Origin of the sequence: Pseudomonas sp. LS_2 (assembly GCF_042709235.1) — a bacterium.
Taxonomy (GTDB): domain Bacteria; phylum Pseudomonadota; class Gammaproteobacteria; order Pseudomonadales; family Pseudomonadaceae; genus Aquipseudomonas.
In genome coordinates this window covers 229,290-283,979 of record NZ_JAVAYC010000002.1, presented here as the reverse complement: position 1 = coordinate 283,979, position 54,690 = coordinate 229,290, and the positions used below count along the sequence as shown (strand labels likewise).

61 protein-coding genes and 2 tRNA genes (2 of these 63 running past the window's edge) are annotated in these 54,690 nt (G+C 62.8%); 18 read left to right on the top strand and 45 right to left on the bottom strand.

What is annotated here, in order from left to right:
- The 12 genes from tolA to RAC97_RS03065 all read right to left on the bottom strand — a co-directional run.
- Positions 1–929 carry the 5' portion of a cell envelope integrity protein TolA gene (gene tolA / locus RAC97_RS03120; RefSeq protein ID WP_375098257.1) on the bottom strand. It extends 136 nt beyond the left edge of the window, so the window shows 929 of its 1,065 coding nt (coding positions 1–929); it begins with the start codon at positions 927–929; its stop codon lies off the left edge, out of view.
- The gene (gene tolR, locus RAC97_RS03115) at positions 929–1,381 is read right to left on the bottom strand and encodes a protein TolR (protein WP_375098256.1); all 453 of its coding nucleotides are present in this window, start codon (positions 1,379–1,381) and stop codon (positions 929–931) included. The genes tolA and tolR overlap by 1 nt, the downstream gene beginning before the upstream one ends.
- A gap of 14 nt (positions 1,382–1,395) precedes the next feature.
- A complete protein-coding gene (tolQ, locus tag RAC97_RS03110) occupies positions 1,396–2,091 on the bottom strand; it encodes a protein TolQ (RefSeq protein WP_375098255.1) in 696 nt (231 codons plus the stop codon).
- A 2-nt stretch (positions 2,092–2,093) separates the two neighbouring features.
- Positions 2,094–2,546, bottom strand: a complete 453-nt coding sequence (ybgC, locus tag RAC97_RS03105) for a tol-pal system-associated acyl-CoA thioesterase (protein ID WP_375098254.1) — start codon at positions 2,544–2,546, stop codon at positions 2,094–2,096.
- A 121-nt stretch (positions 2,547–2,667) separates the two neighbouring features.
- Positions 2,668–3,714, bottom strand: a complete 1,047-nt coding sequence (gene ruvB, locus RAC97_RS03100) for a Holliday junction branch migration DNA helicase RuvB (protein ID WP_375098253.1) — start codon at positions 3,712–3,714, stop codon at positions 2,668–2,670.
- The gene (ruvA, locus tag RAC97_RS03095) at positions 3,711–4,325 is read right to left on the bottom strand and encodes a Holliday junction branch migration protein RuvA (protein WP_375098252.1); all 615 of its coding nucleotides are present in this window, start codon (positions 4,323–4,325) and stop codon (positions 3,711–3,713) included. The genes ruvB and ruvA overlap by 4 nt, the downstream gene beginning before the upstream one ends.
- A gap of 108 nt (positions 4,326–4,433) precedes the next feature.
- On the bottom strand, positions 4,434–4,958 hold the full coding sequence (gene ruvC / locus RAC97_RS03090) for a crossover junction endodeoxyribonuclease RuvC (RefSeq protein ID WP_375098251.1): 525 nt from the start codon (positions 4,956–4,958) through the stop codon (positions 4,434–4,436).
- Between the two features lie 123 nt (positions 4,959–5,081).
- Positions 5,082–5,828, bottom strand: a complete 747-nt coding sequence (locus tag RAC97_RS03085; protein ID WP_375098250.1) for a YebC/PmpR family DNA-binding transcriptional regulator — start codon at positions 5,826–5,828, stop codon at positions 5,082–5,084.
- Between the two features lie 107 nt (positions 5,829–5,935).
- Complete coding sequence (aspS, locus tag RAC97_RS03080; protein ID WP_375098249.1) at positions 5,936–7,711, bottom strand: aspartate--tRNA ligase; 1,776 nt, start codon at positions 7,709–7,711, stop codon at positions 5,936–5,938.
- Positions 7,712–7,805: 94 nt separating this feature from the next.
- The gene (locus RAC97_RS03075) at positions 7,806–8,027 is read right to left on the bottom strand and encodes an FmdB family zinc ribbon protein (protein ID WP_375098248.1); all 222 of its coding nucleotides are present in this window, start codon (positions 8,025–8,027) and stop codon (positions 7,806–7,808) included.
- Between the two features lie 88 nt (positions 8,028–8,115).
- Positions 8,116–8,433: a ribbon-helix-helix domain-containing protein gene (locus RAC97_RS03070; RefSeq protein WP_375098247.1), complete on the bottom strand. Its 318-nt coding sequence runs from the start codon at positions 8,431–8,433 to the stop codon at positions 8,116–8,118.
- Between the two features lie 160 nt (positions 8,434–8,593).
- Positions 8,594–9,067 (bottom strand): Dps family protein, encoded by a 474-nt coding sequence (locus RAC97_RS03065; RefSeq protein ID WP_375098246.1) that lies wholly within the window; start codon positions 9,065–9,067, stop codon positions 8,594–8,596.
- A 278-nt stretch (positions 9,068–9,345) separates the two neighbouring features.
- Here RAC97_RS03065 and RAC97_RS03060 point away from each other — a divergent pair, with 278 nt between their 5' ends.
- Positions 9,346–9,939 carry a cold shock domain-containing protein membrane protein gene (locus RAC97_RS03060; protein ID WP_375098245.1) on the top strand — a complete coding sequence of 198 codons (594 nt, stop codon included), beginning with the start codon at positions 9,346–9,348 and terminating at the stop codon, positions 9,937–9,939.
- A 22-nt stretch (positions 9,940–9,961) separates the two neighbouring features.
- Here the strand turns inward: RAC97_RS03060 and RAC97_RS03055 are convergent, their stop codons facing one another.
- Together RAC97_RS03055 and RAC97_RS03050 are read right to left on the bottom strand one after the other, a co-directional pair.
- Positions 9,962–10,168 (bottom strand): SlyX family protein, encoded by a 207-nt coding sequence (locus RAC97_RS03055; RefSeq protein ID WP_375098244.1) that lies wholly within the window; start codon positions 10,166–10,168, stop codon positions 9,962–9,964.
- Positions 10,169–10,173: 5 nt separating this feature from the next.
- Positions 10,174–10,593, bottom strand: coding sequence for an HIT family protein (locus tag RAC97_RS03050; protein WP_375098243.1), 420 nt, complete (start codon positions 10,591–10,593; stop codon positions 10,174–10,176).
- A gap of 757 nt (positions 10,594–11,350) precedes the next feature.
- Between RAC97_RS03050 and RAC97_RS03045 the strand changes: the two genes are divergently transcribed.
- The 3 genes from RAC97_RS03045 (at position 11,351) to RAC97_RS03035 (ending at position 15,509) form a co-directional block, all read left to right on the top strand.
- Positions 11,351–12,652 carry an OprD family porin gene (locus RAC97_RS03045; RefSeq protein WP_375098242.1) on the top strand — a complete coding sequence of 434 codons (1,302 nt, stop codon included), beginning with the start codon at positions 11,351–11,353 and terminating at the stop codon, positions 12,650–12,652.
- Between the two features lie 166 nt (positions 12,653–12,818).
- A complete protein-coding gene (locus tag RAC97_RS03040; RefSeq protein ID WP_375098241.1) occupies positions 12,819–14,534 on the top strand; it encodes a proline--tRNA ligase in 1,716 nt (571 codons plus the stop codon).
- A gap of 21 nt (positions 14,535–14,555) precedes the next feature.
- On the top strand, positions 14,556–15,509 hold the full coding sequence (locus RAC97_RS03035; RefSeq protein ID WP_375098240.1) for a hypothetical protein: 954 nt from the start codon (positions 14,556–14,558) through the stop codon (positions 15,507–15,509).
- A 31-nt stretch (positions 15,510–15,540) separates the two neighbouring features.
- Here RAC97_RS03035 and dinB read toward each other — a convergent pair whose 3' ends face one another.
- Entirely contained in the window at positions 15,541–16,602 is a 1,062-nt protein-coding gene (gene dinB / locus RAC97_RS03030; RefSeq protein ID WP_375098239.1) for a DNA polymerase IV, read from the bottom strand.
- A gap of 223 nt (positions 16,603–16,825) precedes the next feature.
- Here dinB and RAC97_RS03025 point away from each other — a divergent pair.
- The 9 genes from RAC97_RS03025 to tsaA all read left to right on the top strand — a co-directional run bounded on the left by RAC97_RS03025 (position 16,826) and on the right by tsaA (position 25,304).
- Positions 16,826–16,902: transfer RNA gene (locus tag RAC97_RS03025), tRNA-Met, on the top strand.
- A gap of 120 nt (positions 16,903–17,022) precedes the next feature.
- Positions 17,023–17,099: transfer RNA gene (locus tag RAC97_RS03020), tRNA-Met, on the top strand.
- A 224-nt stretch (positions 17,100–17,323) separates the two neighbouring features.
- Positions 17,324–19,966 carry a bifunctional lysylphosphatidylglycerol flippase/synthetase MprF gene (mprF, locus tag RAC97_RS03015; RefSeq protein ID WP_375098238.1) on the top strand — a complete coding sequence of 881 codons (2,643 nt, stop codon included), beginning with the start codon at positions 17,324–17,326 and terminating at the stop codon, positions 19,964–19,966.
- On the top strand, positions 19,966–21,258 hold the full coding sequence (locus RAC97_RS03010; RefSeq protein WP_375098237.1) for a virulence factor family protein: 1,293 nt from the start codon (positions 19,966–19,968) through the stop codon (positions 21,256–21,258). Before mprF ends, RAC97_RS03010 begins: the two co-directional genes overlap by 1 nt.
- Before the next feature lie 145 nt (positions 21,259–21,403).
- Positions 21,404–22,735: a 30S ribosomal protein S12 methylthiotransferase RimO gene (gene rimO / locus RAC97_RS03005; protein WP_375098236.1), complete on the top strand. Its 1,332-nt coding sequence runs from the start codon at positions 21,404–21,406 to the stop codon at positions 22,733–22,735.
- 120 nt (positions 22,736–22,855) lie between these two features.
- Entirely contained in the window at positions 22,856–23,332 is a 477-nt protein-coding gene (locus RAC97_RS03000; protein ID WP_375098235.1) for a GNAT family N-acetyltransferase, read from the top strand.
- Positions 23,333–23,382: 50 nt separating this feature from the next.
- Complete coding sequence (locus RAC97_RS02995) at positions 23,383–24,093, top strand: rRNA pseudouridine synthase (protein WP_375098234.1); 711 nt, start codon at positions 23,383–23,385, stop codon at positions 24,091–24,093.
- A gap of 48 nt (positions 24,094–24,141) precedes the next feature.
- Positions 24,142–24,603, top strand: coding sequence for a DUF1456 family protein (locus tag RAC97_RS02990; protein ID WP_375098233.1), 462 nt, complete (start codon positions 24,142–24,144; stop codon positions 24,601–24,603).
- A gap of 5 nt (positions 24,604–24,608) precedes the next feature.
- Positions 24,609–25,304, top strand: coding sequence for a tRNA (N6-threonylcarbamoyladenosine(37)-N6)-methyltransferase TrmO (tsaA, locus tag RAC97_RS02985; protein ID WP_375098232.1), 696 nt, complete (start codon positions 24,609–24,611; stop codon positions 25,302–25,304).
- 184 nt (positions 25,305–25,488) lie between these two features.
- On the opposite strand, the gene fpr is transcribed toward tsaA, so the two are convergent.
- The gene (gene fpr, locus RAC97_RS02980) at positions 25,489–26,268 is read right to left on the bottom strand and encodes a ferredoxin-NADP reductase (RefSeq protein WP_054891020.1); all 780 of its coding nucleotides are present in this window, start codon (positions 26,266–26,268) and stop codon (positions 25,489–25,491) included.
- Positions 26,269–26,385: 117 nt separating this feature from the next.
- Here fpr and finR point away from each other — a divergent pair, with 117 nt between their 5' ends.
- Positions 26,386–27,312: a LysR family transcriptional regulator FinR gene (gene finR / locus RAC97_RS02975; protein WP_375098231.1), complete on the top strand. Its 927-nt coding sequence runs from the start codon at positions 26,386–26,388 to the stop codon at positions 27,310–27,312.
- Here the strand turns inward: finR and RAC97_RS02970 are convergent.
- From RAC97_RS02970 to RAC97_RS02960, 3 genes are all read right to left on the bottom strand, one after another.
- Positions 27,309–27,671: a diacylglycerol kinase gene (locus RAC97_RS02970; RefSeq protein WP_375098230.1), complete on the bottom strand. Its 363-nt coding sequence runs from the start codon at positions 27,669–27,671 to the stop codon at positions 27,309–27,311. The genes finR and RAC97_RS02970 overlap by 4 nt on opposite strands.
- A gap of 72 nt (positions 27,672–27,743) precedes the next feature.
- On the bottom strand, positions 27,744–28,394 hold the full coding sequence (gene erdR, locus RAC97_RS02965; protein WP_375098229.1) for a response regulator transcription factor ErdR: 651 nt from the start codon (positions 28,392–28,394) through the stop codon (positions 27,744–27,746).
- 226 nt (positions 28,395–28,620) lie between these two features.
- Positions 28,621–29,331 carry a tRNA-uridine aminocarboxypropyltransferase gene (locus RAC97_RS02960; RefSeq protein WP_375098228.1) on the bottom strand — a complete coding sequence of 237 codons (711 nt, stop codon included), beginning with the start codon at positions 29,329–29,331 and terminating at the stop codon, positions 28,621–28,623.
- 203 nt (positions 29,332–29,534) lie between these two features.
- Between RAC97_RS02960 and RAC97_RS02955 the strand changes: the two genes are divergently transcribed.
- Positions 29,535–29,957 (top strand): quorum-sensing-regulated virulence factor family protein, encoded by a 423-nt coding sequence (locus RAC97_RS02955; protein WP_375098227.1) that lies wholly within the window; start codon positions 29,535–29,537, stop codon positions 29,955–29,957.
- 1 nt (position 29,958) lies between these two features.
- On the opposite strand, the gene RAC97_RS02950 is transcribed toward RAC97_RS02955, so the two are convergent.
- Positions 29,959–30,165 (bottom strand): hypothetical protein, encoded by a 207-nt coding sequence (locus RAC97_RS02950; RefSeq protein ID WP_375098226.1) that lies wholly within the window; start codon positions 30,163–30,165, stop codon positions 29,959–29,961.
- A gap of 363 nt (positions 30,166–30,528) precedes the next feature.
- Between RAC97_RS02950 and RAC97_RS02945 the strand changes: the two genes are divergently transcribed.
- Positions 30,529–31,647 (top strand): LOG family protein, encoded by a 1,119-nt coding sequence (locus RAC97_RS02945; protein WP_375098225.1) that lies wholly within the window; start codon positions 30,529–30,531, stop codon positions 31,645–31,647.
- Positions 31,648–31,705: 58 nt separating this feature from the next.
- Here the strand turns inward: RAC97_RS02945 and recX are convergent, their stop codons facing one another.
- From recX to RAC97_RS02845, 20 genes are all read right to left on the bottom strand, one after another.
- Positions 31,706–32,173 (bottom strand): recombination regulator RecX, encoded by a 468-nt coding sequence (gene recX, locus RAC97_RS02940; RefSeq protein WP_375098224.1) that lies wholly within the window; start codon positions 32,171–32,173, stop codon positions 31,706–31,708.
- 8 nt (positions 32,174–32,181) lie between these two features.
- Positions 32,182–33,258: a recombinase RecA gene (gene recA / locus RAC97_RS02935; RefSeq protein WP_375098223.1), complete on the bottom strand. Its 1,077-nt coding sequence runs from the start codon at positions 33,256–33,258 to the stop codon at positions 32,182–32,184.
- Between the two features lie 103 nt (positions 33,259–33,361).
- Entirely contained in the window at positions 33,362–33,844 is a 483-nt protein-coding gene (locus RAC97_RS02930; protein ID WP_375098222.1) for a CinA family protein, read from the bottom strand.
- A 32-nt stretch (positions 33,845–33,876) separates the two neighbouring features.
- Entirely contained in the window at positions 33,877–34,383 is a 507-nt protein-coding gene (locus RAC97_RS02925) for a lysis protein (RefSeq protein WP_375098340.1), read from the bottom strand.
- Positions 34,380–34,928, bottom strand: coding sequence for a glycoside hydrolase family 19 protein (locus RAC97_RS02920; RefSeq protein ID WP_375098221.1), 549 nt, complete (start codon positions 34,926–34,928; stop codon positions 34,380–34,382). Before RAC97_RS02920 ends, RAC97_RS02925 begins: the two co-directional genes overlap by 4 nt.
- Before the next feature lie 128 nt (positions 34,929–35,056).
- Positions 35,057–36,091, bottom strand: a complete 1,035-nt coding sequence (locus RAC97_RS02915; RefSeq protein ID WP_375098220.1) for a phage late control D family protein — start codon at positions 36,089–36,091, stop codon at positions 35,057–35,059.
- Between the two features lie 24 nt (positions 36,092–36,115).
- Positions 36,116–36,322, bottom strand: coding sequence for a tail protein X (locus tag RAC97_RS02910; RefSeq protein WP_375098219.1), 207 nt, complete (start codon positions 36,320–36,322; stop codon positions 36,116–36,118).
- A complete protein-coding gene (locus RAC97_RS02905) occupies positions 36,297–37,142 on the bottom strand; it encodes a phage tail protein (RefSeq protein ID WP_375098218.1) in 846 nt (281 codons plus the stop codon). Before RAC97_RS02905 ends, RAC97_RS02910 begins: the two co-directional genes overlap by 26 nt.
- 10 nt (positions 37,143–37,152) lie before the next feature.
- The gene (locus RAC97_RS02900) at positions 37,153–38,742 is read right to left on the bottom strand and encodes a DUF456 domain-containing protein (RefSeq protein WP_375098217.1); all 1,590 of its coding nucleotides are present in this window, start codon (positions 38,740–38,742) and stop codon (positions 37,153–37,155) included.
- A 125-nt stretch (positions 38,743–38,867) separates the two neighbouring features.
- On the bottom strand, positions 38,868–39,167 hold the full coding sequence (locus RAC97_RS02895; RefSeq protein ID WP_375098216.1) for a phage tail assembly protein: 300 nt from the start codon (positions 39,165–39,167) through the stop codon (positions 38,868–38,870).
- 10 nt (positions 39,168–39,177) lie between these two features.
- Entirely contained in the window at positions 39,178–39,687 is a 510-nt protein-coding gene (locus tag RAC97_RS02890; RefSeq protein WP_375098215.1) for a phage major tail tube protein, read from the bottom strand.
- A 13-nt stretch (positions 39,688–39,700) separates the two neighbouring features.
- Entirely contained in the window at positions 39,701–40,867 is a 1,167-nt protein-coding gene (locus tag RAC97_RS02885; protein WP_375098214.1) for a phage tail sheath subtilisin-like domain-containing protein, read from the bottom strand.
- 137 nt (positions 40,868–41,004) lie between these two features.
- A complete protein-coding gene (locus RAC97_RS02880; RefSeq protein ID WP_375098213.1) occupies positions 41,005–42,732 on the bottom strand; it encodes a phage tail protein in 1,728 nt (575 codons plus the stop codon).
- Positions 42,725–43,333 carry a phage tail protein I gene (locus RAC97_RS02875; protein WP_375098212.1) on the bottom strand — a complete coding sequence of 203 codons (609 nt, stop codon included), beginning with the start codon at positions 43,331–43,333 and terminating at the stop codon, positions 42,725–42,727. Before RAC97_RS02875 ends, RAC97_RS02880 begins: the two co-directional genes overlap by 8 nt.
- Before the next feature lies 1 nt (position 43,334).
- Positions 43,335–44,216: a baseplate J/gp47 family protein gene (locus tag RAC97_RS02870; RefSeq protein WP_375098211.1), complete on the bottom strand. Its 882-nt coding sequence runs from the start codon at positions 44,214–44,216 to the stop codon at positions 43,335–43,337.
- Entirely contained in the window at positions 44,213–44,539 is a 327-nt protein-coding gene (locus tag RAC97_RS02865; RefSeq protein ID WP_375098210.1) for a GPW/gp25 family protein, read from the bottom strand. Before RAC97_RS02865 ends, RAC97_RS02870 begins: the two co-directional genes overlap by 4 nt.
- A gap of 96 nt (positions 44,540–44,635) precedes the next feature.
- A complete protein-coding gene (locus RAC97_RS02860; RefSeq protein WP_375098209.1) occupies positions 44,636–45,196 on the bottom strand; it encodes a phage baseplate assembly protein V in 561 nt (186 codons plus the stop codon).
- On the bottom strand, positions 45,193–45,690 hold the full coding sequence (locus tag RAC97_RS02855) for a hypothetical protein (protein WP_375098208.1): 498 nt from the start codon (positions 45,688–45,690) through the stop codon (positions 45,193–45,195). Before RAC97_RS02855 ends, RAC97_RS02860 begins: the two co-directional genes overlap by 4 nt.
- 11 nt (positions 45,691–45,701) lie before the next feature.
- Positions 45,702–46,025 carry a phage holin family protein gene (locus RAC97_RS02850; protein WP_375098207.1) on the bottom strand — a complete coding sequence of 108 codons (324 nt, stop codon included), beginning with the start codon at positions 46,023–46,025 and terminating at the stop codon, positions 45,702–45,704.
- A gap of 461 nt (positions 46,026–46,486) precedes the next feature.
- Positions 46,487–47,233, bottom strand: coding sequence for a helix-turn-helix transcriptional regulator (locus RAC97_RS02845; protein ID WP_375098206.1), 747 nt, complete (start codon positions 47,231–47,233; stop codon positions 46,487–46,489).
- 127 nt (positions 47,234–47,360) lie between these two features.
- Here RAC97_RS02845 and mutS point away from each other — a divergent pair, with 127 nt between their 5' ends.
- Complete coding sequence (gene mutS / locus RAC97_RS02840; protein WP_375098205.1) at positions 47,361–49,931, top strand: DNA mismatch repair protein MutS; 2,571 nt, start codon at positions 47,361–47,363, stop codon at positions 49,929–49,931.
- Positions 49,932–50,067: 136 nt separating this feature from the next.
- Positions 50,068–50,391 (top strand): ferredoxin FdxA, encoded by a 324-nt coding sequence (gene fdxA, locus RAC97_RS02835; protein ID WP_027595821.1) that lies wholly within the window; start codon positions 50,068–50,070, stop codon positions 50,389–50,391.
- A 480-nt stretch (positions 50,392–50,871) separates the two neighbouring features.
- Here fdxA and rpoS read toward each other — a convergent pair whose 3' ends face one another.
- The 5 genes from rpoS to truD all read right to left on the bottom strand — a co-directional run.
- Positions 50,872–51,879, bottom strand: a complete 1,008-nt coding sequence (gene rpoS / locus RAC97_RS02830; RefSeq protein WP_275636621.1) for an RNA polymerase sigma factor RpoS — start codon at positions 51,877–51,879, stop codon at positions 50,872–50,874.
- Between the two features lie 107 nt (positions 51,880–51,986).
- Positions 51,987–52,847, bottom strand: coding sequence for a peptidoglycan DD-metalloendopeptidase family protein (locus RAC97_RS02825; protein ID WP_375098339.1), 861 nt, complete (start codon positions 52,845–52,847; stop codon positions 51,987–51,989).
- A gap of 172 nt (positions 52,848–53,019) precedes the next feature.
- Positions 53,020–53,658: a protein-L-isoaspartate(D-aspartate) O-methyltransferase gene (locus RAC97_RS02820; protein ID WP_375098338.1), complete on the bottom strand. Its 639-nt coding sequence runs from the start codon at positions 53,656–53,658 to the stop codon at positions 53,020–53,022.
- A 41-nt stretch (positions 53,659–53,699) separates the two neighbouring features.
- Entirely contained in the window at positions 53,700–54,449 is a 750-nt protein-coding gene (gene surE, locus RAC97_RS02815; protein WP_375098204.1) for a 5'/3'-nucleotidase SurE, read from the bottom strand.
- Positions 54,437–54,690, bottom strand: partial view of a tRNA pseudouridine(13) synthase TruD gene (truD, locus tag RAC97_RS02810; protein ID WP_375098203.1) — the final stretch only. 805 nt of this gene lie beyond the right edge of the window; the window shows 254 of its 1,059 coding nt (coding positions 806–1,059); its start codon lies beyond the right edge, outside the window; its stop codon occupies positions 54,437–54,439. Before truD ends, surE begins: the two co-directional genes overlap by 13 nt.

The window sequence follows — 54,690 nt, the reverse complement described above, 5'->3', positions numbered from 1 at the left end:
CCGTCACCACTGGACCTTGCCACGCTCACGTTGGTGATCGTGCCGTCCGGCAGCATGTTGATCTGCAGTACGACCGTCATGCCCCTGCGCGCAGAAGGCGGACGAGCCCAACCCTCTGCCGCACGCATGCGGATAAGGTCATCGAAGTCGCCGGCTACCTGGTCACCTTGCTCATCCGCCAGGGCCTGCTGACGCTCGGTGGTATCGGACAGCAGCTCGGCCAGGGCCTGGGCTTTCTTGTCTTCTGCCGCCTTGCGCGCCGCTTCCTGTGCTTTTTTCTTCTCGGCGTCTGCTGCGGCCTTCTTCTTGGCCTCATCAGCTGCCTTCTTCTTCGCTTCGTCGGCCGCCGCTTTCTTCTTGGCGTCCTCCGCTGCTTTTTTCTTCGCGTCCTCGGCGGCTTTCTTCTTCGCCTCCTCGGCAGCCTGCTTCTTGGCCTCTTCCTCGGCCTGCTTCTTCGCCTCTTCCTCGGCTTTCTTCTTGGCGATGTCAGCTTGCTGTTTCTTCGCTTCCTCGGCCTTCTTGGCTTCGGCAGCCTTCTGCGCTTCGGCAGCCTTGGCAGCCTCTTCGGCCTTCTTCGCCTCGGCGGCCTCGCGGGCCGCTTCAGCCTTTTGAGCGGCTTCGGCTTTCTTTTGTTCCGCGGCCTTCACGGCCTCCTGCTCGACCTTCTTCTGCTCCAGCTGCTCGACTTCAGTCTGGCGCGACGCAGTTTTCTTGGCCTCACCCGCAATTTTCTGGTTGGTCTGGGTAGTCGCCTGGCTCTTGGACTTGAGCTGGTAGAGCGTAGCCTGGACGATCGGTTTGGAAGGCGGCAGCTCGGGCGTCATGGCAAAGCTGACGAACAGCATGGCAAATACCAGCACATGCAGGCCGATGGCCCAGACGCTGGGCCAGAAATAGCTTTCCGAGGCGGAGGGCTCTCGCTGCTGCATCAGGGCGCCTCGGTAATCAGGCCAACGTTACCGACACCGGCCTGCTGCAACCCGCCCATGGCACCCATGACCGAGCCGTAGTCGACGGCCTTGTCGCCACGGATGAACACCTGGGTCTGCTTGCCCTGGTCACGGCCGGCAGCGATGATCTTGGTCACCGCGCTGGTCATGTCCGGCAGGGTCATGGCCCGGTCCATCTGTTTGTCGGTATCGACTTCGCTGCCGAGGTTCCAGTAGTAGGTCTTGTCGGCCTTGATCGAGATGGTGAGGATCTGCACGTTGTTGTCCTGCGGCAAGGCTTCGCTGGAAACCTTGGGCAGGTCGACCTTCACGCCCTGGTTGAGCATGGGTGCGGTCACCATGAAGATGACCAGCAGCACCAGCATCACATCGATGTAGGGCACCACGTTCATCTCGGCGACCGGCTTGCGTTTGTGGCGAACTCGGGCCATGGATGTCTACCTGATCACTCTTCGCTGGTGTGTACTTTGCGGTGCAGGATCGCCTGGAACTCGTCGGCGAACGTGTAGTAACGGCCGATCAGCACTTCGCTGCGCGCAGAGAAACGGTTGTAGGCGATGACCGCCGGGATTGCCGCGAACAGGCCGATCGCGGTGGCGATCAGTGCCTCGGCGATGCCCGGGGCGACGGTGGCCAGGGTGGCCTGCTGAGCGCTGGCCAGGCCGCGGAAGGAGTTCATGATGCCCCAGACGGTACCGAACAGGCCGATATATGGGCTGGTGGAGCCGACGGTGGCGAGAAACGGCAGGCTCTGCTCGAGCTTTTCTTCCTCACGGGAAATGGCGACGCGCATGGCACGGCCAACACCTTCCATGACCGCGTCCGGGTCGACGCCCGGCTGCTGGCGCAGGCGCGAAAACTCTTTGAAACCGGCCCGGAAGACCTGCTCGACACCAGAGTCCGGATCGGGGTTGCTGCCCGCCTGGCGATACAGCTTGGACAGATCGATACCCGACCAGAAGCGCTCCTCGAAGGCGTCAAGCGCACGACGACCGGCACGCAGCATGTTGCTGCGCTGGAAGATCATGATCCAAGAGGTCACCGAGGCTGCCACCAGGGTCAGCATCACCAGCTGAACCACGATGCTGGCATTGGCGACCAGGCTCCACATGGAGGTATGGTCGACGACGTTTGCTTCCACGCTTATTCTCCTGCGTTGGATTGAATACCCGGCCCGTCCGCCAGGAAGGCATCGCGCAGCGCTGGGGGAATGGCCCGGGGTTTGAAAGTGTCGGCACGCACAGCGGCCACCAGGAACTGCCCTTCGCAGAGCAGCGTTGCATCCTTTTCCCGCCAGACCTGCTGCACGAAGCGCAGGCTGGCGCGATTGAGTTCAAGCACTTGCGCGGTTACCCGCAGCTCGTCGTCCAGTCGGGCTGGCGCGTGATAGCGCGCTTCGCTGGAGTGGACCACGAACAGAAGGTTGTCGCCGGCCAGCTCCGACTGGGAAAAGCCCAGGTGACGCAGCCGCTCGGTGCGCGCACGCTCCATGAATTTCAGATAGTTGACGTAGTAGACGACCCCACCCGCGTCGGTATCCTCGTAATAGACGCGACAACGGTGTGCGAACGGTTCCGGTCGATTTTGCGCGCGCATACTCTAGTGCTTACTCCTCAGCTTGCCAATCCGCCCTGGCAACTGTTTTTCGGGAATGTCCTATTGCCACCTTCACCACGAAGCACCAGCGCTAGGACCACGAAAAACCCGTTTCGATCTGTCATTCATCATCCGGATCGGAAAATTCCCCACCCTCGGCGAAACGCCCGGGAATATTCAGGCCGAAATGCAAATAGGCGTGCCGGGTGACCACGCGGCCACGCGGCGTGCGCATGATGTAGCCCTGCTGGATCAAATAGGGCTCCAGCACATCTTCAATCGTGTGACGTTCTTCGCTGATGGCCGCTGCCAGGTTATCCACCCCAACGGGGCCACCATCGAACTTCTCGATCATGGTCAGCAGAAGACGTCGGTCGGAATGGTCGAAGCCACGCTCGTCGACATCCAGCAGGTTCAACGCCTTGTCGGCGATTGCCTTGGTGATGTGGCCCTTGCCCCGCACCTCGGCGTAGTCACGCACCCGACGCAGCAAGCGGTTGGCGATACGCGGCGTACCGCGGGCGCGGCGGGCGATCTCGAAAGCCCCCTGGTCTTCGATGGCCAGGCCGAGGATGTTCGCCGAACGGCTGACGATGGTCGCCAGGTCCTGGTTGCTGTAGAACTCCAGGCGCTGGACGATGCCGAAACGATCGCGCAGCGGGTTGGTGAGCATGCCCGCGCGAGTGGTAGCCCCCACCAGGGTAAACGGTGGCAGGTCAAGCTTGATCGAGCGGGCGGCAGGCCCTTCGCCGATCATGATATCGAGCTGGAAATCCTCCATCGCCGGGTAAAGCACTTCCTCGACCACCGGGGGCAGGCGATGGATCTCGTCGATGAACAGCACATCGTGCGGCTCGAGGTTGGTCAGCATCGCGGCCAGGTCGCCTGGGCGCTCGAGAATCGGCCCCGAGGTACTTTTGACCGAAACGCCCATTTCGTGGGCGATGATGTTGGCCAAGGTGGTCTTGCCCAGACCAGGCGGCCCGAAGATGAGGGTGTGGTCGAGCGACTCGCCACGACCACGTGCCGCCTGGATGAACAGGCTCATCTGCTCGCGCACTACCGGCTGGCCGATATATTCGTCGAGGCTCAGGGGCCGGATAGCCCGGTCCTGGACCTCTTCGCGGTCACGTCCGCTGGCGGCGATCAGTCGGTCGGCTTCGATCACTTGACCATTCCCTTGAGGCTACGGCGGATCAGCTCTTCGCTGCTCAGGTTAGCCTTGCCTTCGATAGCGGAAACGGCCTTGCTCGCCTCCTGCGGTTTGTAGCCGAGCGAGATCAATGCACTGACGGCATCGGCCTCGGCCGTGGAAGCGCTGGCCACTGGCAGCGGGCCGTCGGATACCAGGGTGAACATGGCCGGGGAGGTTTCCCAGGCCTTGAAGCGATCCTTGAGCTCGACCAACAGGCGTTCGGCGGTTTTCTTGCCGACACCGGGCACGCGCACCAGCGCAGAGGTGTCCTGGGCCTGCACGCAACGCACCAGCTCATCGACCTCAAGGCCCGACATCAATGCCAGCGCAAGCTTCGGACCCACACCGTTGAGGCGAATGAGCTCGCGGAACAGCTCACGCTCTCGCTTCTCGAAGAAACCATAGAGCAGGTGGGCGTCCTCGCGAACCACCAAGTGGGTATGCAGGGTGACGGCCTCGCCAAGCTTGGGCAGGCGGTACAGCGTAGTCATTGGCACCTCCAGCTCATAGCCCACGCCATTGACGTCGATAATCAGGTGCGGCGGCTGTTTTTCCGCCAGGGTGCCGCGCAAACGTCCAATCACGTTCCGATCCTTCTTCTCGGGCCCCGGCCAGCGACCGGACAACCCTATCAGCAAAAGCGCCGGCTGAGCGTTCCACCCGCGCAAAATATGTATCAGGGCATGAAGCGGTTACAGACGCAAGCGCCCGCCACGTCGCCGCGCCGCACCCAGGCCGTGGGGCACCAGGCTGGAGCGGGTGTGGGCATGGCAAAGCGCGATGGCCAGGGCATCGGAAGCGTCGATTTGAGGCTTCTGGGTCAACTTGAGCAGGTGCATGACCATCAGCATGACCTGCTCTTTGTTGGCGCCACCGGTACCCGCCACAGACTGCTTGACCTGGCTGGCGCTGTATTCGGCGATCTCAAGCCCCGCCTCGGCGGCGGCCACGATCGCCGCCCCCCTGGCCTGGCCGAGCTTGAGCGCCGAGTCGGCATTGCGCGCCATGAATACCCGCTCGATGCCCATTGTCACAGGCTCGTGCAGACGAATGACCTCGCTGACGCCACGAAACACCACCTGCAAACGCTCGTGCAGCTCGCCGCTGCCGGTACGAATGCAGCCGGACGCCACGTACTCGCAGCCGCGCGGGGTATGGCGGACCACGCCATAGCCGGTGATTCGCGAGCCAGGATCGATACCAAGAATCAGTGTCATAACGCCTGTTCGTGCAAAAGGTAACGGCCTATTCGCGGGCAAGCCCGCCCCCACAAGGACGCTGGCGACCCTGTGGGGGCGGGCTTGCCCGCGAATAGGCCCTCGAGGCCTGGGGAAAAACCCTTAGCCAAGTTGTTCCATGATCTCGTCGGAAATCTGCGCATTCGAGTAGACGTTCTGCACGTCGTCCAGGTCTTCCAGCATATCGATCAGCTTGAGCACCTTCTCTGCGCCATCCTGGTCCAGCTCGGCGCTGGTGGTCGGCTGCATGATGATTTCCGCGTCGACGGCCTTGAAGCCCGCCTCCTCCAGCGCATTACGCACGGCGTAGAAACCATTGAACGAGGTAAAGACGTCGAAGGAGCCGTCTTCGTTGGCCACCACGTCATCGGCGTCGGCCTCCATTGCCGCTTCCATCAAGGCATCCTCTTCCACGCCCGGGGCAAAGCTGAGCTGCCCCTTGCGCTCGAACAGGTAGGCCACGGAGCCGTCGGTGCCCAGGTTGCCACCACACTTGCTGAAGGCATGACGCACGGCAGCGGCGGTACGGTTGCGGTTGTCGGTCATGGCCTCGACCATGATCGCCACGCCGCCCGGGCCGTAGCCTTCGTAGCTGAGTTCCTCGACGTTGTCGCTTTCGTTGGTGCCGGCACCACGCGCCACCGCTCGGTCGATGATGTCGCGGCTCATGTTGGCGCCCAAAGCCTTGTCCAGGGCCAGGCGCAGACGAGGGTTGGAGGCTGGGTCAGGGCCACCCTGCTTGGCAGCGACGGTCAGTTCGCGAATCCACTTGGTGAAAACCTTGCCTCTCTTGGCATCCTGGCGCTCTTTGCGGTGCTTGATGTTCGCCCACTTGGAATGACCGGCCATAACGACTCCAAATCCTTGCATCAGAAACAGGTTCCGCCCCGAAGGGCGGAACACGATAAATCAGCGCCGAGGCGCTCGGACGCACGCTCAAGTGCGCCCTGCCTCGCTTACTCGACCTTGGTCTGCTCGCGCAGACGGATGTGCAGTTCACGCAGCGCCTTGGCGTCTACCAGGCCCGGTGCCTGGGTCATGACACAGGCCGCGCTCTGGGTTTTCGGGAAGGCGATCACTTCACGGATCGACTGTGCACCGGTCATCAGCATCACCAGGCGGTCCAGACCAAAGGCCAGGCCACCGTGGGGCGGAGCACCGAATTTCAGGGCGTCGAGCAGGAAGCCGAACTTCTCTTCCTGCTCCGCCGCCTCGATGCCCAACAGGCGGAATACAGCCTGCTGCATCTCTTTGCGGTGGATACGGATCGAGCCGCCACCCAGCTCGGTGCCGTTCAGCACCATGTCATAAGCACGCGACAGCGCGGTGGCCGGGTTGGCCTCCAGCTCCTCAGGCGAGCACTTCGGCGCGGTGAAGGGGTGGTGCAGTGCGGTGAAGCTGCCGTCTTCGTTTTCCTCGAACATCGGGAAGTCGACGACCCACATCGGCGCCCACTCGCAGGTGAGCAGGTTGAAGTCATGGCCAAGCTTGATGCGCAGCGCGCCCAAGGCTTCGCTGACCACCTTGAACTTGTCGGCACCGAAGAACACGATGTCGCCATCGACTGCACCCACGCGGTCAAGAATGGTGTTGAGGTTGGCCTCGGGGATGTTCTTGACGATCGGCGACTGCAAGCCTTCGACGCCCTTGGCGCGCTCGTTGACCTTGATGTAGGCCAGGCCCTTGGCGCCATAGATGCCGACGAACTTGGTGTACTCGTCGATCTTGCTGCGCGGCATGCTGGCGCCGCCTGGCAGGCGTAGGGCGGTGACACGGCACTTCGGATCGTTGGCAGGGCCAGCGAAGACCTTGAAATCGACGTCTTTCAGTTGGTCGGCGACATCGACCAGCTCCAGCGGGTTGCGCAGGTCGGGCTTGTCCGAACCGTAGCGGCGCATGGCCTCTTCGAAGGTCATGTGCGGGAACTCACCGAACTCCAGGTCCAGCACTTCCTTGAACAGCTTGCGGATCATGCTCTCGGTCAGGCCCATGATCTCGGATTCGTCGAGGAAGCTGGTCTCGATGTCGATCTGGGTGAATTCCGGCTGGCGGTCGGCACGCAGGTCTTCGTCACGGAAGCACTTGGCGATCTGGTAGTAGCGGTCGAAGCCGGCGACCATCAGCAGTTGCTTGAACAGCTGTGGCGACTGCGGCAGGGCGAAGAAGCTGCCGGGGTGGGTACGGCTCGGTACCAGGTAGTCACGCGCGCCTTCCGGGGTGGCACGGGTGAGGATCGGCGTCTCGACGTCGAGGAAGCCGTTTTCGTCCAGGAAGCGACGGATGCTGCTGGTGATGCGCGAGCGCAGACGCAGCTTGTCGGCCATTTCCGGGCGACGCAGGTCGATGAAGCGATAGCGCAGGCGGGTTTCCTCGCCGACGTCGGAGTATTCGTTCAACGGGAACGGTGGGGTTTCCGCTTCGTTGAGCACGGTCAGCTGATAACCCAGGATCTCGATGGCGCCGGACGCCATGTTCGGGTTCACCGCACCTTCAGGGCGCTTGCGGACCTTACCGGTGATCTGCACCACGTACTCGCTGCGCACGCGGTCGGCGGCAGAGAAGGTATCGGCGCGATCCGGGTCGAACACGACCTGGGCCATGCCTTCGCGGTCACGGATGTCGAGGAAGATCACCCCGCCGTGGTCGCGACGACGATGGACCCAGCCGCAAAGGGTGACTTCCTGGCCGTCCAGGCTCTCGTTCAGTTGGCCGCAATAATGGCTGCGCATCATGATGGTCGTTTCGCTTCTCGTGATTCGTGTATTCGGTGAAGGCCTTGGCCGCCCAAGGGGCTAATACTGCAAGACCCGGTCGCTGCAATTCAACTCAGTCGGCCTTGTCGCCGCCTGCCAGGTTCTTTTTGGCCCCGGTCTTGAAGTCGGTTTCGTACCAGCCGTTGCCGCTCAGGCGGAAACCAGGCACCGACAGCTGCTTCTTCAGTGCAGGTGCCTGACAGGCCGGGCAATCGATCAGCGGCGCGGCGCTGATCTTTTGCAATGCCTCCAGACGGTGGTCGCAGGCACTGCATTGGTAGTCATAAAGGGGCATGGATGTCTCTCGTCAACCATAACGCTGGCTGCCAGGGCAGCAAAAAGCGGGATTATATATGGTTAAGGAGTGCAGTGCAGCCCGGCGATCAGCGTATGCCCGGTGGGTCTTGTAGCCAGGCGACGCAGATCACCCGCACCAGCCCGCTGAAATTGCGCACGCCGCCCTGGCGCAGGTGCACCTCGCGGTCGATATAGGAAAGCACGGCACTCACCGAACAGTTGTTGGCCTCGGCGATATGCTCGAGTATGCGCCAATAGACCACCTCCAGGCGCAGACAGGTGGCGAAGCCATTCAAGCGGATGGAACGCGAGATAGGCACGATCTGGCGCATATCGAAATCGCTCTTGAACGGATCCTTGCAATCCTTGACCGGCCAACCGCCCTGCTTGCCTGCTTGCGCCATATATTCACCACATCGTTTCAATACACGGAAAGCCCTGCATGGGAAAACCATCAGGGTCGTGCAATGAAGCGCTGGCGCGCCGATACAAAGCAGCGGCAAAACCTTCCCCGCGCAATGAAAAGCCCGGTTTCGCTTGCGAAACCGGGCTTGGCGCAGGCCCTCAGTTGTTGTCGAGCAGCACGCGCAACATCCAGGCGGTTTTCTCGTGAACCTGCATACGCTGGGTCAGCAGGTCAGCGGTCGGCTCGTCGCTGACCTTGTCCACCACCGGAAAGATGCTGCGCGCGGTACGCACCACCGCTTCCTGGCCCTGGACCAGTTGGCGGATCATTTCTTCGGCGCCCGGCACGCCTTCTTCTTCCTTGATCGAGGAATGGCGCGCGTAGAAGGCATAGGAGCCCGGCGCCGGGAAACCCAGTGCACGAATGCGCTCGGCAATCGAGTCGACGGCCAGTGCAAGCTCGTTGTACTGCTCCTCGAACATCAGGTGCAGCGTGCGGAACGACGGCCCGGTCACGTTCCAATGAAAGCTGTGGGTCTTCAGGTACAACACATAAGTGTCCGACAACAGCCGGGAAAGCCCTTCGACGATGGACTTGCGATCTTCTTCGCTGATACCGATATCGATTGCCATGAATCTCCCCTTTTCCTAAGGCTTGACGATCAAGCAGGCCGAATCACTGTACCAAGAGTTGCCTGCCACTGCATGCAGCGCGGTGCAATACATCAGTCAAACCCGGAGCTGGTTTGAGAAGCTTGGGCCTTTGCTGTTAAATAGGCACTGTGCCACCCGTGCGGATCGTTATTGCCGGGTGCATAGGCTGGCCAGTCGCGTGACCGCGCGTTCATCTCATGCGCACCGTGCTGCCAGCTCTTCCTGTGACCGGCCTTATCCACATGTGAGCCTACCCAATGTTCAAGATCGTCCATCTACTGACGGGCGTGGCGGCTTTGCTGCTATCGCTCATTCCCAGCCTCAGAAGCGATGCAACACCGTTCCTGCAACAACCCGACGCGGTTTACCTGGCCCTGCTTGGCCTGATCAACCTGGTTTTCGCCCCGGCCGCCCCAGGCTACTACCAAGGTGTGCGCCAATGGCTGCAACGCCTGGCCAGTGCCATGCTGGTAAGCGCTGTAGTGCTGCAGACCGCCGCCCTGCTCGCGCGCCCGGAGCTTGGCAGCTTGCCAGCCCTGTTCGCGGCAGCGTTGGCCGTGGCCGCGTACCTGGGCGCAAGCTTTGCCCGCGGCACTCGCAAGCCCCGCGCAAGCCATGGCACCCTGCAAGACGCAGGCAAGCGCGATACCGGCACCGTGAAGTGGTTCAACACGTCCAAGGGCTTCGGCTTCATTTCCCGCGACTCAGGTGACGATATCTTCGTGCACTTTCGCGCCATTCGCGGCGAAGGCCACCGCGTACTGGTCGAAGGCCAGCGCGTGGAGTTTTCGGTGATGCATCGGGACAAAGGCCTGCAAGCCGAAGACGTGGTCGCGGTTTCGCGCCGCTGAGCCACGCCCTGCCCCGCCGCTTTCAATAGTGAGGCGGCGGAGGCTCTTCCCCTCCGGCTTCGTATTGGCCGACCATCTCTTCGTAGCGCTTGAGCAATTCCGCGACCTGCAACTGCAGGCGCTCGATCACCCGGTTCTGTTCCACCAACACATCGTTGAGTGCCTGGATGGTGTCGTCCTGGAACGCCTGGCGGCTCTCCAGATCGATGATGCGGGCTTCCAGTGACATAGGCCTCATGCCTCCTTCAAGTCGTTGCCAAGCAGCACAACCAGGCGCTGGCGTATCGCCTCGACCTGCCCAGGCGCATATTCGATGGCCGGTACCTTGCCCCAGACCGGCGCCGGCCAGGCGGCATCGTCGCGGCGACGCACAACCACATGCATGTGCAGTTGGCTGACGACGTTGCCCAGGGTGGCCACGTTCATCTTGTCGGCAGCGAATTCGCCCTTGAGGGCCTCGGCCAGACGCGTGGTTTCCTGCCAGAGCTGCTGCTGGTCAGCGGCGCTCAACTGGAACAACTCACTCACCTCGGCGCGCCGTGGTACCAGGATGAACCAGGGGTAGTTGGCGTCTTTGCTCAGCAGCAGGCGGCAAAGCGCAAGATCCCCCAACACCAGCGAATCCTGCTGCAGACGCGAATCCAGGACGAACACGACAACCTCCGACTTAGCCAATTGGCCCGCACGCTGCGGGCACCATCGGTGCAGGATACCTGGCTTCGAGCCCGTCTTCATGGCCCATCACGACGGCACCGCCCTGTTTTGGCCCCAAGCTTGATGGCCATGCGCCACATCCGGTAACACAGCGCTACTTTTCGCACCAAAATGATGCGAAAAATTTCCTTTCCTCACACCCAGACCTGCACAAATTACTCAGGATGAACAATCAGCGGTAACACATTGACTTTCAAGGCAGCTTTCAATGGAAAGCCATCCCCCGAAAAGCGGCATACCATCAGACATTGAGAAGCCCGTGTTTCCGGCGTTTGGCAGCGGTTTCCAGGGAAAATGTGAAAAATTCATCAACGCCGATCATTTTCTTGCACGCTTGTTGCATTCCCTTTACGCCAAGTCGGCACGAGACCTGCAAAGGCTGGTTGACGGGACGAATAACAACAGCGGTAACGAGTCATCAGGGAGCCTCAGTCACCGAGAGAGATCCTTACGGTTTTATTACGGGCTGACGGCAACGCTGTAGTACACGACCGATTAAAGCCGGGACGTGGTTTGCGACATGGATATAACCATTAGCGACAGGAGCATAAACTTTCCGAAAGGATGTTTTTTTCATGTCGCCAAGCACAGTCAGCGTGATATACATTTTCGCCGACATAAAAAGAAAGAGCTGCCCCGATAACTAAAAAACCTGGGCGCAGCGGTACTCTTCCTAAAACCAAAGGAGCAAATCACGATGCGCGTGATGAAGTGGAGCATGATCGCCCTGGCCGTTGCGGCAGGGACTTCGCAGTTGGCAGTCGCCTCTTCGCAAGATGAATCCAAGGGCTTTGTCGAAGACAGCCAGCTGGGTGTAAAGCTGCGTAACCTGTATTTCAGCCGTGACTTCCGTAACAACTCGAGCGACGACCAGAGCCGCCGCGCAGAATGGGGCCAAGGCTTCATCGGCACCTTCGAGTCGGGCTTCACCCAAGGCACCATTGGCGTCGGCGTCGACGCTATCGGCCTGCTGGGCGTGAAACTGGATGGCGGCCGTGGCACCACCAACACCGGCCTGTTCCCGGTCGACTCCGAAGGTCGCCCTGAAGATTCGTACTCCAAAGGCTACGGCGCGGTCAAAGTCCGTATGTCGGACACCGTCCTGAAGTTTGGCGGCCAGTTCACGGCCCTGCCCGTCTTCGCCACTGACGACAGCCGTCTGCTGCCGGAAGTTGCCGAAGGCTTCTTGCTGACCAGCAAGGAAATCGAAGGCCTTGAGCTTAACGCCGGTCACTTCACCCGCCTCGACGCCCAAGCGGCGAGCTACAAGGACAGCATCGGTGGCCTGAACGCTGCCCGCATCAAGAACCCCGGCCTGACCGAAGCCAACGTCTTCGGTGGCACCTATGCCGTCACCGACGGCCTGAGCACCACTCTGTACTACTCGCGCGTAGAAGACTTCTGGCGCAAGTACTACGGTAACGTGAACTGGGCGCTGCCTCTTTCCGACAAGCAAGGTCTGGTGTTCGATTTCAACATCTATGACACCAAGAGCGTCGGTTCTGCCAACTACACCGCCTATGACGGTGACAAGCTGGACAACACCGCATTCAGCCTCTCCGCCGCTTATAATTTCGGCGCCCATACCTTCACTCTGGCTTACCAGAAAGTCACCGGCGACGGCGACTACGGTTATGGCATCGACGGTGGCGGTACTGTCTTCCTGGCCAACTCCATCGCTCGTTCCGACTTCAACGCCGAAGACGAGAAATCCTGGCAGGCTCGCTACGACCTGAACTTCGCCGAGTTCGGCATTCCCGGCCTGACCTTCATGACCCGTTACGCCCGCGGCACCGGCGCGAACGTCGAAGGCACCGACAACGGCAAGGAATGGGAACGCGACGTGGACATCAAGTACGTCATCCAGGAAGGCCCAGCCAAGAACCTGAGCATGCGCGTACGTCAAGCCACCTACCGCTCCAGCGACGGCGTCTACTACGGTTCGGACTCCATCGACGAACTGCGTCTGATCGTCGAGTACCCGCTGAGCATCCTGTAAGCCCTGGCTTGCAATGCCCCGCACCTGAAGAAGCCCGGCACTTGCCGGGCTTTTTCTTGGCGGTCTTGGCTGACAAGCGCCACGCCCTGGGGCATCCTGTACGCTTTCGTTTCGCCCCCGTACAATGCGGGGTCATTTCACATTCAGGCAATCGACACGGCTCCCCATGCGCACCAGTCAATATTTGCTCGCCACCCAGAAAGAAACCCCTGCCGACGCGGTCGTCATCAGCCACCAGCTCATGCTGCGTGCCGGCATGATCCGCAAACTGGCCTCCGGCCTCTACACCTGGCTGCCGATGGGCCTGCGGGTGATGCGCAAGGTCGAAACCGTGGTACGCGAGGAAATGAATGCCGCTGGCGCACTGGAAGTGCTGATGCCAAGCATCCAGCCTGCCGAGCTGTGGCAGGAATCCGGCCGCTGGGAGCAGTATGGCCCCGAGCTGCTGCGCCTCAAGGACCGTCACGACCGCGACTTCTGCGTCGGCCCGACCCACGAAGAGGTCATCACCGACCTGGCGCGCAACGAGCTGTCCAGCTATAAACAGCTGCCGCTGAACATGTACCAGATCCAGACCAAGTTCCGTGACGAGATCCGTCCGCGCTTCGGCCTGATGCGTGGCCGCGAATTCATCATGAAGGACGCCTATTCCTTCCATGCCGACCAGGCTTCCCTGCAGGAAACCTATGACCGCATGCACCAGGCCTACATCAACATCTTTACCCGCCTGGGTCTGGACTTCCGCCCTGTACAAGCCGACACCGGCTCGATCGGCGGCAGCTACTCCCACGAATTCCACGTGCTCGCCTCGTCCGGCGAAGACGACGTGATCTTCAGCGACAGCTCCGACTACGCGGCCAACATCGAGAAGGCCGAGGCCATTCCGCGCGAGGCCGTACGCCCGGCTCCCACCGAGGAGCTGCGCCTGGTCGACACCCCGGATGCCAAGACCATCGCGCAACTGGTCGAGAACCATGGCCTGGCGATCGAGAAGACCGTCAAGACCCTGATCGTACGCGGCGCCGAGGAAGGCAAGCTGATCGCCCTGATCGTGCGTGGCGACCATGAGCTGAACGAAATCAAGGCCGCCAAGCTGGAACAGGTCGCAGACCCGCTGGTCATGGCCACCGACGCCGAACTGCGCGCCGCCATCGGTGCTGGCGCGGGCTCCCTCGGCCCGCTGAACCTGCCGCTGGAAATCATCATCGACCGCTCCGTGGCCCTGATGAGCGACTTCGGCATCGGCGCCAACATCGACGACAAGCACTACTTCGGCGTGAACTGGGAGCGTGACCTGCCGGTTCCACAGGTCGCCGACCTGCGCAACGTGGTCGCAGGCGACCCAAGCCCTGATGGCCAGGGCACCCTGGTGATCAAGCGCGGCATCGAGGTTGGCCATATCTTCCAGCTCGGCACCAAGTACAGCGAGGCACTCAAGTGCCAGGTGCTGGGCGAGAACGGCAAGCCGGTCACCCTGGCCATGGGTTGCTACGGCATCGGCGTGTCTCGCGTAGTGGCCGCTGCCATCGAGCAGAACCATGACGACAGGGGCATCATCTGGAACGACGCCCTGGCGCCCTTCCAGATCGCCCTGGTACCGCTGCGCTATGAAACCGAGCTGGTTCGCGAAGCCACCGACAAGCTCTATGCCGAACTGACCGCCGCCGGCTTCGAGGTGCTGCTGGACGACCGTGACAAGAAGACCAGCCCCGGCATCAAGTTCGCCGACATGGAGCTGATCGGTATTCCGCACCGCATCGTGGTCAGCGACCGCTCCCTGGCCGAAGGCAACCTTGAGTACAAGCACCGCACCGAGCAAGATGCCCAGGTGCTGCCACTGAACGAAGTGCTGACCTTCCTGCAGGCGCGCGTGCGCCGCTAATCGCCCAATGCACGAGTGAACATGTCCAAGCGAAGTACCTTTACCCTGGGCGGCGCCGCACTGTGCGGCGCCCTGTTCGTCAGCGGCTGCGCCAACCAGATGTCCCAGCGCAGCGAGCATGAGGAGCGCGTCGAGCGCAAGTTGCTCGAGCACAGTCTGCAGATCGACGTCGGCGAGCCCAAGGTCATGGAGCTTCCCCAGCGGCGTGTGCGCATTCACGAGCAGCAGCGCTTCGAAGTCACAGAGTTCGAAGTGACCCGCCGCTACGACCGCTACACCCCCTACCAACCCTGGCGGGAGGTCTACGAGATCCCGCTGGGTGCAGTAGCCGTGGTCGCCGGCCTCGGCGCCAACGTGGTCAACGTGTTCACCCTGGGCAACCTGCCGGACAGCATTACCCATGACTGGCTGAACTATGGCGTGGCTGGGCTCAACCCATTCATGAACGTGCAGTCCAACGGGCGTGCCCAGCAGAACCTGGCTGGCATCAGCGAGGTGCAGAAAGGCAAGCGTGAGGAGGCCACCAGCACTCCCTGGAGCGAGCGCCTGGTGGAGGTCAAGGCGGGCAAGGCTACCCATGAGCTGACCACCGACCGCAATGGGGTGCTGCGCCTGAACCTGCTCGACAGCCCATTCTCCGAGCAGAACCTCAACCATGTCGGCACCCTGCATCTGCTCGTGGCCGACGAGGAAAAGGGCGTGCGCGGCGACGCCAGCCTGCTGGTCAGCGGCTCCCTGCGCAGCAAGCTGCTGGAGGCTCACGAGCTGATTTTCGACGACCTTGAGGACGACGAAGTCGGCCAATGGGTCCACCGGGTCAAGCGCTTGTCGGAGCTGGGCCTGGAGGAAGAGGCCAGCGAGCTGGAGCAGAGCCTGATCGAGCTGACCCGCAACGACCCTGAGCTGCAGCAGGAGTTTCTCAAGACGCTGACCAAGGAAACCGGCCGCCTGGTGGCCGACCCCGGCACACAGTGACGATAAAAAGGGCTGCCTGGCAGCCCTTTTTTCAGGGTTCGAACAGCTCCAGCTGTTCATGGGAACCGCGCAGGTCCCGCAACCTCACCCCCACCCCCAGCAAGCGTACCGGCTTGCCGCCACGGGCAAACGCCTGGCGCAACAGTTGCCGATAGCTTTCCAGATCTCGCCCGGCACCCGCCTGCTCCAGCGTGGTCTGGCTGAAGTCATGGAACTTGACCTTGACGAAGGGCTTGTCCGGCCGGTAGCTGCTATCCATTCGCGCTACCCGCTCGTTCAGGTTGTCCAGCAGGCCGGGGATTTTCTCAAGGCAACTTGCCAGATCCGGCAGGTCAGTATCGTAGGTGTTTTCCACGCTCACCGACTGGCGCCGGCTGTCGTTCTGTACCGCTCGCTCATCGATACCCCTGGCCAGCCCCCAGAGCCGCTCGCCGAAACTGCCGAACTCACGCACAAGCGCCAAGCGCGACCAATCGCGCAGTGAAAGGCAGGTATCGATGCCCAGGCGCGCCAGCTTGTCCGCCGTGACCTTGCCCACGCCATGCAGGCGAGCGACCGGCAAGGCGGCGACGAACGCCTCTACCTGGTCCGGTGTGACCACGAACAGACCATTGGGCTTGCGCCAGTCGCTGGCGATCTTGGCCAGGAACTTGTTCGGCGCCACACCGGCCGAGACGGTAATGTGCAGTTTCTGCGCGACGCGGCGACGGATATCCTCGGCAATGCGCGTGGCGCTGCCGGCGAACCACTGGCTGTCACTGACATCTAGATAGGCTTCGTCCAGCGACAACGGCTCGATCAGCTCGGTGTAGTCGCGGAAGATCGCGTGGATCTCCCGCGAGGCTTCGCGGTAGGCCTCGAAGCGTGGCTTGGCGATCAACAGGTCTGGGCACAGCTTCAGGGCGTGGCGCGATGACATCGCCGAGCGCACGCCATAGGCTCGCGCCTCGTAGTTGCAGGTCGCGATCACGCCTCGACGCTCGGCTGACCCGCCCACGGCCATAGGCCGACCGGCCAGGCGCGGGTCGTCACGCATCTCGATCGCGGCGTAGAAGCAATCGCAGTCGATGTGAATGATCTTTCGCTGAGACATGAATGACCATGGATACTGTAAATTCATACAGATACTACAGCATCATCGGATCTTCGACAGCCAGCAGGCGCTTGGGGCCAAGCACTGTCAGCATTCACGGCAAACCCGCGTCGTTGCTGGCCCTCAGTGCCAATTCAGAACGCTAAGGGTTTGAACGAAAAAGACTTTTTTCACGAAAACGCTTGACAGGGTGAAGGATTTCCGTAGAATTCGGTTCCACAGGCGCGGGATGGAGCAGCCTGGTAGCTCGTCGGGCTCATAACCCGAAGGTCGTCGGTTCAAATCCGGCTCCCGCAACCAAATCTGAAAAAGGCCACTGTTCACGCAGTGGCCTTTTTCTTTGTTCTTGAAAAATATTGAAAAAAATCAAGGGGTAAAGCTTGACACCCCAGCGCATCTGCGTAGAATGCGCCCCACTGACGCGGGATGGAGCAGCCTGGTAGCTCGTCGGGCTCATAACCCGAAGGTCGTCGGTTCAAATCCGGCTCCCGCAACCATATTCGTCAGAGCAAACCCCGCCTGTTTTCGGACACGCGGGGTTTGTTGCTTTTGGCCTTCTGAAATCCCCCGCCGCCGCATGCACGCCGCATGAACTAACTTTAACTATCCTGAAACAGATTATCCGACGTCGCTCGGAGTAATATTTGGATACGTTTTCCCAAAGGGACTTTCACTTGGCCGCACCTTTCCCCTCCCTCGCGCCGCGTGCCCGGGGTGACTCATGACCGCCGCTCCCCAAGAATCCCCAGCTCCCGTTACCGCCGCACTGCCTGCAGCCGTACAGCGCCTGCCCTGGCTGGAGCGCCTGAGCAAGTACCGCCAGCCGCTTGGCCTGGGTGTGACCTTGCTGCTGTTCGCCATGGGCCTGATTGCCTGCCGCCACCTGTTGAGCGAGCTGGACATCTATGCCCTGCACGACGCCATGCTCAGCGTCCCCGCCCCCGCATTGCTCGGGGCGCTACTGGCCAGTGCAGTGGGCTTCGCGATCCTGCTGGGCTATGAGTGGTCGGCCTGTCGCTATGCCGCCGTCCAGCTGCCAACCCGGACGCTGCTGCTGGGCGGTTTCAGCGCATTCGCCATCGGTAACGCCATTGGGCTGTCGATGCTTTCCGGCGGCTCGGTGCGCTATCGCCTTTATGCGCGCCAGGGCCTGGGGGCAGCCGAGGTGGCACGGATGACCGTGTTCGCCAGCCTGTCGCTGGGCTGCGCCCTGCCTCCGCTGGCCGCATTGGCCACCCTCAGCGACTTGCCAGCTGCAGCCACCGCGCTGCGCATGCCCGCGGCACTGCTCGGTGGTATCGCTGCAGCGGTGCTCCTGGCCACTGCCGTGCTGGTCGTTGGCCTCTACCGTCGTCGCACCGCAGAACAGCCCCTGCCCGACAACCTGCTGGTTCAGCTTGGCCGCCGCACCCTGCGCCTGCCCGGTGCGCGTCTGGCCGCCCTGCAACTGCTGATCACTGCCCTGGATGTCGCCGCAGCCGCCACCGTGCTCTACCTGCTGCTGCCAGAAGCCCCGCCGTTCGGCGCCTTCGTGCTGGTCTACCTGCTGGCCCTGGCCGCCGGCGTGCTCAGCCACGTACCCGGCGGCGTCGGAGTGTTCGAAGCGATCCTGCTGGCGGCCTTCGCCAACCCGTTGGGCGCCGCGCCACTGGCCGCCGCACTGCTGCTGTACCGCCTGATCTACGTGGTATTGCCGCTGCTGCTGGCCTGCGTGCTGCTGCTCGCCAACGAAGCTCGACGCCTGCTGTTCGCCCAACAGGCAATAAAGGCAGCGTCCGGGCTTGCAGCGCCAGTGCTGGCTATTCTGGTGTTTCTCTCGGGAGTAGTACTGCTGTTCTCCGGCGTGACCCCGGAAATCGACAGCCGCCTGCAGCACATGGGCTTTCTCATCCCGCACCGGCTGATCGACGCCTCGCACTTTGGCGCCAGCCTGATCGGCGTGCTCTGCCTATTGCTGGCCCAAGGCCTGCGTCGTCGACTGTCAGCCGCCTGGCTGCTGACCATGGTGCTACTGCTGGCGGGCGCGGTGCTGTCGCTGCTCAAGGGCTTCGATTGGGAAGAAGCCTCGCTGATGATGTTCACCGCAGCCCTGTTGGCGCTGTTCCGTCGCTCGTTCTACCGGCCCAGCCGCCTGCTGGAACTGCCATTCTCACCCGTGTATCTGGTCGCCAGCGCCTGCGTGGTAGGGGCCTCGGTGTGGCTGCTGCTTTTCGCCTACCAGGACGTGCCCTACACCCACAAGCTGTGGTGGCAGTTCACCTTGGATGCCGACGCCCCTCGGGGCCTGCGTGCAGCCATGGGCAGTGCACTGCTGCTGGTGATCGTCGCCCTGACCTGGCTGCTGCGCACCGCACGCCCGGTGATCCACCTGCCGACCGAGGACGAACTGCAGCGCGCCAGCCGTATCCTGCGGGCCTCCGACCAGCCCGACGGCGGCCTGGCCCTGACTGCCGACAAGGCGCTGCTGTTCCACCCCAGCGACAACGCCTTCCTTATGTATGCCCGCCGCGGCCGCAGCCTGGTGGCGCTGTACGACCCGATCGGCCCGGCCCAGGAGCGCGCCGAGATGATCTGGCAGTTCCGCGACCTGTGCGACCTGCACCATGCCCGGCCGGTGTTCTACCAGGTTCGCGCCGAGAACCTGCCGTTCTACATGGACATCGGCCTGACCGCGATCAAGCTCGGCGAGGAAGCCCGGGTCGACCTGCGCCGCTTCGACCTCGAAGCCAAGGGCAAGGAGATGAAAGACCTGCGCTATACCTGGAACCGCGGTAGCCGCGATGGCCTGACCCTGGAAGTGCACGAGCCCGGCCAGGCGCCGCTCGAGGAGCTGCGGCAGATCTCCGACGCCTGGCTCAGCGGCAAGAACGTGCGCGAGAAAGGCTTCTCGCTGGGACGCTTCAGCCCCGATTACCTGCGCCATTTCCGCATCGCGCTGATCCGCTTCCAGGGCCGCCCGGTGGCCTTCGCCAACCTGCTGGAAACCCACAGCAACGAACTGGCCAGCCTCGACCTGATGCGGGCGCACCCCGAAGCGCCCAAGCTGACCATGGAATTCATGATGATCGGCTTGATCCTGCACTACAAAAGCCACGACTACGCCCGCTTCAGCCTCGGCATGGTGCCGCTTTCCGGCCTGCAACCACGCCGGGGCGCCCCCTTGACCCAACGCCTGGGCTCGATGGTGTTCCAGCGCGGCGAACAGCTCTACAACTTCCAGGGCCTGCGGCGCTTCAAGGACAAGTTCCAGCCGGACTGGGAACCTCGCTACATGGCCGTGCCAGCCGGGCTCGACCCGCTGGTGGCACTGGCTGATACCGCCGCCCTGATCGCAGGCGGCCTGACTGGATTGGTGAAACGCTGATGATCCGACGCTATTGGCTGTATGTCCTGGCCCCCCTGCTGCTGGCCGTGCTGGCCGCAGGCGCGGCTTTCTGGCACTGGACCCGCCCGGCCCCCGAAGTGAAGGTGGAGCACTTGGCTCTGAACGATGGTAGCGCCCTCACTCGCGCCACCCCCGGCGTGCGCGCCAAGGCCTTGGTGGCCATTGGCGTGCCCCACGACCAGGCCCTGAGTGACAAGCAATTGCTCGACCTCAGCCAGGCCGGTGCCGCCCAGCTTGTACAGGTGGTACTACCCACCGGCGATTGCAGCAAGCAGCAACAGGCCATGGACCTCGCCATGGCACAACTGGCCGCCAAGCCGACCCTGGTAGCCGGTATCGGCCCTGGCGCCGCCCAAGCCTGGCGCTGGCTGGCCGCGCAGAACGACGACAAGGCGCGGGCCATCTCGGTCGACTTCAACCTTGAGCAACCGGCCTGCCAGGAGGCCCTGCCGAAAACCGCCGCCCATGGCCACTGGAGCGTAGCCTGGAACGACAACCCGGACGACGCCAGCGCCGCCTTCGTGCGCGACCAGGCCAATGCCGAGACCAGCATCAGCGACTACGACATCCACCTGCCACAGGTGCTCAAGGCGCAGCTGACCCAAGCCCTGGTCGGTCGCGACGGCAATGCCCTGGCGATTCCTGTCGTAGAAGTTCCAGCCGGGCAAACCGCCGACACCGTCACCCTGTTCCTGTCCGGCGACGGTGGCTGGCGCGACCTGGACCGCGATGTCGCCGGGGAAATGGCCAAGATGGGCTACCCGGTGGTGGGCATCGATACCCTGCGCTACTACTGGCAGCACAAGACGCCTGAACAAAGCGCCCTGGACCTGTCCGAACTGATGCAGCACTACCGGCAGAAATGGGGCACCAAACGCTTTGTGCTGACCGGCTACTCGTTTGGTGCCGACGTGCTGCCCGCGATCTACAACCGCCTCTCGGCCGACGACCAGAAACGTATCGACGCGGTGATCCTGCTGGCCTTCGCCCGCAGCGGCAGTTTCGAGATCGCGGTGGAGGGCTGGTTGGGCAAGGAAGGGCAAGAGGCGCTGACCGGGCCTGAGATGGCCAAGCTGCCGGCGTCCAAGGTGGTGTGCATCTATGGGGTGGAAGAAACCGACGAGAGCGGCTGCACCGACAAGACCGCCGTAGGTGAACGCCTGAAACTACCGGGTGGACACCACTTCGACGAAAACTACCCGTCGCTGGCCAAGCGCCTGATCGGCGAGATCGAAACCCGCCAGGGCAAGGCTAACGTTGCCGAGCAGTGAGCGCGCCGCACTGGACGCTTTTGTGCTGGTCAAGTGCCTCCGTGCTCGCTAGAATTGCGCACTTTTTGATCAGAGGCGCCGAAAGCGCCCGTCAAGATCGCCGCCGATTCTGGCTGGGCGAACTGCATTCATACCGAGGTTAGCCATGTCCACCACTCCCGCCACGCCGAAGGTCGGCTTTGTCAGCCTGGGTTGCCCCAAGGCCCTGGTCGACTCCGAACGCATCCTGACCCAGCTGCGCATGGAAGGTTACGAAGTCGTGCCGACCTACGAGGACGCCGACGTGGTGGTGGTCAACACCTGCGGCTTCATCGACAGCGCCAAGGCCGAGTCGCTGGAGGTGATCGGCGAGGCGATCAAGGAAAACGGCAAGGTCATCGTCACCGGCTGCATGGGCGTCGACGAAGGCAATATTCGTGACGTGCACCCCAGCGTGCTGTCGGTCAGCGGCCCGCAGCAGTACGAGCAGGTGGTCAACGCCGTGCACGAAGTGGTGCCGCCGCGTCAGGACCACAACCCGTTGATCGACCTGGTGCCGCCCCAAGGCGTCAAGCTGACCCCGCGCCACTACGCCTACCTGAAGATTTCCGAAGGCTGCAACCACAGCTGCAGCTTCTGCATCATCCCATCGATGCGCGGCAAGCTGGTCAGTCGCCCGGTGGGCGAGGTGCTGAGCGAGGCCGAACGCCTGGTCAAGGCCGGCGTCAAGGAGATCCTGGTAATTTCCCAGGACACCAGCGCCTATGGCGTCGATGTGAAGTACAAGACCGACTTCTGGAACGGTCGCCCGGTCAAGACCCGCATGCTCGAACTGTGCGAGGCCCTGAGCAGCCTGGGTGCCTGGGTGCGCCTGCACTACGTCTACCCCTACCCGAACGTCGACGACGTGATCCCGCTGATGGCCGCCGGCAAGATCCTGCCGTACCTGGACATCCCGTTCCAGCACGCCAGCCCCAAGGTGCTCAAGTCGATGAAGCGTCCGGCGTTCGAAGACCGCACCCTGGCGCGTATCAAGAGCTGGCGCGAGCAGTGCCCTGAGCTGGTAATCCGCTCCACCTTTATCGTCGGTTTCCCCGGCGAGACCGAGGAAGACTTCCAGTACCTGCTGGACTGGCTGACCGAAGCCCAGCTCGACCGCGTCGGCTGCTTCCAGTACTCGCCGGTCGAAGGCGCCCCAGCCAACGACCTGGGCCTGGACGAAGTGCCAGACGACATCAAGCAGGACCGCTGGGACCGCTTCATGGCCCACCAGCAGGCGATCAGCGCCGCGCGCCTGCAACAGCGCATCGGCAAGGAGATCGAAGTGCTGATCGACGAAGTCGAGGAGCAGGGCTCGGTTGGCCGCAGCTTCTTCGATGCCCCGGAAATCGACGGCAGTGTGTTCATCGACGGTGACCACGGCTTCAAGCCGGGTGACAAGGTACGTTGCCGTATCGTCGATGCCGACGAGTACGACATGTGGGCCGAGCCTGTCTAAGGCTGCCCACCTGGCGAATGGGGCCGCTCTGCGACCCCGATTCGCTTAACTGGCGAGGTTTGTTTTTGCATCTATGGTGTGAGAAAAGGCCCCCTGCCGGGCCACGGAGTCACCTCTCCCATGCCCCAGCCAATGACGCTCCACACCCCGCACGTCCACGACTACCCGGAACTGGTGCAGATCTGGGAAGACGCCGTACGCGCCACCCACGACTTTCTCCCGGACGCCTACATCGTACTGCTGCGCGAGCACGTGCTGCGCCGCTACCTGGATGCCGTGATGCTGGTCTGCTGCCGTGATCGTACGCGGCGCATCCTGGGCTTCGCGGGAGTCGCCAACGGGCGCGTGGACATGCTCTTCGTCGCCCCGCAGTACCACGGCCAGGGCGTGGGCAAACGCCTGCTGCACTACGCCATCGACGAGCTCAACGCCGAACGCCTGGACGTCAACGAACAGAACCCCAAGGCGCTGGGTTTCTACCTGCACCAGGGCTTCGAGATCATCGGCCGCTCGGCCACCGATGGCCTTGGCCAGCCCTACCCGCTGCTGCACCTGAGACTGGTGCACAAGAACAGCGCAGATTCCCGGGCTGATTGACGCGCGCAGAGGTACAATGCGCCCTTTCCTCTTTGCGTGAACCACTGTCCATGTCAGAACCTGTACGCCTGTCCAAACGTCTTGTCGAACAGCTTGGCTGTTCCCGTCGCGAGGCCGAACTGTACATCGAGGGCGGTTGGGTCACGGTCGACGGGGTGGTGGTCGAGCAGCCGCAGTTCAAGGTGCAAGACCAACCCATCGAACTGCTGCCCGGCGCCCGCGCCGAAACCCTGGAGCCGGTCACTCTGCTGCTCAACCAGCCAGCCGGGCTGGACGCCGAGACCGCCCGCGCGGGCATGACCCTGGCCAGCCTCAGCGAGGCCCACCGTGACGGCGTACGCCCGCTGCATGGGCACTTCGCCCGCCAGGCCTGCGTGGCGCCTCTGGAGCCGGGTGCCAGCGGCCTGCAGTTGTACACCCAGGATTGGCGGGTAACCCGCAAGATCGAAGCGGACATCCGCCGGCTGGAACAGGAATACATCGTCCAGGTCAGTGGCGAAGCCTCGGCAGCCGCCCTCGAGCGCCTGGCCCGTGGCGTGACCTACAAAGGCCGTGAACTGCCAAAGGCCAAGGCCAGCTGGCAGAACGAAAGCCACCTGCGCGTGGCCCTGAAAAACCCCCTGCCCGGCCAGATCGCCCAACTGTGCGCCAGTGTTGGCCTCAACGTGCAGGGCATGCGCCGCATCCGTCTGGGCGGCGTACCGATGGGCAAGCTACCCTTGGGACAGTGGCGCTACGTGGCCAGCAGCGAACGTTTCTAGCATTACCAGCGCCGCCAAGCGCGGCACTTGAACAGGATCGGCTTCAACATGAACCACAATGATGTACTGCGCAGCCTGCGCTACATGCTCAAGGTCAACGACGCCAAGATGGCCGAGATCATTGGGCTGACCGGGCTGGAGGTGAACCCGGTAGTGCTCGCCACCTACCTCAAGAAAGAGGAAGAGCCCGGTTTCGTACGCTGCCCCGAGCGCGTGATGGCGCACTTTCTCGATGGCCTGGTGATCCACCGCCGCGGAAAGGATGACAGCCGCCCCGTTCAGGCGGTGGAGCTACCGGTGACCAACAACACCATTCTCAAGAAGCTGCGGGTGGCCTTCGAACTCAAGGAAGACGACCTGCACGCGATTCTCAAGGCGGTCAACTTCCCGGTGTCCAAGCCCGAGCTCAGCGCCCTGTTCCGCAAGGTCGGGCATGACAACTACCGCCCTTGCGGCGACCAGTTGCTGCGTAACTTCCTCAAGGGCCTGACCCTGCGCGTGCGTGGCTGAAAGGCATGCAGCATAGCGTCTCGCCGGTCGGTATCGTTCGCTCCTGCTTCAAGGAAAAGTTCGCCATTCCACGCCAGCCACAACTGGCCCCGGCAGCCCGTGGCACCCTCGAACTGCTGCCGCCGTTCGACCAGGGCGATGCGGTAGCGGGGCTGGAGCAGGTCAGCCACGTTTGGCTGCTGTTCCTGTTCCACCAGGCCCTGGAAGACAAGCCACGCCTGAGGGTGCGTCCGCCAAGGCTGGGCGGCAACAAGAGCATGGGCGTATTCGCCACCCGCGCGACCCACCGTCCCAATGGCATCGGCCAGTCGGTGGTGCGCCTGGAGGGCGTGGAGCCTGGGCGGCTTTTGCTGTCGGGCATCGACTTGCTCGACGGCACCCCGGTGCTGGATATCAAGCCGTACGTACCCTATGCCGACAGCCTTGCGGAGGCGAGCAATGCCATGGCCAGCGAGGCGCCCGCGCCTATCGAGGTGCAGTGGAGCGCCCCCGCCCTGCCCCAGGCCCACGAGCATGCGCAGCGCCTGGGCGAGCCGCTCGTCGAGCTGATAGAACAGTGCCTGGCCCAGGATCCTCGCCCCGCCTACCAGCTGCCGCCGCCGGATCGGGTGTATGGGGTGAAGTTCTGGGATGTGCAGGTGCGCTGGCATTACCCGACACCGGAAGTGATTCGGGTGTTGGAGGTGATGCGGGACAGCTGATACCTGATAGGCGGCCAGCGGCCTCTTCGCGGTGCAACCCACTGCAACAGGATTTGCACGCTCCTTGAAGTTCGCGCTGTACCGGTGGGAGCGGGTTTACCGCGAAAGGGCCGGGATTGCCGCCACCAAACCCAAGGCATAAAAAAACGCAGGCTGGCCTGCGTTTTTTTGTAATGGGGACGCCTTACTTCTCGACGAACGCACGCTCGATCAGGTAGTCGCCCGGCTCGCGCATACGTGCAGAGATCTTCAGGCCGAAGCTGTCGAGCACTTCGCTGGTCTCGTCGAGCATGCTTGGGCTACCGCAGATCATCGCGCGGTCGTCCTGCGGGTTGATCGGCGGCAGGCCGATGTCGCTGAACAGCTTGCCGCTGCGCATCAGGTCGGTCAGGCGGCCCTGGTTCTCGAACGGCTCGCGGGTCACGGTGGGGTAGTAGATCAGCTTTTCGCGCACCGCCTCGCCGAAGAACTCGTTCTGCGGCAGGTGCTCGGTGATGAACTCGCGGTAGGCCACTTCGTTCACGTAACGCACACCGTGAACCAGGATCACCTTCTCGAAACGCTCGTAGGTCTCAGGGTCCTGGATGACGCTCATGAACGGCGCCAGGCCAGTGCCGGTGCTCAGCAGGTACAGGTGCTTGCCGGGGTTCAGGTCGTCGAGTACCAGCGTGCCGGTAGGCTTCTTGCTGATGATGATCTCGTCACCTTCCTTCAGGTGCTGCAACTGCGAGGTCAGCGGGCCATCTGGCACCTTGATGCTGAAGAATTCCAGGTGCTCTTCCCAGTTCGGCGAAGCGATGGAATAGGCGCGCATGAGCGGGCGGCCGCTTTCCTGCTGCAGGCCGATCATCACGAACTGACCGTTCTCGAAGCGCAGGCCCGGGTCGCGGGTGCACTTGAAGCTGAACAGGGTGTCGTTCCAGTGGTGCACACTGAGGACACGTTCGTGGTTCATGTTGCTCATCTAGGGGGCTCCTGAAAAAGACGCAGCGCGCAAAACGCGCAGTTGCGCGATAGTTTAGGGGCAGCGAGAATATCTGTTAACTGAATTATCAAGATATGTCTTATCGGTTATATAGATATGCGATTCACACTTCGCCAACTCCAGGTCTTCGTCGCCGTCGCCCAGCATCAAAGCGTCTCCCGGGCCGCTAACGTGCTGGCCTTGTCGCAGTCGGCCGCCAGCACCTCCATCACCGAACTGGAGCGCCAGTCCAGCTGCCAGCTGTTCGACCGCGCCGGCAAACGCCTGAGCCTCAACGCCCTGGGCCATCAACTGCTGCCACAGGCCGTGGCGCTGCTCGACCAGGCCAAGGAAATCGAAGACCTGCTCAATGGCAAGTCGGGCTTCGGCTCGCTGGCCGTCGGCGCCACCCTGACCATCGGCAACTACCTGGCCACGCTGCTGATCGGCAGCTTCATGCAGGTGCATCCGGAAAGCCAGGTGAAACTGCATGTGCAGAACACTGCGCACATTGTGCAGCAGGTGGCACATTACGAAATTGACCTGGGTCTGATCGAAGGCGACTGCAACCACCCGGACCTTGAAGTGCAACCTTGGGTAGAGGATGAACTGGTGGTGTTCTGCGCCCCCCAGCACCCCTTGGCCAAAGTCGGTCACGCCAGCATCGAGGCGCTGGCACACGAAGCGTGGATTCTGCGCGAGCAAGGCTCCGGAACGCGCCTTACCTTCGACCAGGCCATGCGCCATCACCGCGCCAACCTGAACATTCGCCTGGAGCTCGAGCACACCGAGGCGATCAAGCGTGCCGTGGAGTCGGGCCTTGGCATCGGTTGCATTTCCCGCCTGGCCCTGCGCGATGCCTTCCGCCGCGGCAGCCTGGTGCCGGTGGAGACCCCGGAGCTGGACCTGCTGCGCCAGTTCTACTTCATCTGGCACAAGCAGAAGTACCAGACTTCAGCCATGCGCGAGTTTCTTGAACTGTGCCGCGGCTTTACCGCTGGGGTTCAGCGCAGCGACGAGATCGTCCTGCCGACGATTGCCTAGACAAGAATCACGCCCCACACCAGCGCCACCATGGCCATCGCCACCAGTTGCGCAGCGCTGCCCATGTCCTTGGCGTTCTTCGACAACGGGTGGCGCTCCAGCGAGATGCGGTCGATGGCCGCCTCCACCGCCGAGTTGAGCAGCTCGACGATCAACCCCAGCATGCACACCAGGATCAGGATCGCGCGCTCGGCACGGGTGACCGGCAGCCAGAAGGCGACGGGAATCAGCACCACATTGAGCAGCACCAGTTGGCGGAACGCCGCTTCGCCCTTGAAGGCGGCGCGCAAGCCGTCCAGCGAGTAACCGGCGGCATTGAGGATACGTTTGAGGCCCGTCTGGCCTTTGAATGGCGACATGTGTGTATTTCATCGATGAAAGGCTGGCAGGCTAGCCCAGCCAGGGTCAAAAAACCGTGAAGCAGCAGTCAGTTAAGTGCCGGCAACCGACTCCAGTTGCTGCAACAGCAAGGCCGCCTGGGTACGCGTACGCACCCCGAGCTTGCGGAAGATCGCCGTGACATGGGCCTTGATGGTCGCCTCCGAAACGCTCAGTTCATAGGCAATCTGCTTGTTCAGCAAACCTTCGCAGACCATGGTCAGCACCCGGAACTGCTGGGGCGTCAAGCTGGCCAGGCCTTCGCTGGCGGCCTTGGCCTCGGCCGATACGTCGACCTTTTCGAACGCCTGGGGCGGCCACCAGACCTCGCCGTCGAGCACCTTTCGCACTGCATCCTGGATGGTTTCCAGTGGGCTGGACTTGGGAATGAAGCCACTGGCACCGAACTCACGGGACTTGACCACCACAGCGGCCTCTTCCTGTGCCGAGACCATCACCACGGGAATCTGCGGATACTGGCCGCGCAGCAATACCAAGCCAGAGAAACCGTAGGCCCCCGGCATGTTCAGGTCGAGCAGGACCAGGTCCCAGTCGGCTTTCTCGGTCAGGCGGGTTTCCAGCTCGGCGATACTCGCCACCTCGACCAGCCGCACGTCCGGGCCAAGGCCCAGGGTCACGGCCTGGCGCAGTGCACTGCGAAACAGCGGGTGGTCATCGGCAATCAGGATTTCGTATGTGGCCATCGATCCAGGGGTCCTGTTCTGAGCCAGGCGCATGGGCTAGGTAAGCGCCTGACGGGCACTCAAGGCACGGCGAAAACCATGGGGTACAGCAGTATCGTCGCGGCTGAAGCGGCGCCAAGGATGCCGAGCGCTGTACAGGTGGTCAAGCCAATTGCCCACCCGGGCTCGCCCACCCTGGCTTTCAACTGCGACAGTATGAACCAATCCACTGCGCCTGCCCCTTGGACTATAGGAAGGTATGCAAACGCTGATGCGGTTCATCTTGAGGGTCCAACGGCAGACGACGCTTGCCGCTCAGGTAGTGCAGACTGAATACGTCCAGGTAGGCATCGAGCGCCTGGGAGGCGAGCGCATCGCCGGCAAGGTCCAGGCACATGGCGGCCACCTCGGCGGTGCAGAAGTGGTCGTCGCGCTTGGAGCGGCGCAGCCGGTAGCGGGACATCTGCTCGGCTTGCAGGCTCAGTACCGGGAAACGGTCCAGGTAGGGGCTTTTGCGGAACATCTTGCGCGCCTCGGTCCAGGTGGCGTCGAGCAAGATGAACAGCGGGCGCTTGCCCGGTTCGCGCACCACTTCGCTGACCACCCGCTGCTCGGCGACGAACTCGCCCGGGAAGACGATATAGGGCTGCCACTGAGGCTGCTCGAGCAGCGCCAGCAGGCGTGGGTCGACCTCGGTGCGTTGCCAGCCGAAGGCCCAGGTGTCGGCCACCAGGTCGGCGATCAGCCAGCCGGTGTTGGTGGGCTTCAACGGCTCGGTGTCGTGCATCACCAGGCATACCCCTGAGTCGGCATCGACTCGCGGCTTCCAGGCGCACAGGCAATGCGTGGCGATCACCCGGCAATCGGGGCAACGCTCGGCACGTGAGCCGCGGGCGATGAAAGGTTTGTTGCTGCGGGCCAGGCGCTCGGCACGCAGACTCGCTACCGCATGACTCATGACGGCAGGCCTCGGGACAGGGTGGGGATCGACACAACGGCGACTCGACGAAAAACCGGTCGCCAGTCTACCAGAGCCCGTGTGTCTTTTGCCGTGCAGGGTGGCTCCCTTATACTCGGCTGCTTTGGCGGCCCGGCAAGGCACCATGGAACGCCGTCCGCCGACGCCGGTCAAAGCGCCAGTTATCGAACCAGGAGAGATTCATGCTGCGTTTCATCGCCCCGACCCTGAGCCTGCTGCTCGCCCTGCCGCTGGCAGCCCAGGCGGCTTCCAAGCAGGATTATGAGCTGAACCAGATGCTGGAAAAGGTCGCCAAGGAAAGCAGCGTCGGCACCCCGCGCGCGGTCAATGAAGACATCCTCGACCAGGGCTATACGGTCGAGAAAGGCAAGGCGTTGGTCAACCACCTGAGCGTGCGTGAAGACCACGCCCAGCGCATGCTGCAGAACCCTGCGCTGGTCCGCAGCCAGCTGGGCGACAGTGTCTGCCGCAACAACGGTTACCGGCAGTTGCTGTCCAAGGGCGCAGTGCTGGTCTACCGCTTCACCATCTACAAGACCAACCAACCGGTCATGGACCAGGCATTCGACGCGGCCAGCTGCACTGCAGGCGGCAAGAAGAAGTAAGTCACACCACCCGGTCATCATCCGTGGCGCGCCGCTGCTCTTCATCGGCGCGCAATTCGGCCAACAGGGCCTGCAAGTAGCGCGAACGCAGCCCCTGCCCTTGCAGCCTGTGAAGGCATTCCTCCTCCAGGCTCACCTGGTTGGCTCGCGCGGCATGCGCAAGCTGCCCATACAACCTTGCGTCCACTTCGATGACCAGCCGATGCATAGGCATACCTCACGCAGTCGCGCTCCTACCTGTCAGTTGACCAAAAGCCTTGCAACGTCTGGATCCCATCTGACGAACGGCAATGCCGCGCGCATTTCGGCAAGAGGCCGCAGCAAGGTCTAGATTGATAGCGAACGGACCGCACTTTTTTCCGGCGTGCCAAGGAGGCCGCCGCCCCCTGACACGCTGGCACAGAACAATAACGACCACCCGATGGACTCATACACTGCATCACGGCCTTGAAGGCCTACTGCAATGCTCGGGACGCACACTCGAGCCACGGCAGCCAGCGACACACGCAGTGTCGCGGCCGGGACACGCCATCGCCCCGGTCAGAGGTTTTGCTGCAGAAGGAGACGTTGAATGCCTTACCTACCGAACGAACGCCTGTTCAATCATTTCAGGGACCACGGTATCGACCTGAGCAAGCTCGACGAACAATTGCAGCTCGTCGCCCCGAACAGTCCCAACCTGCCGCTGTACCGCGACATGCTGCTGACCGTACTGCGCATGGCCCACGACGATGCCGACCGCTGGAGCGCCAAGATCACCTTGCAGGCCCTGCGCGAACTGGACCACGCCTTCCGCAGCCTTGCGCGCTACCGGGGCAGGCGCAAGGTCACGGTATTCGGCTCGGCCCGCACGCCACAGGAACATCCGATGTATGCCTTGGCCCGGGAGCTGGGAGCCAGCCTGGCACGCGCCGAACTGATGGTCATCACCGGGGCCGGTGGCGGCATCATGGCTGCCGCACACGAAGGTGCGGGCAGCGAGCACAGCCTGGGCTTCAATATCACCCTGCCCTTCGAGCAGCACGCCAATGCCACGGTGGACGGCACCGATCGGTTGCTGCCGTTCCATTTCTTCTTCATCCGCAAGCTGTTCTTCGTCAAGGAAGCCGACGCCTTGGTGCTTTGTCCCGGCGGCTTCGGCACCCTCGATGAGGCACTGGAAGTATTGACGTTGATCCAGACCGGCAAGAGCCCATTGGTACCGGTGGTGCTACTGGACTCTCCCGGCGGCAGTTTCTGGAGCGATGCCCTGGCCTTCATCAGCCGCCAGCTGGAAGAGAACCGCTACATCCTGCCCACCGACCTGAAGCTGGTGAGCCTGGTGCATAGCGCCGAAGAAGCGGTGGAGGAAATCAAGCAGTTCTACCGCAATTACCACTCCAGCCGCTGGCTGAAGAACCAGTTTGCGATCCGCATGCACCACCCTCTCAGCGAAGCGGCACTGCAGGAGATACAGGAAGGCTTCGCCGACCTGCGCCTGAGTGGCAAGTACCACCAGGCCGCCGACGGCGGCTTCGAGCACGAAGTAGGCAACTTCAGCCACCTGACCCGGCTCACCTTCACGTTCACGGGCCGCGACCAGGGGCGTCTACGGGAATTGGTGGACTTCATCAACTTGCCGGAAAACTGGGCCAAACCCCAGCCCATGCATACAACCCAGCGGGCGCGTGACGCCTTGAAAGTCAGCTGAAACGAAAACGGCCTGCATGGCCGACCCACCCCGAAGGGAAGGTCGGCCATGCAGGCCGTCAATCGTCCAGGCCGCGCCCGCTGAGCAGGCGGCCAATCATGTCCATGGGGTAGCCACGATAGGCCAGGAAGCGGGTCTGCTGTGCGCGGCTACGTGGGTCTTGCGGACGTACGCCTGCAAACTTGCGCTGCCAAACATCCTGTAAGCGGGCCGACCAGTCGATGCCACATTCACGTAGGGCCTGATCGATATCACCACGGTTCAGACCACGCTGGCCTAGCTCCTCGCGAATTCGCGCGGGGCCATAACCGGCGTTGGAGCGATGGTTGATGAAGCTTTCGAGGTAACGCGCTTCACTGAGCAGACCGTCTTCGGTAAGCCGATCAAGTGCTTGCTCGATCAACTCATCCGAAGCGCCGCGCTGACGCAGCTTGCGCGTCAGCTCGACACGACCGTGCTCGCGTCGGGCAAGCAGGTCCATGGCTGTCCGTCGAACGGCGACGGGGGTGTCGAGTACGACGGACATGGGGCCGATCAATAACCGGCGTCGGCGTCAGCCAAATCGTCGGCATCGACGTCTGCCGCAGCGGCCTTGCTAGCAGCCGCAGCAGCGGCAGCGGCACCTGCGGTCAGCAACTTATCGCGAATCTGCTTCTCGATCTCGCCACCAATGGCTGGGTTCTCTTGCAGGTACTTGGCGGCGTTGGCCTTGCCCTGGCCGATCTTGTTGCCCTGGTAGCTGTACCAGGCACCGGATTTTTCGACCAGGCCCTGGGAAACACCCAGGTCGATGATTTCGCCGTTGCGGTAGATACCCTTGCCGTAGAGGATCTGGAACTCGGCCTGGCGGAACGGTGGCGAGACCTTGTTCTTGACGATCTTCACGCGAGTTTCGCTACCGACCACCTCGTCGCCTTCCTTGACCGCGCCGGTACGGCGGATGTCGAGACGTACGGAGGCGTAGAACTTCAGGGCATTACCACCGGTGGTGGTTTCAGGGCTGCCGAACATCACGCCGATCTTCATACGAATCTGGTTGATGAAGATGACCAGGCAGTTGGCGTTCTTGATGTTACCGGTGATTTTACGCAGCGCCTGGGACATCAGGCGGGCTTGCAGGCCCACGTGCATGTCGCCCATCTCGCCTTCGATCTCGGCCTTTGGTACCAGGGCTGCCACGGAGTCGACGATGATCACGTCGACCGCGTTGGAACGCACCAGCATGTCGGTGATTTCCAGCGCCTGCTCGCCGGTGTCCGGCTGGGAAACCAGCAGGTCGTCGACGTTGACGCCCAGCTTGCCGGCGTATTCAGGGTCGAGGGCGTGTTCGGCGTCGACGAAGGCGCAGGTGGCGCCGTTCTTCTGGGCTTCGGCGATGACCGACAGGGTCAGCGTGGTTTTACCGGAGGATTCCGGACCGTAGATTTCGACGATACGGCCTTTCGGCAGACCGCCGATGCCAAGGGCGATATCCAGGCCCAGGGAGCCGGTGGAGATGGCTGGAATAGCCTGGCGCTCATGGTCGCCCATGCGCATGACCGCGCCCTTGCCGAATTGACGTTCGATCTGACCCAGGGCCGCAGCCAAGGCGCGCTTCTTGTTGTCGTCCATTGAAATCCTCACGTGATCGACTTGGCCCTGATGGGCAGAACAACTGTATAAGTAGCCAGTATTATTCCACAGGGAAAAGATTCCGCAACCCCCGTCGAGCGATTTACTCGGCGCCAAGCTGTAACAAGCCGTCTAACGCAGCGATTACCGTCTGTCGACGCACCGCCTCGCGGTCGCCGTCGAAGTGCCGCCGCTCGCTAGTCACATGGCTGCCATCGGCCCAGGCCAGCCACACGGTGCCGACCGGTTTGGCTGGCGAGCCGCCATCCGGGCCGGCCACACCGCTGACTGCCACGGCGAAGCGCGCGCCACTGGCGGCCTGGGCGCCACGTACCATGGCCTCGACCACTTCCTGGCTGACCGCGCCCACCTCACTGAACAACGTTTGCGGCACGCCCAGCTGGCGGGTTTTCTGGCTGTTTGAATAAGTGACGTAGCCGGCCTCGAACCACGCCGAACTGCCGGGGATGCGGGTGATGGCCTCGGCGATGCCGCCGCCGGTGCAGGATTCGGCGGTGCTCACCTGGGCGTTGAAGCGCCGCAGGTGTTCGCCCAGGCGGGTGGAGAGAACGGTGATCGGGTCCATGGCAGGGCTCCTAGGCAGGACAGCCCACTACCCTACCACCCTCCAGGCCGCAATGCGCGCACGTAGGCCTGGCAGGCGCGCAACGCGATCAATCCGCGGTCGCCGTCGTCGGTAATGGCGACAATTCGTCGAGCATGCGCCGGGTCAAGTCGGGCGCGTACGGGGCCATGATCCACGCCGCGGGCGGCGGGGGTGGCAGGCATTGTGGCGCCGTTGGCGTCGCGCTCGACAAGGACTGACAGCCGCAGATCGGCAGTAGCCAGGCGATCACGCAGGCGAGCCTGGGTGTGTTGCGCATCGGTAAGCTCCTGGGAATATCGGGTTTCACTGTCGTGCAGGCGCTGCTCGAGGGCCTGGCGTTGTCCACGCTCGGCAAGCAGCTGGTCGTTGAGCTCTGCAGCCTGCGCCGCCCGCTGTTGCGCCTGATGCGTATTCGACTCGGCCAACGCTAGTTCGTAGCGCCAGGCCTGGACCTGCCAGGCCAGCGCTGCGGACAGCAACATGAGCGTTGCGTACACGCCCAGTTGCAGGCGGCTCAGCACAGCACTTCCCGGGCCCTTGCCCAGAGCTTGAGGCGCTCATCCAGGCCATTGAGGCCGCCGTTGATGTGCCGGGTGATGCGGTTGAACTCCCCGCGGTCGGCAAGCGCATTGAGCCCGCGCGACTGCCAGAACCACGCGGCAGACTCGCAGGCCCAGCGCGGCTGTTCGAGCAGTTGCGGCTGCGCCAGCAGACGCTCGTCGCCGAACAGCGCGCGGCTGCAGGCCTGGTAGTTGTTGTAACCCGTGACCTGGATCAAGCCTCGGCCACGGTAGCGTTGGCCATCACCATCGGCCTCGGGGGTGTTGCCCAGACGCACGGCCAGGGAACCGGTGTCGTAGCGCGCCAGGTAACGGTCGCTGCCCAGCTCCTTGACATAGCGCAACTGGCCGGACTCGTGGCCGACCTGGGCGAGGAACGCTGCAACGCGCTTGGGATTATCGATTTCCCAACGTGGCATTACCGCGTTCAGGACAGGAAGAAAAACGCCCGCGACAGGGCGGGCGTTGGGGAGGATCTGCAGCAGTTGCTGCTCGGTGAGCATCGTCATCTCCTTGTGTGAGGACATGAATGGGCGGGGATACTCAAATGGCCAGCACGGCATGGCACCGGCCTTGCCGGTGTTCGCGGGCAAGCCCGCTCCTACAAGAACTGCGCAGCTCTGGAGTAGCGCTAGGTCTTGTTGCCGGCTGACCGAGTCGGCGCCCGACCTTTGGCTTTGGCCTTGCCAGCCCGGCCACCCGTGCACTGTACGGTAGTGCGCCAGCCGGATTGCGTGAACACCTGCTCGACCGACTCGATCAGGTATGTGCCATCAAGCCCGTCGAGAAAGCCCTTGGCCTCCAGGCTACGTTCGGCAAACAAATCGGTACGCCCAGGCGTGTCCAGGCGCACCTGCGCGGTGTCGCGGTTGAAGCTGGCCAGGCGTGCCCGGGCGGCCTGCTCGGCAGCAGCGCGATTGGGGTAAAGGTGGCGGTCGGTGTGCACCGGTTGCAGGCCGTCAGGCGCATCGGCGTTGCCCAGCTCGACTTCCACCAGCCTGCCGCTGGCACTGTCCTGGTAGCGGGTACGTACCGCCTTGTGGGTAGTCCTGTCGCCCAGGCGGAACTGCCATTGGCTGACCTCCTGCCGCATAACCACCACCACGCCCAGTGGCTGGCCGCTGGCGCTTTGCCCGCCTTGGCGCGGCAGCACTAGCAGTTGGCCATTGGCGAGCTTGGCGGTGCAGTCGTACTGGCGGGCCAGGCGGGTGATGAAGTTGAAATCCGACTCACCGTACTGGTCCACCCGCGGCACGTTCGTGGCCACCGGGCAGACTGCCTGCCAACCATTGCGCGCAGCGATTTCGGCGACGATACGCTGCAACGCCACCGCCTCCCAACTACCGCTGCGGATGGTCTTGCCGGTACCGCGCATGTTGCTGGCCTTGCCGCGCACCACCAGGGTATCCGGGGGGCCGGACAGCTCGACTTCGTCGACCGTGTAGCGGCCCAGCAAGGTCTGCGGCTGGCCGGCATAGCCCAGGTGCACCTCCAGCACCGCGCCACGCGCCGGTAGCGCCAGGGCGCCATCGCGAGCATCGATGCGCAGCTCGAATTCGTCCGACTCCATGCCGGGCTTGTCGGTGGTGCGCATCAGCAGCAGGCGATCGTTGATCAAGGCAGTGATGTCCTTGCCATCGGCCTTGATATTGAACACAGGTTGCATGGTCGAGGGCTCCGTTATCAGGGCTCAATCCCAGAGTTGTACGCTGCCGGATGCCACCACGGGCAGCTCCGGCAGCACGATTCTCACCCCGGCGCGAAAAGGCTGGGCCTCGTCGGCCAGGCCCTGGTTGGCGGCCAGCACCGCCTCGACGGTGCCGTCGAGGTGGCCGTAGTAGTGCTGGCAAAGGGTGTCGAGCACGTCGCCTTCAGACGTTGCGCAGGTCTTCGCCATAGCGGCTGAACTCCAGTGAGAAACCTTGTTTGCGTGGAATGCCACCGGCCAGCAAGTGGGCTTGTTCTTCTTCGATACTGGTCAGGCACCAGGTGCCGAGCACCTCGCCGTAGCCGGTGGTGAGGCTCAGCGGCAGCAGTTGCCTGCCGATACTGCGCAGCGCCTGCAACTGGCCGAGGCCGCCCTTGAAGCTGGGGAAGATCGCACCGCGAAGGCTGATGCTTTCTTCCCCCAGGCCCACCGCCTGTTGCGCGCTTTCGCGGCCCAGTCGTTCCTGCCCGGCCCAACGAAAGCGTGTTTGTCGGCGTAACTGGTCGAAGGCAGCGGTGTCGAGGTTGAAGTAGTACGGGTTGGCGTTGGCCCTGAGCGGTTGCAGCACCAGCAAGTGGGGAAACGGCTTGATGGCCTGCGTGGGCGGCGTGGTGTCAGGCGCGAAGCCCAGGGTTTCGAGCACACCCTCCACCGTCTTGCGCACCGCACCGGCGGCTCGTTCGATAGCCGTACGGGCCTTGGCGGCATGGCCGGCGAAGGCATCGATGCGCTCTTGCACCTGACGCACCACGGCAACGGCCTGGTCGTACTTGGCCGCTACTTTCTGCACCTGCTCCTGGGCTCTGGAAATGGCACGCATGGTGCGTTGCAGGCGAGGGGCGATGAGCGGGCCGATCAGCGGTAGGGCCGACAGTTCGCCAGCGGCATCGCCCATGTGCCGGACCGCATCGTCCAGCGGGTCGAGCATGGCATCGGCACGCCGCTGCCCTGCCTCGCCCGCCTTGACCAAGGTATGCAGCGCGGCTTGCAGTTGCTCCAGGTAAGTCATGGGTTCTCCTCTAGGCCACGTGGGATTGGTCATACATCTGCACGCTGCGAGCCTGGCGCATCAGTTCGTCCAGCTGGCCGCGGGCGATAGCCTCGAGGCGCTGCTTGAACAGAGGGTCGTCAAGGCTGTTGATGAATGTGACAGGCATGTTGGCGGTAAAGGTGAATTGCTGGTTGATCGGGGCGGGAGGCGTTGCCATGGCACTTGGCGGCGCCCCTTCCAATCGCGGGGCCGGGGCACTGCGCTGGCTTTCACGCAGGCTGGCGCCGATGTCTCCCGAGCCTTTCCAGACAGGCTCGACGGGCGCTTGCTTGATCGGCGATTTGTCGGGTGTTGCAGGCAAAGCGATGGGCGGGCTGCCCTTGGATTTCGGGTCATCGCTGAACCATGCCTTGCCCAATGTCCCCCCGAGCTTGTCACCGACGAAATTGCCGATAAGCCCACCTATCGGTGCCCCGATAACCGGCAAGATCGCGGCGCCGATCACCGATCCGACCACCGAACCTGTCAGCCCGCCGATCGCTGCACCGTAGCCCTCGCCTTTCTCTTGCTCTGTGGTTGCCGTTTGGTACGTGTAGGCCGCCTTGAGGCCTGCATCGAGAAACGACAGCTTGTTGGCCACTGGCCTGCCGGCATCGGCCACTCGCGACCACAAGGAGCCAGTCGGGGCGCCAGGCCCCCAGCCTGTAGCCCTCTTCGCCGCACCAAGCACGGAACGGCCAGCCGTACCGGCACGCTCACCCAACCACTGCCCCGCGCCCTTCAGGCCGTTGGCCACCGCCGCAGGCACCTGGCGCACACGCTGCATGATCGCGCCGCCAATACCGCCGGGCTGCGCCCTCACCTGCGCCAATGCCCCCAGCATCCTGCCGGGCGCCTCCTTGACGCGCTGCACCGCCCCTCCGCTGTTGGGGCCTCCCAGCCATTGCCGGGCAGCGGTCCATTTCTCACCGACCACCGCCGGTATCTGCCGGGCCCGCGCACTCAATGCCGCGCCGACACTGCCATGCTCGCCCCGCACCTTGACCAGACCCTGGGTCAGCACGCCGGGCGCGCGCCTGGCGATGGCCACGCCCCCCACCAGCGCGCCGAACATCGCCAGGCTCTTGCCGATATCCACCACCGTCTTGCCGATGCTGTCGCCCGGCCGCTCGGTCACCTTGGCGCCCTGCTCGCCCGCCTTTTGCTGCGCCGTGCTGACGGGGGCCGCCTGGGGTGCAGGTGGCGCTGAGCTGGGTACGCTCACCGATACCGCGACAGCACGTAGCCGGGTACCCAGTTGCGCTGCCGCGCCAAGCAGCTCGCGCGCCGAGGAGATGAGCCGCGCATAGTGGTTTTCCAACCCTTCGAGCGCACCGCCCTGCTCCTTCGCGCTGTCGATCAACTGCCGCTCCATCGACAGCCAGGCCTTGCCCTGGGCCAGGCGCTCAGCCTGTGCCGCTTGCTGCTCCCGGCGAAAACGCTGGGTATCGCCGATCACCTGCTTGAGGGGGCTGGCCTTGGCACGAGGCTCCCCCAGCAGCACCGCTGAACCCAGGCGGTTTGGAGGCCAGTTGACGGCGGCACCGGTCGCCGGTGCCAACGCTGGCTTGTTCGCCATTGATTCCTCCTTGTCTCTACGCAAGCCACCAGAGCATGTCGCTGTACGACATGCCCATGATTTCGCTCGCGGAAAAGTTCAGCTCCTTGGCCAGCCGCCGAGCGGCAGCGTGCTGTCGGGCCGGGTCAAAGTTCGTCGTCCTGCACCAGGCGAAAGTAGCCCGCTTGCAGGCGGCTGTAGTCCTTCAGCGCCAGCGCTTCGAGGTCCTTGACGCCCACCTCGGCCAGGGAGGCGAACAGGTTCAGCTCGCGCTGTTCGTCATCGCCGCCGCCGACCTGGGCATTGCGGATATCGCGCACGGTGGGGCTGCGCAGCGACAGGCTGTCGACCTGCACGCCGTTGGCCTCGCTGGGGCGCGACAGGCGCACGGTGATGCGGTCGGCCTCCAGGGCCAGCCACTTGGGTTGCTGCTTGGCTTGAGCCATGGTCGCCTCCTTACAAGCCGAGCGCGGCGCGCTGGGCGGCCAGTTGGTCGACGCCATCGATCACCCGCTTCATGCCCAAGGCGTCGATCTCGTAGACCTCGCGGCCATCGACTTCCAACTTGTAGTAGGTGACCGCGACGCTGTGCTTGACCTCGGCCTTGTCGCCAGACTTCCAGTCGCCCATGTCGACTTCCTTGAGGCTGCCGCGCAGGGTGACGATGACCGGGGTGATCTTGCCCTTGAGGCCCTTGAAGGCGCCGCGGAAGGTGCCGTTGAAGGCGCTGCCGTCGGCCAGGCCGAAGAACTTCAGGGCCTCGCGGCGCACGCCGGTGGTGGTGAAGGCAGCTTCCTGCTTTTCCATGCCCTGGTCGATCTCGACCGGCATGTCCATGCCGCCGGGGCGGTGCTCTTCCATTTTCAGGGTGAGCTTGGGCAGAGTCAGGCTGGGCACATCGCCCTGGAAGCTCACGCCGTCGACGAACAGGTTCAGGTTGGCCAGGGTTTCGGGAATCATTGCCATGTAAATGCGCTCCTTAGGCGGCGGAATCGAGGACTTCGGTCAGCCACTGGTTGGTGACTTCGACGCGGAAGTTGGGGTTTTCGGCAGGCGGGACGTCGGTGAAGCGGATGTTCCAGTACACCTTGCCCTGCTCGAGCTGGCTGGCGGTGTTCAGTTCCGGGTCGGCGAACACCTCGAAGTTGATGATCGCCCCCTGGTTCTTAAGGTCGCGCATGAAGGCTTGCAGGCCTTCGGTGACGTCCTTGACGTAGGTGGCGGTGATGGCGCGGTCGACGGCCCATTTGTGGCCGTAGAGGATCGCGTCCATGACGATGTCCATGGTGCGCACGCGGGTGACGAAGGCCCATTTCGGGTCGCTCGACAGGGTGCGGTTGCCCCACAGGCGGAAGCCATCGTCGCGGATGATGGTGGCGATGTTGGCGTTGTTGAGCAGGTTGGCGCGGCAGGTTTCATCGCCGTCGAGGAACTCGACCGGGCGGCTGGTACCGGTAATGCCTACGAATTCCTTGTTCGAAGGCGAGGCCCAGAAGCCGTACTCGCGGTCGGTATAGGCGAACAGGCCGGCGACCCAGGCAGAGCCAGGTGCATCGACGGTGTCGGCGGCATCGGTGTCGAAGTAGCGCACGCCCGGGTCGACCAGGAAGGCACGCTTGGCACCGAAGTTCTCGGCGTAGGCGATGGAGGCCTCATCGGTGGTGTTCGGGCCGTCGATGATGGCGATGCCACGCAGCTTGTCGGCCAGTGCTACCAATGCGGTGGCTACGGCCTGGGTGGCGCTGTGCTTGGGGGCGACCAGCAGGCGCGGCTGGGCGTTGAAGCAGCTCTTGCCGTCGAGCAGCGCTTGCAGGCCGGTGCGCTTGCCGTCGGCCAGCACGCTGCCGATGATCGCGGCGGCTTGCTCGGAAGCCTGTTCGACCTTGGCCACGCCGCAAGCGACGATGACCGCACGGGCACGGGTGAAGACGGCGCGGCAGGCCTTGGTGATCGCCGCATCGGCGCCGAAGGCGGCTACGGCCTCGCGTTCGCTGGTGATCAACACCAGGTCGTTGGCCTTGGCCGAGACCTCAGCGCCGGGGGTGAAGGTATCGACCAGGCCGATGATCGAGGAAGATGGCAGTGCAATGGTGCGCGCGCCGGTGTCTACGTTGGTTACGGTGACGCCGTGAAAGAATCCAGCCATTTAGGTTGTCTCCAAGTTAGAAATGAAAAGGCCCTGCAAGTCCAGGGCCTGTGGGTGAAGCGTTGTGTGATGGTGAGGATTGATAGCGCCTGTTAACAGGGCACTCAGCTGGCGACAACAATGGACATTATCTATCTTTAATATCCAATCGCTCGCCACTGCACTTCACGCGAGTCGAAAAGATTGTTATCACAGAAGACCTGCCCATCGAACCCAACTAAACTGGGCACACCAATACTCACCGACTGCCTATTCTGCCGGTAAGAAGATACCGCATAATCTCCCGTTGAAACGCCTACACTTGCAACAACCGAAAAGCATGCATTCGGGAATACTAAGGGAAATACAGTATCTATATTGAATGAAGATACATTCGCCGGAATGGTGATACGTCCCCACTGCTCGATCATACCGTTCGGAATTTTTGACCAGCCATTCAGCGACTTCAGAGACGCATAATTTTGTGTATTTGAAAGCCCGCCCGCTAGTACAGCATAAATGCCGTCACCGTTATAAACCAAAATCAAAGGGGGTTCATTCGCTTTGACCGTAAGGGTGGTATAGGAGGTTGAACCGATTGCGATATACCCACCACTGACAGCTGGTTTATGGACAACGATAGTGCCATCCCCCGAGCCTACCGAAATACAAAAAATAGAGCCGACTGGAATTCCTACGGACGGTAATACTACTGTGCTACTCCAAGTCCCTACCCCGCTCATATAGGTAAGCCGACCGACCTGCTCTAGCGTCAAGGTTGAACCAGAAGGAATGCCAGCCAGACTTGATGGAAGAGTCCACCCAACCTCCTTGACGAACTGCGTAGTTGCCAATTGCGTTGAGATATTTCCGCGAGGAGGCGTTGGACCAGATGGATTCCCGGTGAATATGGGACTGGCGATGGGTGCTTTCAATTCCAGTTTCGAATCTAACTGAGCGATGGAGTAGACATCGGTCAACCCGTAACCAGCGATCGTGGTTGGACTACTGGCCGCTATTACGCGCCCATACTTGTCAACCGTCACACTGCGATAAGTCCCCGCTGCTACACCGCTACGCCCAAAGGCCATTTCGTATTGCTGAGCAGTGACCCCCAAGGTAACAGGCTCATCGGTTACCAATTGCCAAGCACTGTCACCATTGGCCGTACCTTTTTCTACCAGCACCAGCAATCCGGGGGTGACCTTACTATCGCTGTCGGCATCACCACATCGTGTCCAAGCACCGCTAGCCACCGAGTACAGCCCATTGTCCTTAGGCGCGGCCTGGTTCTTGACCAGCACTCGAGCGCCGATGACCAGAGCGATACCGTCAATGGTCTGCAAACCGCTCAAAGCGATAGGTGCGGTGGTCGCGGCGAGCACTGAGTGCTTGAAATCCTGTTTGGCCAACTCCTCCGTGACCCACTCTCTAGTCGCCAGCACCACTGCCGGATCGATTTTCAACTGCACATTGCTGGCGCTGCTGACCACCAGGTTCATCCGGACCACTTGAGTACGTCCCGACCCCTGGCTTAGCAACGGCTTGTAGGTCGGAGCACAGTTGGCTACGGCGACCATGTCATCATCGGCATCGTATAGCGCAATTTCTCGAATCCAGCGCCCGCCGACATCTGCCGGAATAACTTGCTCGGCCACGATGATCGCGCTGTTTCTTTCATCCACCTTCAATTGGTTCAGAGGTGCACGGCGCCACTCGTTGATCAAGCTGGTCTGATTGGCGTTCGGTGTAGGGTCTGCGCCATTGGCATCGCCCACGCCCATTTGTGTGATCCGCCATGGAATGCCCAAAGCATCCGCGTTGGCCTGTTTCGCCGCGCCCACGTTCGTGAGAATGGCGTAGAACTGAGAATTCTGGTCAACCATTTGTAATGTCCAAGGTATCGATTGTGTGTTCACGGCCGCCGCGCCCCATGACGCCGGAGACGTCAACTTCACGTGGCGCCAATGGGTAGATCTCGAGTTCATCCCCGTCCTGGATCGCGCATCCCAGATAGAGTTGCCCCCGGCTCTCCAAGCTGATGACCAAACCCGTCATATGCCGACTGACCGGCCGGGCGTCGTCGATCAGAGCCGACATCTCGTTGTAGATTTCTTCGCTGATGCCCGAGCCGGAAACCCCCACTTTCAAGGCGAAGGTACCCGGCACCCCGGCAGGCGCAGCCTGCCACCACTCGATCACCTCGATCAGGTAACCGAACGGCTCGACCACCCGCCTGAGGGCGCCGAGGGTGCCTTTGTGGGCGTGGACGAAGAACGCCGAGCGGATCACCGAGCGCTTGATGGCATCGCTCCAGTCATCGTCCCAGCGGTCCACCGACCAGGCCCAGGCCAGTTGGTAGAGAAGATGCGGCGGGCAAGTGTCGGGGTTGTACAGGCCGCGCAGGGAAACCTTCAGGTCCTCGTCGGCGGCCACTTCCAAGGCCCGTTCAAGCGGCGTGCGATTCAGTGGCAAGAGGCTTTGCATGTCACTCCCCCCGCGTGATGTCGACGCCTAGGCACCAGGCCGCCTGGGCCTTGGTCGGGCGGATGTCGACCCAGTCGAGCAGCTCGACCCGGCTGACGCCGTCGATGTGCAACTGCGCATCGATGCCCGAGCGCGCCACCTCCACGCCCAGACGGCGCCGAGGGTTGACCCAGGCACGCAGGCGACGTTCGCACTCGGCGCGAATGGCCTCGTATTCCGGGCCGTGGCCGGCCATGTGCAACACCGCCTCGATGCGATACGGCAACACCTCGGCGCTGCGCACGCTGACCCGGTCGGCGACTGGGCGGATGTCGTCGTCGTTGAGGTATGCGGCCACTTCCTCCAACAACTCCTGGCTGGCTACGCCATCGTTCTCCAGGCTCAGCACCGTGACATCGACCACCGCCGGCGACGGGCTTTCGGCAGTCGCGTCGGCGACCTGCCCCGAAGCGTTGCGGGCATGGAGGATGTAGCTGTTGCGCGGGCCGGCGGTTGTCAGGCCTTCGTAGACCAGCTGTACACGCTCGCGCAGGGCATCGTCGGCTTCGAGGATGGCTTCGGTCGGTGGGAAGGTGGTCGGGTCCGCAGGCTGGATCACCAGGCGTTGCAGGGCGACGTTGGCTGCAAGCTGGTCGAGGTCGCGACCTTCGGCATAGGCCAGCAGCAGCGCCTTGGCCGCATCGTTGATGCGTGCGCGGTTGAGTAGCTTGCGGTAGGCACCGACCTCCAGCAGCTTGCTGACCGGGTCGCTCTCCAGCGCGGCGTCCCAGGCATCGCCAAGGTGTGCGCGAAAGGTGGCCAGGTCGGCCTGGTAGAGGGTTTCGAAGTCCAGGTCTTCGAGCAGCGCCGGGGCGGGCAGTTTCGACAGGTCGACCTGGCTCATGCGCGCACCTCCAGTACCGCATCGTCGCCCAGGTAACGACCGCTCAGCAGCAGGTTGACCTGGCCGTCGAGCACCGCCACCACCTTGACTCGCTCGAGTTCAAGGCGTGGCTCCCAGCGTCCGAGGGCGCGGGCGACTTCGGCTTGTACTGCGCTTTTCCAGCCTTCGTTGACCGGCAGGTCGACGTAGCGGCGCAGTTGACTGCCGTAGTCAGGGCGCATGCGCCGGCTGCCCAACGGTGTGGTGAGGATGTCCTCGATGGACTGGCGCAAGTGGGCGATGCCGACCAGGGGCTGGCCGGTGCGGCGGTCCATGCCGATCATGGCGAGCCTCCTGGGGCGGCGCGTGGCCGCGAGTGGGTATGCATGGTGTTCTCCTGACGTGGGACGTCCTGCTCGACAGCGTGCGGTGGCCGGGCGTCAGTGCTTATGGTTGGCGGTGTTGCCAGCGGTATCGATGATTCGCCCGCCGCCGTTGATGTCGCCGCTGACCGTCAACGGGCCTTCGACGCTGACGTTGCCAGCCAGCGTGATGCTGGCGGCGTCGATATGGATGGCGCCATCGCTGACCATCACCGTACTGGCGCCGACCTTGATGCTGGCGGTGCCGCTGGGGAGGTGGATGTCGTAACGCCGCGCTTGCCAGTCGTAGACCAGCGAGCCGCCGTCATCGAAACGCCACGCCTCGATGTGGTCACGGTTGTCCGGCGGGCTGCCTGCATTGCCATAGAGCCCGGCGATGAAGGTGCCCTGGGCCGGCTCGCCGCTGGGGCTGACCAGCACGCCCTGCTCGCCTGGGCTCGGAGCCCGCCAGTGCCGCGCTTTGCCAGCGGCCTGGGCATGCCAGCGAACCCAGGCGCTGGTCCAGCCCGCGCCATCGGAAACCCTTATGCGCGCTGCAGCGAGGTCGACGGCCACGACCCGACAGGGGATGACCAGACAGGCCAGCATGCGATCGTGCATGGCACTGGCGTAGCTCATGCGAGGTCCTCCGGGGTGATGTACTTGCCTTCGTTACCCGGCCCAGTGTCGGGGCTGAAGCCAAGCATCAGGCTGCCCGGCGGTTGGTCGGGCCAGTGCCATTGCGCTTCGCCGAGCAGCACCGGTTGTTCCCACCGTACTTTCCAGTGGTCGCCGGAAAGGTAGGCCCGAACATTGCGGCTCGCTTCCACGAACTCCAGGCCCCACAGCTGCTGGCGCAACAGGTCTACCAGTTGCGCGGCCAGCAGGCTGCCTTGCAGGCGGGCCTCGGGGTTGGCGGCATCGGGGGTGATGTCCGCCTCGAAGGTGGTGAACAGCACCGAACGCCCGTCGCGGGGAGCGGCATCGGCGGTCATGCGCACGATGCCGTGGCGCAACGCCGGTAGCGCGGTATCGCTTCCTACATCTGCATATGCATCGACTGACGCAAGTTCAGGCATCGCCTCACGAATCGTTGCGGTCAAGGCCGCATGCAGCGTGGCCAATTCACTCATGTCCGTACCTCCTATCGTTCATCGCGCAGCCCCAGGCGCCGTGCCGCCCAGCGTTCGTATAGGCCGATGGTCACATCGGCACCGGCCATCGCGGTCAGGCAGCCAAAGGCGCTAGCAGTCCAGATAGACAGGCCGCTGGCATACAGCAGCATGACCGTCGAAACCCCACACACCATGCAGGCTCCGGAGCGCAGCGCCAGGCGCCGCACTAGCGACCAGCCCTTGGCTCCGGCCTTGTCGGCCCGCCACATCTCGCCAGCCAGACCGCCCAGCAATGCCAGGACGATCACCAGCCAGAGCGGCATTTCCAGCAACGCTTGTTGCTCGTTCGTCACTGTCGTGTCTCCTGTGTGATGCCCGCCGGCCGTTGCCGGCGAGGTGTTGTCATGGAAATCGGCATTCCAAAGGGCCCGCTGCGCAGGCCCTTCAGTAATGCGCGTTGGTAACCGCCGGCCACGACTGGTGACGCCGTGCGGTTGCGCTTCAAATTGGTGACTCCGACCGCGGCCGCCTGCCCGCCGGATAACTGTTCGTGGTGCTTTACGCTGCACACCCGGGCCAGTTGCCAACCCTCTGGACAGTCAAGGCCTGTCCATCGCTGCCTGTGTAACAACCGGTTGCTGTCCGGCTTGAGACACAGGCTATGCATTAACGCATATGCAGTCAATGCATTTTTTTGCATTTGCATGCACGCGCTTTTGCTGAAATGCATGAAAGGCTTAGCCGGCGAGGCTCGTAGGAGTTTTCTACCGGCAAAAAAAAACCCGCCGAGGCGGGTTTTCCAGAAGGACGGGGCTTATCGGGCGTACATGCCCCACCAGAACACATGGCCAAGCATGCTGATCTGCTCCTCCTGCATCTGCTGGAAGCTGTAGTCTTCATCCGGGTGTTCGTCGCGGTTGAAGCTGCGCAGGCGGATGCCGGTGGGCAGCCGGTAGACCTGCTTCACGCGCAGTTGGCCGTTATGGTTGATGGCGTAGAGGTCGCCATCGATGATGTCGCCGATGCCGCACTTGCCGGTATTCACCCCGACCGTCGCGCCATCGCGCAGCACCGGCAACATACTGTTGCCCCTTACTGTCACGCACTTGGCCTGGTCGAACTGCACCCCGTTGTGGCGCAGGCTGCGCTTGCCGAAGCGCAGGCGCGCGCGCTCGCTTTCCTCGATGACGAATCTTCCTGATCCTGCTGCCAATTCGACCTCGCGAAGAAAGGGGACCGACACCTCGTCGTCCTCGACGGGGGTTTCGTCGTCCCACAGGCTGATGTCATCCAGATCGGCATGAACCCGCACAGGCTGCAGCACCTGGCGGGCTTCGCCCAGGTCGGCGCGGCCACGCAACTGGTCGGTGCTCAGGCCAAAATACTCGGCGATCTTCGAGACGTGTTTATCCGAAGGGTCGACGATTTTCTCGCTGAGGATGCGCGACAGGGTGGATTGCGGTACGCCCGTGCGCCGGTGCAGCTCCGTCGGTGACAGGCCGTGGCGGTCGAGCAATTCTCTGAGTACGGTAGCTACGTTGCGTTTTTGCATAGCGTGCATAATGCAGGCTGCTTCGGCTGAATGCAATGGCTGCTGCATGGCTGTGGCAACCTGGCCCCGCATCTGGAAAATCCCTGTATCATCGCCTGTTTCGCAAAAGCCACCAGAAACCGCTGTAAGGCCTCGAATGTCCGATCTCTCCGCACACACCCCGATGATGCAGCAATACTGGAAGCTGAAGCACCAGCACCCAGACCAGCTGATGTTCTACCGCATGGGCGATTTCTACGAGATCTTCTACGAAGATGCGAAGAAAGCCGCGAAGCTGCTGGACATCACCCTGACCGCGCGCGGCCAGTCTGCGGGCCAGTCGATCCCGATGTGCGGCATCCCGTTCCATTCATTGGAGGGCTACCTGGCCAAGCTGGTGAAGCTCGGCGAGTCGGTGGTCATCTGCGAGCAGATCGGCGACCCGGCCACCAGCAAGGGGCCGGTGGAGCGTCAGGTGGTGCGCATCATCACCCCCGGTACGGTTAGCGACGAGGCCCTGCTCGATGAGCGCCGCGACAACCTGATCGCCGCATTACTGGGTGACGAGCGCCTGTTCGGACTGGCCGTGCTGGACATCACCAGCGGCAACTTCAGCGTGCAGGAAATCAAGGGCTGGGAAAACCTGCTGGCGGAGCTCGAGCGCATCAACCCGGTAGAGCTGCTGATCCCCGATGACTGGCCCCAGGGCCTGCCCGCGGAGAAACGCCCCGGCGCACGGCGTCGAGCCCCCTGGGATTTCGACCGCGACTCGGCACGCAAGAGCCTGTGCCAGCAATTCGCGACCCAGGACCTCAAGGGCTTTGGCTGCGACAAGCTGACCCTGGCCATCGGCGCCGCCGGTTGCCTGCTGACCTACGCCAAGGAAACCCAGCGCACCAGCCTGCCGCACCTGCGCAGCCTGCGCCATGAGCGCATGGACGACACGGTGATCCTCGATGGCGCCAGCCGTCGCAACCTGGAACTGGATATCAACCTGGCCGGTGGCCGCGACAACACCTTGCAATCGGTGATCGACCGTTGCCAGACCGCCATGGCCAGCCGCCTGCTGACCCGCTGGCTGAACCGCCCGCTGCGTGACCTGAAGGTGCTGCAGGCGCGCCAGGGCTCGATCCGCTGCCTGCTCGACAGCTACCGTTTCGAGAAGCTGCAACCGCAACTCAAGGAAATCGGCGATATCGAGCGTATCCTCGCCCGCATCGGCCTGCGCAACGCCCGCCCCCGCGACCTGGCACGCCTGCGCGATGCCCTGGGCGCGTTGCCCGAATTGCAGAACGCCATGGCCGAACTGGAGGCGCCGCACCTGGCGCGCCTGGCGGCCATCGCCGGTACCTATCCGGAACTTGCCAGCCTGCTGGAGCGGGCGATCATCGACAACCCGCCGGCGGTGATCCGCGACGGTGGCGTGCTCAAGACAGGTTACGACAGCGAACTGGACGAGCTACTGGCGATGAGCGAGAACGCCGGCCAGTTCCTGATCGACCTGGAAGCCCGCGAGAAGGCCCGTACGGGGCTGGCCAATCTCAAGGTCGGCTACAACCGGGTACATGGCTACTATATCGAGCTTCCCACCAAGCAGGCCGAGCAGGCGCCGGCCGACTACATCCGCCGCCAGACCCTCAAGGGCGCCGAGCGCTTCATCACCCCCGAACTCAAGGCCTTCGAAGACAAGGCACTGTCGGCCAAGAGCCGCGCCCTGGCACGCGAGAAAATGCTCTACGACGCGCTGCTGGAAACCCTGATCGGCCACCTTGCGCCCCTGCAGGACAGCGCTGCGGCACTGGCCGAACTGGACGTTCTGAGCAACCTGGCCGAGCGCGCGCTGAACCTGGACTTGAACTGCCCAAGTTTCGTCGACGAACCTTGCCTGCGCATCGACCAGGGGCGTCATCCGGTGGTGGAGCAGGTACTGACCACCCCCTTCGTGGCCAACGACCTGGCGCTGGATGATGCCACGCGCATGCTGATCATCACCGGCCCCAACATGGGTGGTAAATCTACCTACATGCGCCAGACCGCACTGATCGTGCTGATGGCGCATATCGGCAGCTTTGTCCCGGCGGCACGTTGCGAGCTGTCGCTGGTCGACCGCATCTTTACCCGCATCGGCTCCAGCGACGATCTGGCCGGCGGGCGCTCGACGTTCATGGTCGAGATGAGCGAAACCGCCAATATCCTGCACAACGCCACCGACCGCAGCCTGGTGCTGATGGACGAGGTTGGCCGTGGTACCAGTACCTTCGACGGCCTGTCCCTGGCCTGGGCTGCCGCCGAGCGCCTGGCCCAACTGCGCGCCTACACGCTGTTCGCCACGCACTATTTCGAGCTGACGGTATTACCGGAGAGCGAGCCGCTGGTGGCCAACGTGCACCTCAATGCCACCGAGCACAACGAGCGCATCGTCTTCCTGCACCATGTACTGCCCGGCCCTGCCAGCCAGAGCTATGGCCTGGCGGTGGCGCAACTGGCCGGGGTGCCCGGGCAGGTAATCCAGCGCGCACGCGAGCACTTGGGTCGCCTGGAAACCGCAAGCCTGCCCCACGAAGCGCCGGTGGCCAAGAGCAGGGGTCAAGCGCAGGTTCCACACCAGAGCGACCTGTTCGCCAGCCTGCCGCATCCAGCCATCGAGAAGCTGGGCAAGCTGGACCTGGACGACATGACACCGCGCCAAGCTATCGAAATGCTATATCAACTGAAAAACCTGTTATAACGGCCGACCGCGCAAGCTGGTAGAATCCGGCGCGGTTCGCGGCACCGCAGGCTCCTAGCCTGGTCTGCGGCACATCGTGAACCGCGCTGCCCTGAGAGGAAGGGCACGCTGCCGTCGCCTGAGGAGAGAATTAGAAATGACCTTCGTCGTCACCGACAACTGCATCAAATGCAAGTACACCGACTGCGTGGAAGTCTGTCCGGTGGACTGCTTCTACGAAGGCCCGAACTTCCTGGTTATTCATCCGGACGAGTGCATTGATTGCGCCCTGTGCGAACCAGAATGCCCGGCCCAAGCCATCTTCTCGGAAGACGAAGTGCCGTCCGGCATGGAGAATTTCATCGAGCTGAACGCCGAGCTGGCAGAAATCTGGCCGAACATCACCGAGCGCAAAGATGCGCTGCCAGACGCCGAAGAGTGGGATGGCAAGACCGGCAAGATCGCCGACCTGGAACGCTGAGCCTCAGTGCTCGGAAACAAAAAAGGCCCCAAGCGGGCCTTTTTGTTTTTTTGCAGGCAAAAAAAGGGGCGGTTTGACCCGCCCACATTTTTTCCGTAGTCCCTGCTTGTCCCAATCATCATCCTGATGAATCGCGTCCTGCGATGTCCCTGGCGATCATCCTTGAGCGCCTGTGCCAGTCCGTCGGCACAGTTCGAATACTAGCGATTCCAGCGGCGGCGGCAACCTGCATGCATCTCAAGATGCTACCGTGGAAACATTTCTACAAAACTAAAAAATCCTTAAAAATCATTCAATTAACAAATAGGCCGCACTGGAAGCGACAATGATTTACCGACTCCTACAGCAATGACTTACACGACACGTAAGCAATCACTTACACGCGAAGCAACTACGGTGGTGCTGTAAACATTTACCACGGATACAAAAACGCCCCGAGGTTATCGGGGCGTCTTGTGCGCAAAGGCTTGGTGAAACCAGCTACTGGAACAGAGACTCGCTGGACAAGCCATTTTTCTCGAGGATTTCGCGCAGGCGCTTGAGGCCCTCTACCTGGATCTGCCGCACACGCTCGCGGGTCAGGCCAATTTCCAGGCCTACGTCCTCGAGGGTGCTGCTTTCATGACCGCGCAGACCGAAGCGGCGGATAACCACCTCACGCTGCTTGTCAGTCAGCTCGCCCAGCCACTGGTCGATACTCTGCGACAGGTCATCGTCCTGCAACAGCTCGCAGGGATCGGTTGGACGGTCGTCGGTCAGCGTGTCGAGCAGAGTCTTGTCGGAGTCCGGACCCAGCGAAACGTCCACAGAAGAGACGCGTTCGTTGAGGCCGAGCATGCGCTTGACCTCAGCCACCGGTTTTTCCAGCAAGCCGGCGATTTCTTCCGGGGAGGGTTCGTGGTCGAGCTTCTGGGTCAATTCCCGCGCAGCTCGCAGGTAGACGTTCAGCTCCTTGACGACATGGATCGGCAGGCGAATGGTGCGGGTCTGGTTCATGATCGCCCGCTCGATGGTCTGGCGGATCCACCAGGTCGCATAGGTAGAGAAGCGGAAACCACGCTCTGGATCGAACTTCTCGACCGCGCGAATCAGCCCCAGGTTGCCTTCCTCGATCAGGTCGAGCAAAGACAGCCCACGATTGACGTAACGACGCGCGATTTTTACGACCAAGCGCAGGTTGCTTTCGATCATGCGCTTGCGCCCGGCAGGGTCGCCCTTCTGCGACAGGCGCGCGAAGTGCACTTCCTCTTCCGGCGAAAGCAGTGGCGAGAAGCCGATTTCGTTGAGGTACAACTGGGTCGCGTCGAGCGCCCGGCTGTAATCGATGTACTTATGTTGCTTTAGTGACGAGCCTTGCTTGGCCCTGGTCCGAACAGACGGTACAGCAGGTTCGTCTGACACCACATCCGTTTCCAAAACGATGCCGGTCTCCATCAGGAGCAGGTCATCGTCGATGTCAAACTCCGGCACTTCTTTACTGAGAGCCATTGTTATAGTCCTTTGCTGAGTTCGAACTCAGACTCTAGCGGCACCTGTTTCCCTGGCAGCGCTAAAGCCTGTCCCCTCTACATCCAAGGAACAGGCTGGGTGCAACATCAACGGCGAGGCAGGAACTGGAGAGGGTCGACGGGTTTGCCCTGGCGGCGAATCTCGAAATGCAGCTTCACCCGATCAGTGCCCGTGGACCCCATTTCTGCGATCGTCTGCCCTGCCTTGACCTGCTGCCCCTCCCGAACCATGAGCCTGCGGTTGTGACCGTAGGCGCTGACGTAGGTATCGCTGTGCTTGATAATGACCAACTCGCCGTAGCCCCGCAAGCCACTCCCGGCGTAAACCACTGCACCATCAGAAGCTGCAAAAACAGGCTGTCCCAAATCACCGGCGATATCAATGCCTTTATTCAAACTACCGTTTGAAGCGAATTTTCCAATCAGCACACCGTTTGCAGGCCAGGTCCAACCGCCCGCCGAGCGCTCCGCAGCGGGCACCTGGGCGCCCACCGGTGGTGGGCTGGCAGGTGGTGGCGGGGCGGAGTTGCCAGAACCGGCGGGCGGCGCGGTGGTGGTAACCGGGCGCCGGGTCACGGTGGTACGACTGGATGAGGATGGGCTGGAAGACACCACCGTGGTGCTGCCGGCTGCGCCACTGCTGAAGCGGATGGGCTGCCCCGGGCGAATGGTATAGGGCGCCGGAATATTGTTGCGCGCCGCCAGCTCCTTGTAGTCCCAGCCGTAGCGGAATGCGATGGAGAACAGGGTATCGCCGGGCTTGACGACGTATTGCCCCGAGGTCACGGCGGCTCGCTTGGGGGGGGCGGTGTTATTGCGGTCGACCACCCGCGCACCGCTGGAACCGGTGCTGGAGCAGCCCACCAGCAAGGTCCCCATGGCCAACGCAATCGCCAGAAGCTTGAAGCCCGATAGATCCTTGCGCTGTCGACTGACTGTGTGACCCACCCGCGCTCCCCTCATGGTGCAGAAATCAAATGTGACGAATTGCAATAATGTTTCAACTATAACCGAGCACAAACCTGGCTGCCCGGTCAGGTGCCAGCGGATAACGGCACTCCGCCAGATAGACAGGCGCCTGCCCGAAGAATTCGTTGCCGCCGCAAATATTCCAAGGACTTCAGGCCAGCGGACCATTGAGCAAGGGTACGAAACGCACATTCCCCAGGACGCGCCTGGAGAAGCCATGTTCCTCACGCACGATGAGCATCAGTTGCTGCGACTCTCCAGCCGCCCCCACCGGAATCACCAGGCGCCCACCGGGGGCCAACTGGTCCAGCAGGGCCTGGGGCACCTCCGGTGCAACCGCCGTGACGATGATCGCGTTGTAGGGCGCCAGCGCCGGCCACCCTTCGCAACCATCGCCCCAACGAAACACCACGTTACGCAGGTTCAGTTCGACCAGGCGCTCCTTGGCCCGGTCCTGCAGCACCTTGATGCGCTCGACCGAGAACACCCGCTCAACCAGCTGCGCAAGAATGGCGGTTTGGTAACCGGAACCGGTACCGATCTCCAGGACCTTGTCCAGCGGGCCGGCCTCAAGTAGCAGTTCGCTCATATGCGCGACCATGAACGGCTGGGAAATGGTCTGGTTGTGCCCGATGGGCAGCGCAGTGTCTTCATAGGCCCGATGGGCCAGCGCCTCATCGACGAACAGATGACGCGGCGTGCGGCGAATGGCCTCGAGCACCTTGGCGTTCGACACCCCTTCCTCATAGAGCCGCTGGATCAGTCGCTCCCGAGTGCGCTGGGAGGTCATGCCAATACCGCCGCGCCGCTGCAGATCGTCCTTTTCACGCATCAGAGCACGTCCTCCAGCCAGCCGTCGAAGCGCTCGAAGGCATCGTTGAAGGTACGGTCCAGCTGCAATGGCGTGATCGAGACGTAGCCTTGCATCACGGCGTGGAAATCGGTACCGGGCCCGCCATCCTCGGCATCGCCGACCACCGCGATCCAGTAGCCTTCCTTGCCCCGCGGGTTGACAACCTTGGTGGGCGCTGCGGCACGGGCGCGATGCCCCAGGCGGGTGAGGCGAATGCCACGAATGTGCTCCAGCGGCAGGTTAGGGATGTTGACGTTGAGAACAGTACGCGGCGGCAGCTCCAGGCGCGCCTGCGCCTCTACAAGGCGGCGGGCGATGTGCGCGGCGGCAGGCAGGTTGTCGGGCTGGCGCGAAATCAAGGAAAACGCCAGCGACGTGCTCCCTAGGAAACGCCCCTCCAGCGCAGCGGCAACCGTACCGGAATAAAGCACGTCATCCCCCAGGTTGGCACCCAGGTTGATGCCCGAAACCACCCTGTCGGGGGTATGCGGCAACAGGCCATTGATGCCCAGGTGCACGCAGTCGGTCGGCGTTCCGTTGAGGCTGATGAAGCCATTGGCCAACGTGTGCGGCGTCAATGGCCGGTCCAGCGTCAGTGAACTGCCGGCACCGCTCTTGTCTTGGTCCGGGGCGATCACCGTGCACTCGGCATAGTCGGCCAGCGCTGCATGCAGCGCGGCAAGACCGGGTGCGGTAACACCATCGTCATTGGAAATCAGAATACGCATGGGCTGTCCGTCTGCCCTGCCGGCACCAGATCGACAAGCTCGCGCACCACCACGGTGGCGAAGCATCCGGCCGGAAGGACGAATTCCAGTTGCAGAATATCAGGCTCGGGATAATGCCATGTCAGACGCCCAATAGGGAGCCGCAAGATGCGTCGTTCGTGACTCATGCCCGCCTTGGCCAGCCAACGGCACAGCGCAACGTGGCCTTCGGCGACCGCGGTTTCCAGCGCGGCGGTGACGC

Coding starts and splice junctions, on each gene's coding strand:
- mutS (WP_375098205.1), top strand. CDS start 47,361: ATGTCCGATCTCTCCGCACACACCCCGATGATGCAGCAATACTGGAAG.
- RAC97_RS02995 (WP_375098234.1), top strand. CDS start 23,383: ATGTCAGAACCTGTACGCCTGTCCAAACGTCTTGTCGAACAGCTTGGC.
- RAC97_RS02865 (WP_375098210.1), bottom strand. CDS start 44,539: ATGATCGGCATGGACCGCCGCACCGGCCAGCCCCTGGTCGGCATCGCC.
- dinB (WP_375098239.1), bottom strand. CDS start 16,602: ATGTCTCAGCGAAAGATCATTCACATCGACTGCGATTGCTTCTACGCC.
- surE (WP_375098204.1), bottom strand. CDS start 54,449: ATGCGTATTCTGATTTCCAATGACGATGGTGTTACCGCACCCGGTCTT.
- rpoS (WP_275636621.1), bottom strand. CDS start 51,879: ATGGCTCTCAGTAAAGAAGTGCCGGAGTTTGACATCGACGATGACCTG.
- tolR (WP_375098256.1), bottom strand. CDS start 1,381: ATGGCCCGAGTTCGCCACAAACGCAAGCCGGTCGCCGAGATGAACGTG.
- RAC97_RS03065 (WP_375098246.1), bottom strand. CDS start 9,067: ATGGCAATCGATATCGGTATCAGCGAAGAAGATCGCAAGTCCATCGTC.
- RAC97_RS02900 (WP_375098217.1), bottom strand. CDS start 38,742: ATGGCGAACAAGCCAGCGTTGGCACCGGCGACCGGTGCCGCCGTCAAC.
- RAC97_RS03010 (WP_375098237.1), top strand. CDS start 19,966: ATGATCCGACGCTATTGGCTGTATGTCCTGGCCCCCCTGCTGCTGGCC.
- RAC97_RS02930 (WP_375098222.1), bottom strand. CDS start 33,844: ATGGACCCGATCACCGTTCTCTCCACCCGCCTGGGCGAACACCTGCGG.
- RAC97_RS02895 (WP_375098216.1), bottom strand. CDS start 39,167: ATGGCTCAAGCCAAGCAGCAACCCAAGTGGCTGGCCCTGGAGGCCGAC.
- RAC97_RS02870 (WP_375098211.1), bottom strand. CDS start 44,216: ATGAGCCAGGTCGACCTGTCGAAACTGCCCGCCCCGGCGCTGCTCGAA.
- RAC97_RS02820 (WP_375098338.1), bottom strand. CDS start 53,658: ATGACCTCCCAGCGCACTCGGGAGCGACTGATCCAGCGGCTCTATGAG.
- RAC97_RS02890 (WP_375098215.1), bottom strand. CDS start 39,687: ATGGCAATGATTCCCGAAACCCTGGCCAACCTGAACCTGTTCGTCGAC.
- rimO (WP_375098236.1), top strand. CDS start 21,404: ATGTCCACCACTCCCGCCACGCCGAAGGTCGGCTTTGTCAGCCTGGGT.
- RAC97_RS03055 (WP_375098244.1), bottom strand. CDS start 10,168: ATGTCACTGGAAGCCCGCATCATCGATCTGGAGAGCCGCCAGGCGTTC.
- RAC97_RS03000 (WP_375098235.1), top strand. CDS start 22,856: ATGCCCCAGCCAATGACGCTCCACACCCCGCACGTCCACGACTACCCG.
- RAC97_RS02845 (WP_375098206.1), bottom strand. CDS start 47,233: ATGCACGCTATGCAAAAACGCAACGTAGCTACCGTACTCAGAGAATTG.
- erdR (WP_375098229.1), bottom strand. CDS start 28,394: ATGGCCACATACGAAATCCTGATTGCCGATGACCACCCGCTGTTTCGC.
- ybgC (WP_375098254.1), bottom strand. CDS start 2,546: ATGCGCGCGCAAAATCGACCGGAACCGTTCGCACACCGTTGTCGCGTC.
- RAC97_RS03035 (WP_375098240.1), top strand. CDS start 14,556: ATGTCCAAGCGAAGTACCTTTACCCTGGGCGGCGCCGCACTGTGCGGC.
- RAC97_RS02970 (WP_375098230.1), bottom strand. CDS start 27,671: ATGTCGCCATTCAAAGGCCAGACGGGCCTCAAACGTATCCTCAATGCC.
- recX (WP_375098224.1), bottom strand. CDS start 32,173: ATGTCCGTCGTACTCGACACCCCCGTCGCCGTTCGACGGACAGCCATG.
- RAC97_RS03070 (WP_375098247.1), bottom strand. CDS start 8,433: ATGGCGCAAGCAGGCAAGCAGGGCGGTTGGCCGGTCAAGGATTGCAAG.
- RAC97_RS02915 (WP_375098220.1), bottom strand. CDS start 36,091: ATGCAACCTGTGTTCAATATCAAGGCCGATGGCAAGGACATCACTGCC.
- mprF (WP_375098238.1), top strand. CDS start 17,324: ATGACCGCCGCTCCCCAAGAATCCCCAGCTCCCGTTACCGCCGCACTG.
- tsaA (WP_375098232.1), top strand. CDS start 24,609: ATGCAGCATAGCGTCTCGCCGGTCGGTATCGTTCGCTCCTGCTTCAAG.
- RAC97_RS02950 (WP_375098226.1), bottom strand. CDS start 30,165: ATGCATCGGCTGGTCATCGAAGTGGACGCAAGGTTGTATGGGCAGCTT.
- RAC97_RS02875 (WP_375098212.1), bottom strand. CDS start 43,333: ATGCAAAGCCTCTTGCCACTGAATCGCACGCCGCTTGAACGGGCCTTG.
- ruvC (WP_375098251.1), bottom strand. CDS start 4,958: ATGACACTGATTCTTGGTATCGATCCTGGCTCGCGAATCACCGGCTAT.
- RAC97_RS02955 (WP_375098227.1), top strand. CDS start 29,535: ATGCTGCGTTTCATCGCCCCGACCCTGAGCCTGCTGCTCGCCCTGCCG.
- RAC97_RS03060 (WP_375098245.1), top strand. CDS start 9,346: ATGTTCAAGATCGTCCATCTACTGACGGGCGTGGCGGCTTTGCTGCTA.
- RAC97_RS02920 (WP_375098221.1), bottom strand. CDS start 34,928: ATGCTCACCGAGCAGCAACTGCTGCAGATCCTCCCCAACGCCCGCCCT.
- RAC97_RS02990 (WP_375098233.1), top strand. CDS start 24,142: ATGAACCACAATGATGTACTGCGCAGCCTGCGCTACATGCTCAAGGTC.
- RAC97_RS02945 (WP_375098225.1), top strand. CDS start 30,529: ATGCCTTACCTACCGAACGAACGCCTGTTCAATCATTTCAGGGACCAC.
- RAC97_RS02855 (WP_375098208.1), bottom strand. CDS start 45,690: ATGAGTGAATTGGCCACGCTGCATGCGGCCTTGACCGCAACGATTCGT.
- RAC97_RS02880 (WP_375098213.1), bottom strand. CDS start 42,732: ATGGTTGACCAGAATTCTCAGTTCTACGCCATTCTCACGAACGTGGGC.
- fpr (WP_054891020.1), bottom strand. CDS start 26,268: ATGAGCAACATGAACCACGAACGTGTCCTCAGTGTGCACCACTGGAAC.
- RAC97_RS02860 (WP_375098209.1), bottom strand. CDS start 45,196: ATGAGCTACGCCAGTGCCATGCACGATCGCATGCTGGCCTGTCTGGTC.
- RAC97_RS03040 (WP_375098241.1), top strand. CDS start 12,819: ATGCGCACCAGTCAATATTTGCTCGCCACCCAGAAAGAAACCCCTGCC.
- finR (WP_375098231.1), top strand. CDS start 26,386: ATGCGATTCACACTTCGCCAACTCCAGGTCTTCGTCGCCGTCGCCCAG.
- RAC97_RS03045 (WP_375098242.1), top strand. CDS start 11,351: ATGCGCGTGATGAAGTGGAGCATGATCGCCCTGGCCGTTGCGGCAGGG.
- RAC97_RS03085 (WP_375098250.1), bottom strand. CDS start 5,828: ATGGCCGGTCATTCCAAGTGGGCGAACATCAAGCACCGCAAAGAGCGC.
- recA (WP_375098223.1), bottom strand. CDS start 33,258: ATGGACGACAACAAGAAGCGCGCCTTGGCTGCGGCCCTGGGTCAGATC.
- RAC97_RS02910 (WP_375098219.1), bottom strand. CDS start 36,322: ATGGCGAAGACCTGCGCAACGTCTGAAGGCGACGTGCTCGACACCCTT.
- fdxA (WP_027595821.1), top strand. CDS start 50,068: ATGACCTTCGTCGTCACCGACAACTGCATCAAATGCAAGTACACCGAC.
- RAC97_RS02960 (WP_375098228.1), bottom strand. CDS start 29,331: ATGAGTCATGCGGTAGCGAGTCTGCGTGCCGAGCGCCTGGCCCGCAGC.
- RAC97_RS02885 (WP_375098214.1), bottom strand. CDS start 40,867: ATGGCTGGATTCTTTCACGGCGTCACCGTAACCAACGTAGACACCGGC.
- RAC97_RS03075 (WP_375098248.1), bottom strand. CDS start 8,027: ATGCCCCTTTATGACTACCAATGCAGTGCCTGCGACCACCGTCTGGAG.
- aspS (WP_375098249.1), bottom strand. CDS start 7,711: ATGATGCGCAGCCATTATTGCGGCCAACTGAACGAGAGCCTGGACGGC.
- RAC97_RS02905 (WP_375098218.1), bottom strand. CDS start 37,142: ATGACTTACCTGGAGCAACTGCAAGCCGCGCTGCATACCTTGGTCAAG.